The sequence below is a fragment of the Reyranella sp. CPCC 100927 genome (genome assembly GCF_007859315.1).
Taxonomy (GTDB): Bacteria; Pseudomonadota; Alphaproteobacteria; order Reyranellales; family Reyranellaceae; genus Vineibacter.
This window is the reverse complement of record NZ_VOHA01000014.1, coordinates 57,128-112,539: the sequence shown is the minus strand read 5'-3', so window position 1 is coordinate 112,539 and position 55,412 is coordinate 57,128. Positions and strand designations below refer to the sequence as shown.

At 66.6% G+C, this 55,412-nt stretch carries 57 protein-coding genes (1 of these 57 cut by a window edge); 32 read left to right on the top strand and 25 right to left on the bottom strand.

From position 1 onward, the window contains the following. The 4 genes in view from FQU96_RS28805 to FQU96_RS28790 are tightly spaced (at most 53 nt apart) and all read right to left on the bottom strand, a layout consistent with a single transcriptional unit that may run on beyond the window. Window positions 1–196, bottom strand: partial view of an NIPSNAP family protein gene (locus tag FQU96_RS28805; protein ID WP_146544830.1) — the 5' portion only. It extends 122 nt beyond the left edge of the window; 196 of the gene's 318 nt are visible here — the first part of the coding sequence; it begins with the start codon at window positions 194–196; its stop codon lies beyond the left edge, outside the window. A 53-nt stretch (window positions 197–249) separates the two neighbouring features. After that, window positions 250–1,200: a tripartite tricarboxylate transporter substrate binding protein gene (locus FQU96_RS28800; RefSeq protein WP_146544829.1), complete on the bottom strand. Its 951-nt coding sequence runs from the start codon at window positions 1,198–1,200 to the stop codon at window positions 250–252. Between the two features lie 26 nt (window positions 1,201–1,226). Beyond that, window positions 1,227–2,123, bottom strand: a complete 897-nt coding sequence (locus tag FQU96_RS28795) for an SMP-30/gluconolactonase/LRE family protein (RefSeq protein ID WP_146544828.1) — start codon at window positions 2,121–2,123, stop codon at window positions 1,227–1,229. A 13-nt stretch (window positions 2,124–2,136) separates the two neighbouring features. Then, window positions 2,137–2,865, bottom strand: a complete 729-nt coding sequence (locus tag FQU96_RS28790) for an RraA family protein (protein WP_146544827.1) — start codon at window positions 2,863–2,865, stop codon at window positions 2,137–2,139. A gap of 128 nt (window positions 2,866–2,993) precedes the next feature. Here FQU96_RS28790 and FQU96_RS28785 point away from each other — a divergent pair, with 128 nt between their 5' ends. From FQU96_RS28785 to FQU96_RS28765, 5 genes are all read left to right on the top strand, one after another. Next, a complete protein-coding gene (locus tag FQU96_RS28785; protein ID WP_146544826.1) occupies window positions 2,994–3,524 on the top strand; it encodes a MarR family winged helix-turn-helix transcriptional regulator in 531 nt (176 codons plus the stop codon). A 181-nt stretch (window positions 3,525–3,705) separates the two neighbouring features. Further along, window positions 3,706–3,933: a hypothetical protein gene (locus tag FQU96_RS28780; protein ID WP_146544825.1), complete on the top strand. Its 228-nt coding sequence runs from the start codon at window positions 3,706–3,708 to the stop codon at window positions 3,931–3,933. A gap of 227 nt (window positions 3,934–4,160) precedes the next feature. Further along, window positions 4,161–4,841: a hypothetical protein gene (locus FQU96_RS28775; RefSeq protein WP_146544824.1), complete on the top strand. Its 681-nt coding sequence runs from the start codon at window positions 4,161–4,163 to the stop codon at window positions 4,839–4,841. Window positions 4,842–4,921: 80 nt separating this feature from the next. After that, window positions 4,922–5,173, top strand: a complete 252-nt coding sequence (locus tag FQU96_RS28770) for a type II toxin-antitoxin system Phd/YefM family antitoxin (RefSeq protein ID WP_146544823.1) — start codon at window positions 4,922–4,924, stop codon at window positions 5,171–5,173. After that, the gene (locus tag FQU96_RS28765) at window positions 5,163–5,573 is read left to right on the top strand and encodes a type II toxin-antitoxin system VapC family toxin (protein ID WP_146544822.1); all 411 of its coding nucleotides are present in this window, start codon (window positions 5,163–5,165) and stop codon (window positions 5,571–5,573) included. Before FQU96_RS28770 ends, FQU96_RS28765 begins: the two co-directional genes overlap by 11 nt. A 28-nt stretch (window positions 5,574–5,601) precedes the next feature. Here the strand turns inward: FQU96_RS28765 and FQU96_RS28760 are convergent, their stop codons facing one another. Both FQU96_RS28760 and FQU96_RS28755 read right to left on the bottom strand, forming a co-directional pair. After that, a complete protein-coding gene (locus FQU96_RS28760; protein WP_146544821.1) occupies window positions 5,602–6,654 on the bottom strand; it encodes an aspartate-semialdehyde dehydrogenase in 1,053 nt (350 codons plus the stop codon). 230 nt (window positions 6,655–6,884) lie between these two features. Further along, window positions 6,885–7,685, bottom strand: coding sequence for an SDR family NAD(P)-dependent oxidoreductase (locus tag FQU96_RS28755; RefSeq protein WP_146544820.1), 801 nt, complete (start codon window positions 7,683–7,685; stop codon window positions 6,885–6,887). Window positions 7,686–7,943: 258 nt separating this feature from the next. On the opposite strand from FQU96_RS28755, the gene FQU96_RS28750 reads away from it, so the two are divergent. Both FQU96_RS28750 and FQU96_RS28745 read left to right on the top strand, forming a co-directional pair. Continuing rightward, the gene (locus tag FQU96_RS28750) at window positions 7,944–8,195 is read left to right on the top strand and encodes a hypothetical protein (protein WP_146544819.1); all 252 of its coding nucleotides are present in this window, start codon (window positions 7,944–7,946) and stop codon (window positions 8,193–8,195) included. A gap of 30 nt (window positions 8,196–8,225) precedes the next feature. Further along, complete coding sequence (locus tag FQU96_RS28745; protein ID WP_146544818.1) at window positions 8,226–8,480, top strand: hypothetical protein; 255 nt, start codon at window positions 8,226–8,228, stop codon at window positions 8,478–8,480. 36 nt (window positions 8,481–8,516) lie between these two features. On the opposite strand, the gene FQU96_RS28740 is transcribed toward FQU96_RS28745, so the two are convergent. Both FQU96_RS28740 and FQU96_RS28735 read right to left on the bottom strand, forming a co-directional pair. Beyond that, window positions 8,517–9,359, bottom strand: a complete 843-nt coding sequence (locus FQU96_RS28740) for an LLM class F420-dependent oxidoreductase (RefSeq protein WP_146544817.1) — start codon at window positions 9,357–9,359, stop codon at window positions 8,517–8,519. A 118-nt stretch (window positions 9,360–9,477) separates the two neighbouring features. Then, window positions 9,478–10,467, bottom strand: coding sequence for a hydroxyacid dehydrogenase (locus FQU96_RS28735; protein WP_146544816.1), 990 nt, complete (start codon window positions 10,465–10,467; stop codon window positions 9,478–9,480). A 205-nt stretch (window positions 10,468–10,672) separates the two neighbouring features. Between FQU96_RS28735 and FQU96_RS28730 the strand changes: the two genes are divergently transcribed. Next, window positions 10,673–11,080 (top strand): nuclear transport factor 2 family protein, encoded by a 408-nt coding sequence (locus FQU96_RS28730; protein WP_146544815.1) that lies wholly within the window; start codon window positions 10,673–10,675, stop codon window positions 11,078–11,080. A gap of 137 nt (window positions 11,081–11,217) precedes the next feature. Then, complete coding sequence (locus FQU96_RS28725; RefSeq protein ID WP_146544814.1) at window positions 11,218–12,837, top strand: thiamine pyrophosphate-dependent enzyme; 1,620 nt, start codon at window positions 11,218–11,220, stop codon at window positions 12,835–12,837. Window positions 12,838–13,032: 195 nt separating this feature from the next. On the opposite strand, the gene FQU96_RS28720 is transcribed toward FQU96_RS28725, so the two are convergent. Continuing rightward, on the bottom strand, window positions 13,033–14,040 hold the full coding sequence (locus tag FQU96_RS28720; protein ID WP_146544813.1) for a tripartite tricarboxylate transporter substrate binding protein: 1,008 nt from the start codon (window positions 14,038–14,040) through the stop codon (window positions 13,033–13,035). A 202-nt stretch (window positions 14,041–14,242) separates the two neighbouring features. Between FQU96_RS28720 and FQU96_RS28715 the strand changes: the two genes are divergently transcribed. Further along, entirely contained in the window at window positions 14,243–14,896 is a 654-nt protein-coding gene (locus tag FQU96_RS28715; protein WP_146544812.1) for a hypothetical protein, read from the top strand. A gap of 34 nt (window positions 14,897–14,930) precedes the next feature. Here FQU96_RS28715 and FQU96_RS28710 read toward each other — a convergent pair whose 3' ends face one another. Next, window positions 14,931–15,800, bottom strand: coding sequence for a hypothetical protein (locus FQU96_RS28710; RefSeq protein WP_146544811.1), 870 nt, complete (start codon window positions 15,798–15,800; stop codon window positions 14,931–14,933). A 71-nt stretch (window positions 15,801–15,871) separates the two neighbouring features. Then, complete coding sequence (locus FQU96_RS28705) at window positions 15,872–17,464, bottom strand: ABC transporter substrate-binding protein (protein ID WP_146544810.1); 1,593 nt, start codon at window positions 17,462–17,464, stop codon at window positions 15,872–15,874. Between the two features lie 85 nt (window positions 17,465–17,549). On the opposite strand from FQU96_RS28705, the gene FQU96_RS28700 reads away from it, so the two are divergent. Continuing rightward, entirely contained in the window at window positions 17,550–18,341 is a 792-nt protein-coding gene (locus FQU96_RS28700; protein WP_146544809.1) for a hydroxyacylglutathione hydrolase, read from the top strand. Next, window positions 18,335–19,336 carry an MBL fold metallo-hydrolase gene (locus FQU96_RS28695; protein WP_146544808.1) on the top strand — a complete coding sequence of 334 codons (1,002 nt, stop codon included), beginning with the start codon at window positions 18,335–18,337 and terminating at the stop codon, window positions 19,334–19,336. The genes FQU96_RS28700 and FQU96_RS28695 overlap by 7 nt, the downstream gene beginning before the upstream one ends. Before the next feature lie 716 nt (window positions 19,337–20,052). On the opposite strand, the gene FQU96_RS28690 is transcribed toward FQU96_RS28695, so the two are convergent. Further along, window positions 20,053–21,429 (bottom strand): PLP-dependent aminotransferase family protein, encoded by a 1,377-nt coding sequence (locus FQU96_RS28690; RefSeq protein ID WP_146544807.1) that lies wholly within the window; start codon window positions 21,427–21,429, stop codon window positions 20,053–20,055. Between the two features lie 79 nt (window positions 21,430–21,508). On the opposite strand from FQU96_RS28690, the gene FQU96_RS28685 reads away from it, so the two are divergent. Further along, window positions 21,509–21,904: a DUF983 domain-containing protein gene (locus FQU96_RS28685; RefSeq protein WP_255468606.1), complete on the top strand. Its 396-nt coding sequence runs from the start codon at window positions 21,509–21,511 to the stop codon at window positions 21,902–21,904. Between the two features lie 93 nt (window positions 21,905–21,997). On the opposite strand, the gene FQU96_RS28680 is transcribed toward FQU96_RS28685, so the two are convergent. Next, window positions 21,998–23,089: an LLM class flavin-dependent oxidoreductase gene (locus FQU96_RS28680; RefSeq protein WP_178130757.1), complete on the bottom strand. Its 1,092-nt coding sequence runs from the start codon at window positions 23,087–23,089 to the stop codon at window positions 21,998–22,000. A 155-nt stretch (window positions 23,090–23,244) separates the two neighbouring features. Then, the gene (locus FQU96_RS28675; protein ID WP_146544804.1) at window positions 23,245–24,420 is read right to left on the bottom strand and encodes a trans-acting enoyl reductase family protein; all 1,176 of its coding nucleotides are present in this window, start codon (window positions 24,418–24,420) and stop codon (window positions 23,245–23,247) included. A gap of 155 nt (window positions 24,421–24,575) precedes the next feature. On the opposite strand from FQU96_RS28675, the gene FQU96_RS28670 reads away from it, so the two are divergent. From FQU96_RS28670 to FQU96_RS28645, 6 genes are all read left to right on the top strand, one after another. Continuing rightward, on the top strand, window positions 24,576–25,040 hold the full coding sequence (locus FQU96_RS28670; protein ID WP_146544803.1) for a peroxiredoxin: 465 nt from the start codon (window positions 24,576–24,578) through the stop codon (window positions 25,038–25,040). Between the two features lie 74 nt (window positions 25,041–25,114). Beyond that, window positions 25,115–25,732: a dihydrofolate reductase gene (locus tag FQU96_RS28665; RefSeq protein WP_146544802.1), complete on the top strand. Its 618-nt coding sequence runs from the start codon at window positions 25,115–25,117 to the stop codon at window positions 25,730–25,732. Between the two features lie 81 nt (window positions 25,733–25,813). Continuing rightward, entirely contained in the window at window positions 25,814–26,281 is a 468-nt protein-coding gene (locus tag FQU96_RS28660; RefSeq protein ID WP_146544801.1) for a nitroreductase family deazaflavin-dependent oxidoreductase, read from the top strand. A 78-nt stretch (window positions 26,282–26,359) separates the two neighbouring features. Further along, the gene (locus FQU96_RS28655; RefSeq protein ID WP_146544800.1) at window positions 26,360–27,382 is read left to right on the top strand and encodes an LLM class flavin-dependent oxidoreductase; all 1,023 of its coding nucleotides are present in this window, start codon (window positions 26,360–26,362) and stop codon (window positions 27,380–27,382) included. 103 nt (window positions 27,383–27,485) lie between these two features. Next, on the top strand, window positions 27,486–27,848 hold the full coding sequence (locus FQU96_RS28650) for a response regulator (RefSeq protein WP_146544799.1): 363 nt from the start codon (window positions 27,486–27,488) through the stop codon (window positions 27,846–27,848). A gap of 172 nt (window positions 27,849–28,020) precedes the next feature. Continuing rightward, complete coding sequence (locus FQU96_RS28645; RefSeq protein ID WP_146544798.1) at window positions 28,021–28,833, top strand: SDR family NAD(P)-dependent oxidoreductase; 813 nt, start codon at window positions 28,021–28,023, stop codon at window positions 28,831–28,833. Window positions 28,834–28,944: 111 nt separating this feature from the next. Here the strand turns inward: FQU96_RS28645 and FQU96_RS28640 are convergent, their stop codons facing one another. Next, window positions 28,945–29,802 carry a LysR substrate-binding domain-containing protein gene (locus FQU96_RS28640; RefSeq protein ID WP_146544797.1) on the bottom strand — a complete coding sequence of 286 codons (858 nt, stop codon included), beginning with the start codon at window positions 29,800–29,802 and terminating at the stop codon, window positions 28,945–28,947. Between the two features lie 133 nt (window positions 29,803–29,935). Here FQU96_RS28640 and phnD point away from each other — a divergent pair, with 133 nt between their 5' ends. The 9 genes from phnD to FQU96_RS28595 all read left to right on the top strand — a co-directional run bounded on the left by phnD (window position 29,936) and on the right by FQU96_RS28595 (window position 39,783). Next, a complete protein-coding gene (gene phnD, locus FQU96_RS28635; protein WP_146544796.1) occupies window positions 29,936–30,814 on the top strand; it encodes a phosphonate ABC transporter substrate-binding protein in 879 nt (292 codons plus the stop codon). Beyond that, a complete protein-coding gene (gene phnC, locus FQU96_RS28630; protein ID WP_146544795.1) occupies window positions 30,811–31,620 on the top strand; it encodes a phosphonate ABC transporter ATP-binding protein in 810 nt (269 codons plus the stop codon). The genes phnD and phnC overlap by 4 nt, the downstream gene beginning before the upstream one ends. Then, entirely contained in the window at window positions 31,620–32,435 is an 816-nt protein-coding gene (gene phnE, locus FQU96_RS28625; RefSeq protein ID WP_146544794.1) for a phosphonate ABC transporter, permease protein PhnE, read from the top strand. The genes phnC and phnE overlap by 1 nt, the downstream gene beginning before the upstream one ends. Further along, window positions 32,435–33,673 (top strand): phosphonoacetate hydrolase, encoded by a 1,239-nt coding sequence (gene phnA / locus FQU96_RS28620; protein WP_218574915.1) that lies wholly within the window; start codon window positions 32,435–32,437, stop codon window positions 33,671–33,673. The genes phnE and phnA overlap by 1 nt, the downstream gene beginning before the upstream one ends. A gap of 8 nt (window positions 33,674–33,681) precedes the next feature. Next, window positions 33,682–34,779, top strand: a complete 1,098-nt coding sequence (gene psrA, locus FQU96_RS28615; RefSeq protein ID WP_146544792.1) for an iron-containing alcohol dehydrogenase PsrA — start codon at window positions 33,682–33,684, stop codon at window positions 34,777–34,779. Then, window positions 34,776–36,227, top strand: a complete 1,452-nt coding sequence (phnY, locus tag FQU96_RS28610; RefSeq protein ID WP_146544791.1) for a phosphonoacetaldehyde dehydrogenase — start codon at window positions 34,776–34,778, stop codon at window positions 36,225–36,227. The genes psrA and phnY overlap by 4 nt, the downstream gene beginning before the upstream one ends. 136 nt (window positions 36,228–36,363) lie before the next feature. Next, window positions 36,364–38,004 carry an NAD(P)/FAD-dependent oxidoreductase gene (locus FQU96_RS28605; protein WP_146544790.1) on the top strand — a complete coding sequence of 547 codons (1,641 nt, stop codon included), beginning with the start codon at window positions 36,364–36,366 and terminating at the stop codon, window positions 38,002–38,004. Between the two features lie 110 nt (window positions 38,005–38,114). Next, entirely contained in the window at window positions 38,115–38,864 is a 750-nt protein-coding gene (locus tag FQU96_RS28600) for an SDR family NAD(P)-dependent oxidoreductase (RefSeq protein ID WP_146544789.1), read from the top strand. Between the two features lie 64 nt (window positions 38,865–38,928). Continuing rightward, window positions 38,929–39,783, top strand: a complete 855-nt coding sequence (locus FQU96_RS28595; protein WP_146544788.1) for an LLM class F420-dependent oxidoreductase — start codon at window positions 38,929–38,931, stop codon at window positions 39,781–39,783. 52 nt (window positions 39,784–39,835) lie between these two features. Here the strand turns inward: FQU96_RS28595 and FQU96_RS28590 are convergent, their stop codons facing one another. From FQU96_RS28590 to FQU96_RS28550, 9 genes are all read right to left on the bottom strand, one after another. Continuing rightward, window positions 39,836–40,954: a helix-turn-helix transcriptional regulator gene (locus FQU96_RS28590; RefSeq protein ID WP_146544787.1), complete on the bottom strand. Its 1,119-nt coding sequence runs from the start codon at window positions 40,952–40,954 to the stop codon at window positions 39,836–39,838. A gap of 17 nt (window positions 40,955–40,971) precedes the next feature. After that, window positions 40,972–42,111, bottom strand: a complete 1,140-nt coding sequence (locus tag FQU96_RS28585; protein ID WP_178130756.1) for a helix-turn-helix transcriptional regulator — start codon at window positions 42,109–42,111, stop codon at window positions 40,972–40,974. Window positions 42,112–42,231: 120 nt separating this feature from the next. After that, window positions 42,232–43,422, bottom strand: coding sequence for a helix-turn-helix transcriptional regulator (locus FQU96_RS28580; protein ID WP_146544785.1), 1,191 nt, complete (start codon window positions 43,420–43,422; stop codon window positions 42,232–42,234). Between the two features lie 91 nt (window positions 43,423–43,513). Then, window positions 43,514–44,653 (bottom strand): helix-turn-helix transcriptional regulator, encoded by a 1,140-nt coding sequence (locus FQU96_RS28575; protein WP_146544784.1) that lies wholly within the window; start codon window positions 44,651–44,653, stop codon window positions 43,514–43,516. Window positions 44,654–44,751: 98 nt separating this feature from the next. Further along, window positions 44,752–46,296, bottom strand: a complete 1,545-nt coding sequence (locus FQU96_RS28570; RefSeq protein ID WP_146544783.1) for an NADH-quinone oxidoreductase subunit NuoF — start codon at window positions 46,294–46,296, stop codon at window positions 44,752–44,754. A gap of 2 nt (window positions 46,297–46,298) precedes the next feature. Continuing rightward, window positions 46,299–46,772: a formate dehydrogenase subunit gamma gene (locus tag FQU96_RS28565; RefSeq protein ID WP_146544782.1), complete on the bottom strand. Its 474-nt coding sequence runs from the start codon at window positions 46,770–46,772 to the stop codon at window positions 46,299–46,301. Between the two features lie 54 nt (window positions 46,773–46,826). Then, complete coding sequence (locus FQU96_RS28560) at window positions 46,827–48,359, bottom strand: acyl-CoA carboxylase subunit beta (RefSeq protein ID WP_146544781.1); 1,533 nt, start codon at window positions 48,357–48,359, stop codon at window positions 46,827–46,829. Window positions 48,360–48,391: 32 nt separating this feature from the next. After that, window positions 48,392–49,366 (bottom strand): tripartite tricarboxylate transporter substrate binding protein, encoded by a 975-nt coding sequence (locus FQU96_RS28555; RefSeq protein ID WP_178130755.1) that lies wholly within the window; start codon window positions 49,364–49,366, stop codon window positions 48,392–48,394. 50 nt (window positions 49,367–49,416) lie between these two features. Then, on the bottom strand, window positions 49,417–50,067 hold the full coding sequence (locus tag FQU96_RS28550) for a TetR/AcrR family transcriptional regulator (protein WP_178130754.1): 651 nt from the start codon (window positions 50,065–50,067) through the stop codon (window positions 49,417–49,419). Window positions 50,068–50,190: 123 nt separating this feature from the next. On the opposite strand from FQU96_RS28550, the gene FQU96_RS28545 reads away from it, so the two are divergent. The 3 genes from FQU96_RS28545 (at window position 50,191) to tcuA (ending at window position 53,177) form a co-directional block, all read left to right on the top strand. Then, entirely contained in the window at window positions 50,191–50,412 is a 222-nt protein-coding gene (locus tag FQU96_RS28545; protein ID WP_146544778.1) for a biotin/lipoyl-binding carrier protein, read from the top strand. Window positions 50,413–50,513: 101 nt separating this feature from the next. Further along, entirely contained in the window at window positions 50,514–51,656 is a 1,143-nt protein-coding gene (locus tag FQU96_RS28540) for a 2-methylaconitate cis-trans isomerase PrpF family protein (protein WP_146544777.1), read from the top strand. A 36-nt stretch (window positions 51,657–51,692) separates the two neighbouring features. Next, window positions 51,693–53,177: an FAD-dependent tricarballylate dehydrogenase TcuA gene (tcuA, locus tag FQU96_RS28535; RefSeq protein ID WP_146544776.1), complete on the top strand. Its 1,485-nt coding sequence runs from the start codon at window positions 51,693–51,695 to the stop codon at window positions 53,175–53,177. A gap of 132 nt (window positions 53,178–53,309) precedes the next feature. Here tcuA and FQU96_RS28530 read toward each other — a convergent pair whose 3' ends face one another. Next, window positions 53,310–54,209 carry an NAD(P)-dependent oxidoreductase gene (locus FQU96_RS28530; protein ID WP_178130753.1) on the bottom strand — a complete coding sequence of 300 codons (900 nt, stop codon included), beginning with the start codon at window positions 54,207–54,209 and terminating at the stop codon, window positions 53,310–53,312. Window positions 54,210–54,476: 267 nt separating this feature from the next. Between FQU96_RS28530 and FQU96_RS28525 the strand changes: the two genes are divergently transcribed. Further along, window positions 54,477–55,307: a hypothetical protein gene (locus FQU96_RS28525; protein ID WP_146544774.1), complete on the top strand. Its 831-nt coding sequence runs from the start codon at window positions 54,477–54,479 to the stop codon at window positions 55,305–55,307. Window positions 55,308–55,412: the final 105 nt, after the last annotated feature.

Sequence of the window (55,412 nt, the reverse complement as noted above, 5' to 3'; positions counted from 1 at the left end):
GACGCTCGCGGTCGGCGAGGCTGTCATAGACCCAGATGTGCACGACTTGGTTGAGAGGGCCGATCTCGCTCACGAAAAAGCCCAGCAGCCGGCCGAGATGCTTCTGCTGTACCGGCAGGCCATGCGCTTCATAGCGCGCGAGATAGTCCTCCATCTGCCCGTGGGCCACGGTGTAGGTACGATGTTCAAAGATCATCGGCGGGCCTCGGTGGTTGTTCACTTCTCCCCGCACAGGCAGGGAGAAGGGGGTCACTCCGTGCGGATGTTGGCGTCGCGCAACCAGGGGATCCAGCGCTCGAAGTCGGCGTCCAGGCGGGCCTGGAAGCCCGCCGTATCCCTGGGGTTGCTGAATCCGGCGTCGACCAGGCGCTTGGCGACCTCGGGCTGCTGCACGACCTTGGCCAGCGCCGCGGCGATCTGCTGGCGCAGCGCAGGCGGTGTTCCTGCCGGCACCAGCACGCCATACCAGTTGGTGAGCTGCAATTCCGGCATGCCGGCTTCCGGCGCCGTAGGAATCTCGGGCAGCAGCGGCGCGCGCTTGGTGTCGAAGATCACGATGCCCTTGATGCGGCCTTCGGCGATGTAGGGTTTCAGCACCGGCACGTCGGCGTTGACCAGGTCGATCGTGCCGGCCACCAGATCGAGCAGCGCCGGCCCGGCGCCCCGGTAGGGCACGTGCACCAGAGGCGTCTTGATGGTCTTGGCATAGAGCTCGGCCGCGACATGCATGGTGCCGCCAACGCCGGTGGAGCCGTAGTTGAGCTTGCCGCTGCGCGCCTTGGCGGTGAGTTCGGCGAGATTGCTCACGCCCAGGTCGGCGCGCACCGCCAGCATGCTCTGCACCTCGCCCAGCAGGAAGACCGGTGCCAGGTCCTTGCGCGGATCGTACGGCAGCTTGGGCGTGGTGCCGGCGCTCAGCACCAGCGACGAGGTGGTGAGCAGCAGCGTAAGACCATCGGCCGGCGCCTTGGCCACCACGTTGGCACCGATGGTGCCGCCGGCGCCGCCACGGTTATCGACGACCACCGACTTGCCCAGCGCCTCGCTGAGTCCGGGCGCCACAACGCGCGCGATCAGGTCGGCCGGTCCACCGGCCGCGAAGGGCACGATCATCTTCACGGTCTCGGGCGCGGCGTGAGCGGCAGAGCTCCACAGTCCGACGGCCAGTAGCAGGGCAATAGCCCGATATGGTTTACGCAAGACCCCCTCCTTCGATTGTTTGGCTATCACCCGCCGAAGCGGGGTTCGGGCAGGCCGCGCACGCCGACGTCGAGCGTCAGCAGCGCGCCGGCCAGCGGCTCGCGCGCCAGCTGCTCGGGCGGCAGGCGCTGCGAGTGGCTGGTGATGTAGAGCGTGCGCAAGCCTTCGCCGCCGAACGCCGGGCAGGTCGGGTTGGTGACCGGCAGCTGGATGATGCGATCGACACGCCCGTCGGGGGCCAGCCGGATCAGCTGGCCGCTGGCAACCATGCAGTTCCAGACGAAGCCGTCGGCGTCGACCGTGGCGCCATCGGGCCGGCCGATCTGGTGCGTCCAGTCCTTGAAGACGCGCCGGTTAGCGATCGCACCGGCCTCGATGTCATAGTCGAAGGACCAGATGACCTGGTTGTGGGTGTCGGCGAAGTACATGGTGCGATCATCCGGGCTCCAGCAGATCGCGTTGGGCAGCACGAAACCGTCGAGCATCGCCGTGCAACGCCCATCGGGATCGACGCGATAGAGCACGCCCGTCTGCGTGCGATCGGTGTCATGCATGCTGCCGACCCAGAAGCGGCCACGGCGATCGCACTTGCCGTCGTTGAGCCGCATGCCGCGCACGCCGCCGATCGGATCGGCGATACGCTGCGGCGGTTGGCTGCCGGCGGGATCGTAGATGTAGATGCCGGTGGCCGCGGCCAGCAGCAGGCCACCCTTTTCACAGAGCGCGATCGAGCCGCTGACGATGTCCGGGTGCATGCGCAGCGCCTGGTGACGCCCCGTGGCGGGATCGTAGGACTGGATCGCCGGACGGCGCACGTCGGTCCACCACAGGCGGCGCGTGCGGCTGCACCACAGCGGCACCTCGCCCAGAATGTCGGCGCCCTGCACGGCGCAGCGCACCGCGACATCGGTCTCGACGGACATCGGCTTTACTCCACTACTTGTATCGGGTCGCGGCCAGCGTCGCGAGATCGACGCCGGCGGCGATGTCGGCCTTCTGGCGCGTGTCGCCCTGGTCGATCTTTTCGGCCTCGGCGAGTACGGCCTCGGCCTGTGCGCAGGGCACGAAGACGATTCCGGCCTCGTCGGCCACCACCAGGTCGCCGGCATCGACCGCGATGCCGGCGATACGCACACGGCCGTTGATCTCGACCGTCTCCAGCCGCCACTTGCCGGTGACGGGCGTCACACCGCGGGCCCAGATCGGAAAGTCGCGCTCGCGCGATGCGCCGGGGTCGCGGAAGGAACCGTCGATCACGGCACCGGCGCAGCCGGCGCGATGCGCCACCGTCGCCGACTGGCCGCCCATGTTGGAAATGCCGACCAGGCCCTCGATGACCACGACGTCGCCCGGCTCGGCCTGATTATAGGCCTCATGCTCGCCCATCCGGCCCTTGCCGCCGGCCGCCGCGCGGGTGGCGCTGTCGCCGCGCTCGACATTGCGCACGGTGACGGCCTGGCCGACGATCCGCTTGCCCGGCAACGTGGGGGCCAGCGTCGAGGCCGGCACGGCACCGAACAGGCCGAGATTGTCCATGGCATCCGACACCGCCCCGGTCAGATCGTCGAGACGAGCGTAACGCTGCAGCACCTCGGCCGGCAGGCGCGGCAGGGTGGTACGGCGAATGGCGTCGGGCGGCACGCGGCCGGTCAGGGGCTTGGTCATGCAAGGACGCCGGTGTTGCGGGTGTTGTCAATATCAACACGGTGTTGTTGTTGTCAACATGGGCGAGAGCGACTATCGCTGTCCTCGTCCATCCCCCAGGGGATGCTGAATCGGAACCAGAGGGGCGCATGGCACGGGCGACGTCGGCAGCAAAGGCAGAAGACATTCCGCCGACGACGATCCGCGAACTGCTCTCCTATCGCGTCGGCCGCACCGCCAACGCGATGTCGCACAGCGCCGCGCTGCGCTTCCAGCGCTTCAACGTGACCCTGCAGGAATGGCGCACCTTGGCGCTGCTGGCGGCGGACGCACCGCAGTCGCTCAACCGCCTGGCGCGCTCGGCCGGTCTCGACAAGGCGCAGATGAGTCGCGCGGTGTCGTCGCTGGTGAAGCGTGGCCTGGTGATCCGCAAGCCCTCGCCCGCCGGCGGCCGCGCCGTCGATCTCACATTGAGCCGGCGCGGCGCGGCGTTGTACCGCGACCTGATGGCGGATGCCCAGGAGCGTGACGATGCCTTCCGAGCCTGCCTCAGCCCGGAAGAGAGCCGGATATTCGAGGCGGCGCTGCGCAAGCTCTATACGGTCGGCCGGGCGCTGTCCCAGGCCGCGGCGGCGGGCATGGCCGCGACCGGCCCCAGGGGCAGACGGGTGCGGGAGTAATTTCGGCTTCGGCTTGGCCGATACGATCAACAAGCCGACCCCTGCGTCATCTCTGTGACAGCCGTGGCACCGGGAACACCGGATCGCGGGAAGCCGTTGCGTTGCTGAACTGGGATCGCCGACGAACACGCGCTGGGCAGGTTCTCGCCCGCGTGCCAACCGGCCTGAACTGGAGGACTCGATGCGGCTCAAGACTCTTCTCGCCGTCGCTTCGGCATGCATGCTTCTCGGCGCGTGCTCCTACAAGGAAGAGAAAAGAGTGGTCACGCCCGATCCGGCGGCGGCGACAACGCCACGAACGGTGGTAACCCCTGCGCCGGCCAGCGCCAGCGACACCTGCGTCAGCCGGGGTTACCGATCCGGCACTGCGGCCTACGACGACTGCGTCACCCGACTGTCGCGCCCATAGCATAGCGCAGCGGCGCCACGTACACGCTGCCATCCTCGAGGATGGCAGCGTTGCTTTGCCGGTGCGATGGCCCAACCGTCGTCGCCCCCTTCCCGCTGTCGCGCTCCCGACTCCGTGACCGCCCTGGCCCTTATCGGCCCGCATGATCCAGGTTAACGTACTTGGCCTCGCCACGATCGGGGCGAAACAGGAAGGCCCGATAAGCGGGCTCTGGGGGAGATGACGTCATGGAAGGCAAGAAACGTTTCGCGCTGCCCACGCTCGCGGTACTGGCGCCGCTGGCGTTCGCCAGTGAGGCTATGGCGCAACAGCAACCGCCGCAGTTTCCCGACATGAGCTTCTTCATCACCAGCGCGGGCGGCCCCAAGGGCGCCGACTATGGCGGGCTGTCGGGCGCCGATGCGCATTGCCAGGCGCTGGCGGCCAAGGCCGGCGCCGGCGCCAAGACGTGGCGCGCCTATCTCAGTGCCCAGGCTACGGGCGGCGCGACGGCGGTCAACGCGCGCGACCGCATCGGCAAGGGCCCGTGGTTCAACGCTGCCGGCACGCGCATCGCCACCGACGTCGCTGACCTGCATTCAGCCCACAACCGCATCGACACGGAAAATGGCTTGGCCGAGACTGGCCGGCGCATTCCCAGCCGGCTGTTCGTGGTCAACCAACACGACATCCTGACCGGCTCGCTGGAAGACGGCACGGCACCACCGGCCGACAAGGACATGACCTGCGGCAACTGGACCAAGAGCGGCGAGGGCACCGCCATGGTCGGCCATCACGACCGCATGGGCCTGCGCGACGACGCACCCTCGAAGTCATGGAACGCTTCGCACCCGTCACGCGGCTGCAGCGCCGACGCGCTCAAGAGTTCGGGCGGCGCCGGATTGCTGTACTGCTTCGCGGCGAACTGAGGCCCACGGCCGAAGCGGCTTGCCTTCGTGACCCGACATGACTATGTATTGTGTACAACTGGTCATATCGGATGGACATCATGGGAAAGGTGATCGGAGCGGCCGAGTTCAAGGCGGCATGCCTGCGTATCATTGACCAGATGAACCAGGATCGTGAGCCCGTCACGATCACCAAGCGGGGCAAGCCGGTTGCCGTGCTGATGCCTGTCAGGGAACCGGCCAGGCGGCGCAGCATTATCGGCGCCATGCGCGGCTCGGTGCTGCGCTTCGACGATCCGTTCACCCCGGCGGTCGGTCCGACGGCATGGAATGCCAATCACGATGCTGATTGACACGCACGTGCTGATCTGGGCGGTTCAGGACGACGCTCGGCTCGGCAAACGCGCCCGGCGGGCGATCGATGCGGCCGCCGATGCCGACGCTCTCCACGTGTCGGCTATTACGGCCTGGGAAGTCGCCATGCTGGCGCACAAGGGACGAGTGACCCTTGGGAAGGAAGCAGGGGCATGGATCGACGAGGCATTGGGGTTGCCCGGCATGCGTCTGACGCCCCTGCTGCCGTCAATCGCAGTGGATAGTGTCCGGCTTCCTGGCGATGCACTCAAGGACCCCGCGGACAGGATCATCATCGCCTCTGCGCGGCATGTCGGCGTGCCCCTGCTGACCGCAGACAAGGTGATCTTGCGCTACGGCGACGCGGGTTACGTCGCTGTACAGGACGCGAGCAGATAGCGCGCCCTGTACCGCGACGGGGGCGATTTTACGCGACAACCTGTTGCGCGCAGAGCACCTCGGCGATCTGCACGGCGTTGAGCGCGGCGCCCTTGCGCAGGTTGTCGCCGGTGACGAACAGCGCCAGGCCGTGTTCGACCGTGGGGTCGCGCCTGATGCGGCCGACGAACACCTCGTCGCGGCCGGTCGCTTCCAGCGGGTTGGGCACGTCGCTCAGCACCACGCCCGGTGCCTGGCGCAGCAGCGCCAGCGCATCATCGACCGACAGCGGCCGATCGAACTGCGCGTTGATCGACAGGGAATGGCCCGTGTACACCGGCACCCGCACGCAGGTGCCCGACACCGGCAGGTCGGGGATGTCGAGAATCTTGCGGCTCTCGTCGCGCAGCTTGACCTCCTCCTCGCTGTAGCCGTCCTCGACGAGGCGGTAGTTCAGCGGCACCACGTTGTAGGCAAGCGGTACCGCCCACTTCTTCGGCGCCGGGAAGTCGACGGCACCGCCGTCGCGCGCCAGCACGCCGGGCGTGGCGCCGACGCTGCGCATCTGCACCTCCAGTTCCTGGACACCGGCCACGCCGGCTCCCGACGCTGCCTGATAGGTGCTGACCACCAGGCGGCGCAGGCCGGCGGCCCGGTGCAGCGGCTGCAGCACCGGCATGGCGGCCATGGCCGTGCAGTTGGGATTGGCCACGATGCCCTTGGAGATGCGTCCCAGCGCGTGCGGGTTGACCTCGGAGACCACCAGCGGCACATCCGGATCGCCGCGCCAGGCCGACGAGTTGTCGATGACGATGGCACCCGCGGCGGCGACAAGCGGCGCCAGCCTCAGCGACGTCGCGCCACCGGCGGAAAAGAAGACGATGTCGAGACCGGCGTAGTCGGCCGCCGCGGCGTCCTCGACGACGATGTCGCGATCCTTCCATTGCAGGCGCTTGCCGGCCGAGCGGGCGGAGGCAAAAAGGCGCAGCGACGCGATCGGAAAGTCGCGCTCGGCCAGGATGGACCGCATGAGCTCGCCGACGAGCCCGGTGGCACCGACAATTCCAACCCGCTTCAAGCCGGGTTGCTGATCTAGAGGCATGGACGCTTCTCCTGAAGTGAGCCGGAGACGGGCGTCCCTGAACGACAAAGGCCCCGTCCGATCGGCGGGGCCTGGAAAGGTTCAATCGCAGCTGGCGTCTAGCGCGCGCAAACCTCCGTACCCCCACCCGAGGTGGTGGTTTTGGTGGTGGTGGTTTTGGCGGCGAAACGCGACATGCGCGGGATCCTTAGTCGAGCCCGACGATTTTGTAAAGGTGCCCGGCGGGCATCTCAGTTCGCCGTCATGCCGCCGTCGATTACCAATTCGCTGCCGGTCACCCACGACGCCTCGTCCGAGGCCAAGTACAGGCAGCCGGCGGCGATGTCGTAGGGCGTGCCGAAGCGGCCCAACGGCGTCACCTCCAGGCGCTTGCGGGCGACGTCGGGGTTGGAGTGGCCCGGCGCCGTCATCGGCGTGTCGACGAAACCCGGGTGCACCGAGTTCACGCGGATGCGGTCGGGCGCGTACTGGATGGCGGCGGCCTTGGAGAAGATGCGCACGGCGCCTTTCGAGGCATGGTAGGCCGCGTTGGCGTGCGAGCCGACGATGCCGCAGATCGACGAGATGTTGATGATCGAGCCGCCGCCCGCGCGCTGCATCGCCGGAATCACCGCCTTGGTGCCGAGGAAGACGCCGGTGGCGTTGATCGCCATCACCTGGTTCCACTGCTCCAGGGTCTGCTCGGCCAGGCGCGGCCCGGCCGTGTGGCTGGTCTGGATGTTGAGCTTGGGATCGCGGCCGGAGATGCCGGCGATGTTGCACAGGATGTCGACGCGGCCATAGGCCCGCTCGGCCTGGGCGGCGATCTCGGCCCAGCGCGCCTCGTCGCTCACGTCCTGCAGTGCGAACGATGCCGTGCCCTTGTCCAGGACGATCGCGTTCACGACGGCGTTGCCCAGCACCTCGTTCATGTCGGTCAGCAGCACCGAGGCGCCGTGGCGCGCGAAAAGCCGCGCCGTCTCGGCGCCGATGCCCGAGGCGGCGCCCGTCACGACCGCCACCTTGCCCGTCAAGCGTCCTGGATGCTGCATATGTCCGGATCCTCCCGTGGTCACCAGTCACCACTCTAGGCCACCCGCCGCCGCACCGGCTTGCATTCGGCGCACGTTGCTATCGACCACAAGCATGGCCTGCGGCGGCAACGCCGCGCCGCAGGCCCGGGACGCACGGCCGACGATACAGACGATACACAAAAGGCCGGCCGCGACACGGCCACGACGCGGACGCGCGGTACCTTGCGGACATCGAAAACGCCCCCCGGGGTCGGACACCAGCCGATGGAGGCTCACATGGACCGCACGCTGCTCGCCGCCACCCTGACCGTATCCGCCGTCGTGAGCTTCGCCCCCTGCGCCGTATCGGCCATGCCGGTCCTGCCCCTGCCGGTGGTATCGGCGATCACGCTGCCCGCCAACCGGCTGCCAGAGGACTTTCTCGACCTCGACCTGGCCGATGTCTCCGACATCGTCGACGCCGATCACATGGCAAGCGAGGCGGTCGTCATCCTCCTGAGCGAGGGCATGGCACTGCTTGCCGGCTGACCCCCTACGACACCCTTCCCGGAGACGGCCATGACGACTTCACCCTGCGGGCACCTGCTCTCGTGCGACGACATGGCCCTGCCCCGCGAGCGCTTCCGCGAACGGCTCGTCGAGATCGTCAACCGAACGCTGAGCCTGCCGCAGGTCATCGACCCCGCGGCTTTCGACGGCCTGCTGGAGACACCCGATGACTGGCGCCTGGCGGACTACGTCGACGTGATCCTGGCCGCCTACGGCACGACCTTGGACAGCCAGTCGATGCCCTCGGGCATCGAGATCACGTGACGCACACCGCAACCGCAGTCGCCGCGCCGCCCTCCGCTACAGCGCACGCATGAGAGCGGCACACTCGTCGAGCAGCGGCAGGACCTTGTCGCGCGCCTGCGCCGGCACCATGAACACGGCGCGATCGACGCCGGCATCGCGGTGGCGTTTCAGCACGTCGAGATCCCGCGCCAGGCCGAACAGCGTGAGCGGCACGGCGGCCGTATCGCGGCCCGCCTCGGCCGCCATCTGGCGGAAACGCGGCAGCACCTCCAGCGGGTCCTCGCCGCGACCGCCGATCGGCATCCAGCCGTCGCCGTAGGCGATGGCGCGGCGGGCGCCGTGCGGGAAGCTGCCGCCGACGATGATCGGCGGGTGCGGCTTCTGTACCGGCTTGGGCCACTGCATCATCTCGTCGAAGCGCACGAACTCGCCCTCGAACTTGGGCTTGGAGCGGGCCCAGATCTCCTTCATCGCCGCCACACGCTCGCGCATCAGCTTGAAGCGTGTCTCGAAGGCGGTGCCGTGGTCGGCCATCTCCTCGGCGTTCCAGCCGCCGCCGATGCCGAACAGCAGGCGGCCGTTGGACAGGCGGTCGACGGTCGAGACCTCCTTGGCGGTGTGGATGGGATCGCGCTGCACCACCAGGCAGATGCCGGTGCCCAGCTTGATGGTCTTGGTAACCACCGCCGCGGCGCCCAACGCCACGAAGGGATCATAGGTGTCGTAGTAGTGCTTGGGCAGCTCGGCGCCGCCGGGCCATGGCGACTTGCGGCTGGTAGGGATGTGGCTGTGTTCGGGGAACCACAGCGATTCGAAACCGCGATTCTCGACTTCGACGGCCAGCTCCTGCGGCTGGATCGCGTAGTCGGTGGGAAACATCGTGATGCCGATCTGCATGGGGCGCACTCCTTGGCTGGGTCGGCCGTCATTTCGAGCGCAGCGCGGAAATCTCCGCGAAGAGAAACTCCATGCGCAGGAGAGTCCTCGCTGCGCATGGAATGACAATGTGTAACGTCTAGCCCAGCACTTCCTTGTTGATGACGTTGTCGCGGTTGGGCTTGCCGTCCAACACGCTCAGCATGTTCAGCGCCGTGGCCTCGGCCATGCGCATGACCGCCTCGGTGGTGACGCCGGCCATGTGCGGCGAGCTCACGAAGTTGGGCAGGGTCAGCAACGGGTTGTCCTTGGGCGTCGGCTCCTGCTCGAAGACGTCGAGCCCGGCCGCCGCCAGCTTGCCGCCGGTCAGCGCCGCATGCAGCGCCTTCTCCACGATGATGCCGCCGCGCGCGGTCGACACCAGGATCGCCGACGGCTTCATCGCCGCCAACTGCCGGGCATCGATCATGCCCACCGTCTCCGGCGTCTTGGGGCAGTGGATGGTGATGAAATCGGCGCGCGGCAGGGCCGCATCGAGATCGGTGACCGGCTCACAGCCGGCCGCCCGTATGGCGTCGGCCTTCACATAGGGATCGTAGACCAGCACCGGCATCTCCATCGCCAGCGCACGTTTTGCCGTGCGCGTGCCGATGCGGCCGAAGCCCACGATCAGCAGGGTCTTGCCCAGCAGGTCGGCCGGCAACTGCACCATGCGGTCGCCCCAGCGGCTTTCCTGCACCATGGTGTGGAAGTGCACGGCGCGCTTGGCCAGGTTCATCATCATGAAGATGGCGTGCTCGGCCACCGAGGCCGAGTTGGCGGTGCCGGCCACCATCAACGGGATCTTCTTGGCGGTGAGCGCCGGCACGTCGACGGCGTCGTAGCCGACGCCGATACGGGCCACGACCTGCAGACCCTTGGCGGCGTCGCGCTCGGCCGGCCCGAACGGCGTGCCGCCCAGCGCGACGCCGTTGACCTCGCCCAGATCGCGCAGCCGGGCCTGGAAATCGGCTGCGCGCATGGTGCCGGGGAAGGTCGCGACCTCGATATCATCGCGCCGCTTCAGCACGTCCAGCCCCGCCATGCCGAAAATATCCGGCACCAGCAGCCGCTTCTTGTTCGTTGCCATGACGACTCCCTCTGAAGAACGGCGCGCATCATCGACCAGACGGCGGCGGCTGCAAACGGCGCGCCGCGCATGGCCACCATACCGGAGCCGCGCTCGGGCGGCACCGCGGCCGGCACGGGCCCTTTTTCACCTGCATGCCACGGTTGCAACGATGATATGCTGCACACGGTGCGGGACACCGCATCCATAAACAGGGAGACAACGCATGGACAATCTCAGCCGGCTGCAGCACGCCTATCGTGCCTGGAACGACTGCAAGGCGCAGTGCTTCGACATGTGGACCGAGCTCTTCGCCGATCGTTGCGACCTGCGGTCGGCAGCCGCCGGCCGCAGCGGCGCCGAATGGACGGAAAGCCGGATGTCCAAGGATGGTGTGATCGACTACCTGAAGGGTCTCACGGCACAGTTCGACATGATCCACTACACCATGGACCAGTACACGTGCCGCGGTGACACCATCGTCGCGATGGGAACCATGGGGTGGCGCAACAAGGCGACCGACAAGGTTGTCGAGATGTGGAAAATCGATGTCTGGCAGTTCGCGGACGAGAAAGCCGTCGCCTTCCACGAATACTACGATACTCGGGCGCTGCTGGAGTCGACGACACACTGAATCCTGGCCATTCCGAGCGGCCCGCCGTTCCCGCGCGGCGCTCGGAATGGCACGGCTGCCCTGCCCCGGCGACACTTCTGGCGGGGCGCACCGGCATGCCAAGATCGCGGCGCGGATACAACCACACAGGACGCGCGATGCCTCGCATGACCGGCGGCGACGCCATTGTCGATTCACTGCTGCGCCATCGCATCGATACGATCTTCGGATTGCCGGGCGTGCAGATGTACGGCCTGTTCGACGCCTTCGCGCGCAATGCCAACCGGCTGCGGGTGATCAATGCGCGGCATGAGCAGACCACCGCCTACATGGCGCTGGGTTATGCGCAATCGACCGGCAAGCCGTCGGCGTTCACGGTGGTGCCCGGTCCCGGCGTGATGAACACCATGGGCGCGCTGACGACAGCCTGGGGGCTCAACGCGCCGGTGATGTGCATCACGGGTCAGGTCCCCAGCGCCATGATCGGCCGTGGACGCGGCCAGCTGCACGAGATGCCCGACCAGCTGGCGACACTGAAAACGCTACTGAAATTCGCCGAGCGCATCGAGCATCCCACCGAGGCGCCGCAGGTGATGGCGCGCGCCTTCCAGGCCATGGTGTCGGGCCGGCCCGGGCCGGTTGCCGTTGAGATGCCGTGGGACATGTTCTCGGCCAGCGCCGAGGTGACGCCGGTCGAGCCGCTGGGCGCCCACGCCAACCCGCAGCCCGACCCCGAGAAGATCGCGGCGCTGGCGCGGCTGATCAACGGCGCCCGGGCACCGATGATCTGGGTCGGCGGCGGTGCTGCCGGCGCCGGACCCGAGATCCTGACCCTGGCCGAGAAGATCGGCGCGCCGGTGGTGGCGTTCCGCACCGGCAAGGGCGTGGTCGACTCCCGCCATGAGCTGTCGCTGGGCACGGTCGCGGGTTTCCAGCTGTGGGACAAGACCGACCTGCTGATCGGCATCGGCACGCGCCTGGATGTGCCCATCGCGCGCTGGGCGCCGGCGCCGGCCGGGCTGAAGGTGGCGCGCATCGACATCGATCCGATCGAGCATCGCCGACTGGCGGTCGATGTCGCGATCGTCGCCGACGCAGCCGACGGCGCCCGCGCGCTGGCCGATGCCGTCGCGCACCGTACCGATCCGGCGTGGCGTGCCGCGGTGGCCGACGCCAAGGCAACGGGGCTGGCAGCGGTGCAGAAGGCGCAGCCGCAATATGGCTACATCGATGCCATCCGCGCGGTGCTGCCGAACGACGGCATCGTGGTCGACGAGGTGACCCAGCTGGGCTACATCGCCTGGTACGGCTATCCGGTGCACCGTCCGCGTGGCCTGATCAGTTCGGGCTTCTCCGGCACCCTGGGCTACGGCTTCCCGACCGCGCTGGGCGTGAAGGTGGCGCATCCCGACCGTCCCGTGGTGTCGATCACCGGCGACGGCGGCTTCCTGTTCGGCGGTTCGGACCTGGCCACCGCGATGCAGTTCGGCATCAATTTGGTGACGGTGGTGGTGAACAACAGTTCGTACGGCAACGTGCTGCGCGACCAGCAGCGGCTGTACGACGGCCGCCATGCCGGTGCCGTGCTCAGCAACCCCGACTTCGTCGCCTACGCCCGCTCTTTCGGTGCCGCGGCCTGGCGGGTGGAGACAGCCGACGCGCTGCGCAGCACCCTGCGCGAGGCGCTCGCCGCCAACACGCCGGCCGTGATCGAGGTGGTGTCCGACATCACCAAGGACTACCCGCCCTACGAGTTCCACCAGCCGCGCCGCCGGTGAGCACGGCCCGCATACCACGGGTTTCTTTGCTGGCTGTATCTGTAGGACAGGATGCCGCTTGTGACGGGCCGGACCGCGCCGCTGGAGCGGCGCGGTCCCAGCCGTCGCCAGCGCTGTCTTCACTGGCCGAACCCCGGAGGTCCTCGCTTCTCTCAAGACGACGGCAACAATGTATCCACTCCTCTGGGGAGGGACTCAATCCACTTTGGCGCCGGAGGCCTTGATGATGGGGGCGAAGCGCTTTTCGTCCAGGGCGCGAAAGGCTTCGGTGTCGGCGCGGCTCATCCAGGTGCGCGTGGCGCCCTGCTTGTCGAACGCCTCCTTCACCGACGGGCTCTCCAGCGCCTTGCGGCACAGTGCCGAGAGCCGCTCGATCATCGCCGGCGGCACACCCGCGGGCGCACAGATGCCGCCCCACGACGTGATCTCGAAGCCGGGCAGCAGTTCCGCCATCGCCGGCAGGTCGGGCACGGCGGGATGGCGTTCCTTGGAGGTCACAGCGAAGCCCTTCACTTTGCCGCCGCGCATCAGGCCGAGGGGACCCGGGATGTTGTCGAACATCATGTCGACCTGGCCTGCCAGCAGGTCCTGGTGCGCCGGCGCGCTGCCGCGATAGGGCACGTGCAGCAGGTTGACCTGGGCGAGCTGCTTGAAAAGCTCGCCGGTCAGATGCGGCGTGGTGCCCGAGCCCGACGAAGCGAAGGAGTACTTGCCGGGATTGGCTTTCACCGTCGCGATCAGCTCGGCCAGGGTGTTCGCCGGAAAATCGAGCCGCGTCATCAGCATGTTGGGTACCGACCACAGCATGGCGATGCCGGTGAAATCCTTGGCGGCATCGAACGGCAGCTTGGCATACAGGGTCGGCGCGATGGCGTGCGCGGCGACCGTGTAGAGGCCGATGGTGTAGCCGTCGGGCGCCGACCGCGCGATGGCCTCGGCGCCGATATTGCCGCCCGAGCCTGCCTTGTTCTCGACGATGAATTGCTGGCCGGTCAGTTCGGAGAGTGCCTGGCAGACGATGCGCGAGAGCGTGTCGGTGGGGCCGCCGGGCGGAAAGACGACGATGTAGCGCACTGGCTTGGTGGGCCACTCGTCGGCGGCCCGCGCCATGCCGGAGGCCAGCATCGGCGCCGCGAGCGCACTGCCGGCGGCCAACCGCAACGCGCGGCGGCGGGGTAGAGAAAGCGGATGAATCCTGATCATGTAACGTCCTCCCAGTCGCTTGTTTGTTGATCCTTCAGTGCCCCACGGCGGCGGCCGGCGCAAGGGCCGGCGGCACTGGGCTCCGTCTCATCCGATCGGATGATGATCGGTGTGCCCTCGCGACATAGCGTGCAGCCTGAGGGGCCGACGTCCCCTGCTTTGCGTCGATTGCCGCGTCAAGCACTGCAGGAGGAAGACCGTCATGTCCGACCGCGCCCTCGCGATGCGGGTCAACGCCCTCGTCGCCACCGCCCTCGCCAACACCGATTTCTCGTTCACGCTGGAGGAACGCGGCAGCAAGTGCCTGTTCCACCGCTACCTGCTGCATCACATCCGGCACCGCGTGGACACCGACGATGTCGGCGTGGTCGATGCGCCCCAGCGGCTGGAGAACAACGTCTCTGTCGCCGCCTACGATGCCGTCCACGACGTCGTCTACGTCAATGCCAGCAAGCTCGGTGACGCCGAAGCTCGTTTCACGCTGGCGCACGAGTACACCCACGCGGCCGTCGATATCCGCAAGTACGTCTTCACGCGGGCATCCAACGAAGGTGTCGCCTTCCTGGTGGAACGGCTGTGCCGTGGTTTCGGCACCCATATCGACCATGCCGCGCATCCCACGATCGGCAAGGATCCGCTGTCGATCAAACTCTATGACGCTGCCGAGGCGTTGATGATGTCCAAGAAGCTGGCGACCGACAAATCGGCCGTGATCTCGGCGGCGGAATTCAAGCCGCTGCGCGACGCCGTGATCGCCTTCTATTCGGCGACGCTGGGACCGCTGTTCCAGCCCGAACAAGTCATGGACTGGAACCTCGGAACGAAGTTCCCGTCCAACAAGTGGAAGGACTGGTGATCGCGACCGCGGTGTTTCCGCCGCGGCCGAGTCGCTACAGCGAAACGCCGAACAGCGCCTGCAGCCGCTGGCGGTCGATCCCCATCGCGCCGCGCCAGTTCGCCAGCGGCGGCACGATATCGGAGCGCGGCGCGCCCTTGGCGAGGGCCTGGGCGCGATGGACCTCGGCGCGCGAGACATGGCGGTCGAGCGACGGTGCGAGATCGGGGTTGGGCATCACGCCGGCCTCCGCCAGCGCCTGGAGAATGCCGTAGCGCTGATATTTATCGCTGCGCGGGATGACCTTGCGGCGGGCGATCTCCTTCTCGAGTGCGCCGGGCGTGATTTCCGGCGGCTGAGCGGCGATGATGGCGAGGAGATCGCGGAAGCGGCTGGTGTCCTCGGCCGTGGGCTTCGGCAGACCATGGCAGGCCGCCGCTTCGAGGTCTGGCAGATAGTGCTCCGGCAGCTCATTCCAGACCGATCCCAGGGCCAGGCGAACCAGCTTGTCGGCGACATCGATCTCGACCGGGTCGTCCAGACCGCAATCGGGCAGTGCCGGCGCTGACTCTTCCAGTGCCTGCGGCAAGTGGATGGCCCAGGCGTAAGAGATCAGCGTCTGGCGTCCGCGCGGGGCACTGCCGCCGACACCGGCGATGAAGCCCGCCGCCACATCATCGCGGCGCAGGGCCTGCGCGGCAGCGACCGCCCTGGTGATGAAGGCGCGGGCCGACAGCTGTTCGGTGTGCCGCGGCCGCCACCCTCTGCGATCGGCTTCGGCCAGTTCCGCCGGCGTCGGCGGGGTTGGATCACCGGTCATCGTGCCGGCGCGCGTGACGCGATAACCATAGCAACGCATCAGCAGCGCCAGATCGTCGCCGTCGGGAACGTTGCGCGGCGTACCGCCGGCTGCTTGCTGCGTCATGGCCGCCCCTCATCGTCGTCGGCGGCCACAGTCGCTGCAAAATGTGATCGAACCATGACGCGCCGCGTCGACTATTTGTCCATCCACACGTCCTCGAAGCGCCAGCCGTTATAGATGCTGTTGACCATGATGGTGACGCCCTTGACGTGCGGCTGCCAGCAGCCGGCGGCAACGCCGTGGAAGATGATCGGCCGGGCGATGTCCTCCTGCAGCCGTCGGTCGATGTCCCACACCATCTGCTGGCGCTTCTTGAAGTCGGTCTCGCGCGACTGGGCCTCGAACAGCTTGGTCATCTCGGCGTTGCAGTAGTTGTTGTAGTTGCGCAGCGAGCCGCAGGCATAGTTCTCGAACAGGTTCTGGTCGGGATCGTCGACGGCCGAGCCGGTCTGGTTCATCGCCACGGTATAGTTCTTGTTGAACACGCGGTTGTAGTAGACGGCGGTATCGATGACCTCGAGCTCGCCATCGATCCAGATGTGCTTGAGCTGGTCGATCAGGATCACCGCCGGATCGCGGAAGGTGGGGATGTTGCGGGTGCTGACCTTGATCTTCAGCCGCTTGTCGGCGCCATAGCCCACCTGCTTCATCAGCTCGCGCGCCTGCTCGCGGTTCTTGGCGACGTCTCCGTAGCTGACGATGGATTTGAGCATCTCGGGCGGCAGCCCCCAGACGCCTTCCGGTGGTGGCAGCAAGGTGCCCCCCATCTTGTCCAGGCCCTCGCTCAGGATGTCGATGAAAGCCTGGCGATCGAGCGCCAGCGCCATGGCGCGGCGAATGCGCGGATCGTCGAACGGCGGCACGTCGCGGTTGACGATGAGATTGGTGCTGACGCCCGTGGTGCGCATGGTGCATTGCGCGTGCGGTGCATCCTTGCGGATGTTGGCCAGCAGCGGCACGGTGACATCGGTTGGAAACGTCATGTCAAAGGCGCCGCTGATGAAGGCCAGCATGCGGGTCGAGCGGTTGGAGATGACGCTGTACTCGATGCCGTCGAGAAACGGGCGGCCCGGCTTCCAGTAGTCGCCGTTCTTGATCAGCTTGATGGCCTCGTTCGTGCGCAGTTCGACGAACTTGAACGGGCCCGTACCGATCGGCTTGCGCCGCATGTCCGCCGGCGAGACGTGGCAGGGATAGATCGGTGAATAGCCCGATGCCAGAAGCGCCAGCAGCGAGGGTTGTCGGTTTTTGACATGCACGGTGACGTCGAAGTCACCCTCGACCGTCACTTTCTCGACGTTGCCATACCAAGCCGATCGCGGGTTGCGCCGCAGCTTGGCTTCGCCGGTGCCGAGCAGCAGTTCGAACGTGCAGCGCACATCCTGGGCAGTGAACGGTTTGCCGTCGTGCCATTTCACGCCCTGCCGCAGCTTGAAGGCGAGCCTGGTGCCGTCCTCGTTCCAGGACCAGCTGGTGGCGAGATCGGGCACGATCGAGTCGAAGCTGTTGCGCGCCACCTTCTGGTCGTACATGACAAGATTGTTGAAGACCGCCATGAACGGCACTGCAACGGAGACGGTCGCCTCTTCGTGGATCGAGGGGCTGGGCGGCGAGTCCATGTGCTGGATCTTGAGAATCCCGCCGTATTTCTCAGCCCGGACGGTAGACATGGCCGCCAGGGAAGCCACCACAACCCAGAACGCCATGGACACGACGGAACGCGTCATTGCTTCCTCCCTCGATGTACCGCAGGGGTGACGACCACCCGCCGCCGCCCTACACTGCCGGCAACACACACCACGAGGACGCATCATGATCGTCGAGCAGATCTGGACCGGCAATGCCTATCGCAACTTCAACTACCTGATCGCCTGCAAGGAAACCGGCGAGGCGCTGGCGATCGATCCGCTGGATCATGCCAAGTGCCTGGCGGTCGCCAAGGACAAAGGCTGGACCATCACGCAGATCCTGAACACGCACGAACACGGCGACCATACCGGCGGCAACCGCCAGGTGGTGGCCGCCACTGGCGCCAAGGTATTGGCGCATGCCAACGCCAAGGACAAGATCCCGGGCCTGGATCGCGGGCTGGGCGCCGGCGACGTGATCAAGGTCGGCAAGACCGTCGAGCTCGAGTGCATGGACACGCCCGGCCACACCATGTGCCATATCTGCCTGCGCTCGCACGGCGATCATCCGGCGCTGTTCTGTGGCGACACCCTGTTCAACGCCGGCGCGGGCAACTGCCACAACGGCGGCCATCCCAGCGAGCTCTATGGCACCTTCGCCCAGCAGCTCGACAAGCTGCCGGAAAACACCCTGATCTATCCCGGCCACGACTACATCGCGAACAACCTCGCCTTCACGCTCGATCGCGAGCCCGACAACGCCAAGGCCAAGGACCTGCTGCCGGGTATGCAGCAGCAGGATCCCGCCAAGGCGCTGGTCACGACCCTGGCGCTGGAGCGCGAGATCAACACGTTCTTCCGGCTGACCAGCCCGTCGGTGATCCGCCGCCTGCGCGAGGCCTTCCCCGACCTGCCCGACAACCCCGACCCCAAGACCGTGTTCCTCAAGCTGCGCGAGCTGCGCAACAAATGGTAAGGGCACGCGCCATCGCGGCTGCGGCAACGGTCGCGGCCACGATGGCCGTCGCGGGCGTCACGCGCGCCGCCGACGGCTTCGACGTAGTGGCGCTGGGCGCGCTGGGCGGCATCCAGGACGGCAACCTCAGCGCCTTCCTGATCCGGCCGCACAATGACGACAACGCCGTGACCTGCGACGCCGGCGCGCTGGTGAATGGCCTGCGCGTGGCCGAGGAGAAAGGCGCCTTCGCCCACATCACGGTGCCGGCGGATGTCCCGCTCAGTCGCGTGGGCTATGTGCTGACCCACAAGATCAAGGGCTACCTGGTGAGCCACGCGCACCTGGACCATGTCGCCGGCCTGATCATCGCCTCGCCCGACGACAGCAAGAAGCCGATCTATGCCCTGCCCTCGGTCGGCACGGCGCTGGTCGACACCTACTTCAACTGGCGGGCGTGGCCCAACTTCACCGATCGCGGCAAGGAACCGCATCTCAAGAAGTTCACGATCGCCGACCTGGCGCCGGGTGTCGCGATGCCGGTCAAGGACACCAGGATGACGGTGACGGCTTTCCCGCTGAGCCATGGCGGCGTCGAGTCGACGGCCTTCCTGGTCGAAAGCGACGGCGAGGGCGTCCTGTGCTTCGGCGATACCGGGCCGGACTCGGTCGAGAAAACGACGCGGATGCGCGACATCTGGTCGGCAGTGGCCGACAAGGTGAAGCAGCGGCGGCTGAAGGCGATCGTCATCGAGGCGTCCTACACCAGCGACCGGCCGGACAACCTGCTGTTCGGTCACCTGACGCCGAAATGGATCCTGATGTCCCTGCGCGAGCTCGACGGGCTGGCCGGCGGCAACGCCCTGAAGGACCTGCCGGTGATCATCAGCCACATCAAGTACGCGCTGACGCCGGAGCAGCCGCAGGCCAAGATGCTGGCCGAGTTGCAGGCCGGCAACGACGTCGGCGTGCGCTTCATCCTGCCGCAACAGGGTGAACGCTGGCATTTCAGGTAGTCGCCCGGTTGCTACCGCTTCCGGGCAAGCAGAACCGCGGCAGAGCTGGGGCGAAAGACGCAGCACGGGTTGCGGAAATTGCCGAAACCCGTGGCCACGACAGCGGTGACAGAAAGGACAAATGTGCGGGATGGCTGCGATTCCAAGGCATGAGCGGGTTTTCCTGACCTGACAGACAAACGACAGAAACGGCCCCGCGTTTTCTCTCACTGGAGCCCATACGAGCCGGCAGAACGGGTTGCGGAAATTGCGGAAACCCGTGCGCGGGCGATTACGGCCATCGAACGCTCCTGCCTCGGCAAAGGTCTGCCGAAGCCTGACGCGGCAGCAGATCGTTCGAGGTTTGCCGGTGACGGCAGCGCCGAAACGCCCGTTCGGCCGGCGGGCGGCTCTGCCCCACGACGCCGGGCCTACGAAGCGCCCGGCATCTCCGGCGGCGAGAACGCGGACTTGTGGCCAGTTACAGCGCAGGGTGCGGCATCGACAAGAGTCCAAAAATCGACATCAGAAATATCTCGTAACGCCTCTTCGCTCCCCGACGCAGTGCTATGGCGTGGGAAGATCATCGCCGAAGACAACGTTGCCGTCATTCTGAGCGCCGCGAAGGATCCTGCGGTGTTGCTGTCAAAGAAGTTTGGCGCCGGTGACCATCCGCGCCGACGATGTCAGCGCGCCCCGGCGATTGCCCCGACAGATCAACCTTTCCGTCCTGTGCTCTAGACGATCTGCGTGGTCTGCACCGGCGCCTTCAGCACGCCGGCGAGGCGCTCCAGCGCCTGCGCCAGTTCGGCGCGGTTGCGGGCGGCCCCCAGCGAGACGCGCACGGCCGGCGACGACATGGCGTCCGTCGCGAAGGCATCATCGCCCACCACCGCCAGGCCGTGCTGCAAGGCGTGCGCCAGGAAGGCGACGCGGTTCCAGCGCGCCGGCAGCGGCAGCCACAGGTGGTGGCCGTTGGGTCGGGCGGCGAACGCAACGCCTTTCAGAAGCTTGCGGGCCAGCAGCTGGCGCCCGGCCGCCTCGCCGCGGATCGCCTGGATGATCTTGTCGGCGATGCCGGTACGCAGCCAGTGCGTCACCAGCGCCACCATCAGCGGTGGCGGCATCTGCAAGGTGGCCTGCAGCTTGCCGCGCATGATTTGTGCCGCCGCCGCGTCGGGTGCCAACAGGTACGACACGCGCAACGCCGGCGCGATGCATTTGGACAACCCGACCGCCAACCAGGTGCGCTCGGGGATCAAGGTGGCGATCGGCGCCATCGCCGGTTCGAGCAGGCCATAGGCATCGTCCTCGATCAGCGCGGTGCGGCTGCGGCGGATGATGTCGGCGATCGCCTGGCGTCGTGCGGCGCCCATGGTCGCGGTGGTCGGGTTGTGCTGGGTCGGCGTCAGGTAGACCGCCTTGGGCTGATGCGCCTTGCACGCCGCCCGCAGCGCCTCGGGCACGATGCCCTCGCCGTCCATGGCGACGCCGATCAGGCGGACGCCCAGTGCCGCCGCCGCGGCTTTCATGCCGGGAAACGTCAGCGCCTCGGTCAGCACCACGTCGCCCGGCGCCGCCAACGCCAGCAGCGCGTTGAACAGGATCACCTGGTTGCCGGGATAGATCACCAGGCGCTCGGCATCGGCTTGCGGCAGGCGCTGGCGCAGCCAGCGCGCCGCGACTGCCCGCTCCTCGTCGCTGCCGCCGGGTGGCTGGTAGTTCAGATAGGCGCTGAAGCTCGAGCCGGTGCGGATGGCCTCCAGCCCCTGGGCGATGCGCAACTCGAGATTCGCCTCGACCGGCTGCGGCGGCACGTTCATCGACAGGTCGATCCTGACCGGAAAGGCGATGTCGCGGGCGGCGCGCGCCGTCGTCTCCGACACGAAGGTGCCGCGACCAACCTGTGCGTCCAAGAGCCCGCGCCGACGCGCCTCGCCGTAGGCGCGCGTCACCGTCGTCAGGTCGACATCCAGAGCCTGGGCCAGCGCCCGGTGCGTCGGCAGCTGCTGGCCGCGTGCCAGCCGGCCGCTGTCGATGTCGGCGGCCAGCGCCTCGACGATGCGCAGGAACACCGGGCCCTGCCACTCGGATAATGCAGGGATCCAATCCATACAATTTGCCCGTTTGTCTTGGATTGTTTGGATGTCAATCCTTATTGTATGGATCAGAACGGATCAAGAGGTTTCCGCCATGGACGCCACACAGGAACAGGTCACGCTCGGCGAGGCCATGCGGCGCGGCTTCATGCTGCGTTGCCCCAACTGCGGCAAGGGCAGCCTGTTCGGCCGCTTCCTGAAGGTGGCCGACCACTGCCCGGCCTGCGGCGAGGCCTTCTCGCACCACCGCGCCGACGACTTCCCGCCCTACCTGGTGATCATGATCGTGGGCCACGTCATCGTGCCGCTGCTGTTTGCGGTGGAGATGGCGTGGGCGCCGCCGATGTGGCTGGAATTCGTCATCTGGATCCCCGCCACGCTGATCAGCTGCCTGTTGCTGCTACAGCCCATGAAGGGCGCCGTCGTCGGCATGCAGTGGCAGCTGGGCATGCACGGCTTCGCCGAGGCGCGGCAACGGCGCCTCGCTTGAAACCTGTCATCCCGAGCGCAGCGAGGGATCTCCTGCGAATGACGTACGGTGCGCCATTCACGCGAGATCCCTCGCTACGCTCGGGATGACAAGTTACGCCGCCTTGGCGCCCTTGGTCGGCCCCCAGGACTTGACGACCGGCAGCACCTCCTTGGCGAACAGTTTGAGCCCGCGCTCGGAGACGTCGTAGGGCGTGCCGCCAAAGCGGAAGGCGACATTGAGCTGGAAGTCGCCCAACAGGCGGCGGCGCTCCTCGAGCCCGCGCAGGATCTTGTCCGGCGTGCCCCAGCTGGCGGCCTGCATGAAGCCCTTCACCGCACCCTCCAGACCGCTCTGGCGCGCGATCTCGGCTTTCTGCTGGTAGCTGTCGTAGCCCTTCACCGCCTTGAAGTGTTCGCCCAGGAATTCGTAGTGGTAGAAATTGCTCTCCACGAACTTGCCCTGATAGCGGCGCGCTTCGTCCTCGGTCGCGGCGAGGTCGGTACCGCAGACGCAGAACTCGGTCAGCATGATGTTGGGCGGCTCGGTGCCGTGATACTGCCGGTGCAGTTCGCGGCCGCGCTCGATCACCGGCAGGCGCATGTCCCACGGGCGGTCGGCGAACATTACCATGTGGGCACCGAGCTTGGCGGCGGACACCACGGAGTCCTCGCTCGAGGCCACGGCATAGATGCGGTCGTCGAACGAATATTGCGGCCGCGGCCGCAGCTCGATGCGCGGCTGCTTATAGAACGGACCATCGCCCTCCATGAAGCCGGTCTTCAGGGCCTTGACGATCATCGGCGCCGCCTCGTCGAAGCGCGTCCGCGACTCGTCCATGCTGACCCGGAAGGCGGCGAACTCGCGGCGCGCCAGACCACGGCCCATGCCGAAGCGCAGCCGGCCCTTGCTCAGCATGTCGAGCACGACGGCATTCTCCGCCACCCGCAGCGGATCGTGCCACGGCAGGATGACGGCGGCGGTGCCCACATCGATGTTGGGGCACAGCGCCGTCAGATAAGTCATCAGCTGGATGTTGTCGGGCACGAATGAATAGTCGTTGAAGTGGTGCTCGGCCGACCACAGACAGGCAAACCCTGAATCGGCGGCGAGCCGCGCCAGGCGAATCTCCTCTTCCCAGGCGCGATGGTCCGGACAGTTCTCCCAGCCGTAGGTGGAGAACAGCATCATCATGCCGACATCCATCGGCGTCTCCTCTTTGATTGGCGTCTGTTGCGATGGCAAATGCTTCCATGAAGCCGCAACCGCCGCAAGCGGCCGTGACCCAGGCCTGACTGCAAACCTCCACTGCCCCATACGCAGTGGTGTTCAGTCGATGATTCAGTCGGTGGCCGCAGCGGTCATGATGCACTTTCGACCTGAAACGTCAGGCCGGCATGCGCGACCAGCCGATCGACAAGGCGATGACCCATGGCAGCGCCGGGCGTCCAGATACCGCCAGGCGTGCCGACCGAGTCGTGCACCAGGCACAGCGCGCTCTCGGCGATCATCTTGGACGTGGAGCCATAACCCGGATCCATGTCGCCCGTGACGGCAACACGAACCTGATTCCCATCCGCGCCGAGGCCTATGAACAGAATGTCGTAGAAGCCGGCCTCACGCTCGGCTTTCGACGGGCCCTCGCCCGGCTTCGGCCCGCCGGGACCGGCCATCGCCTGGATGGCGCCCGCAATAGCGCTGGCCACGGCCTCTGTCCCGGCAACCATCATCTCGTCATAGACGAAATCGGTTCCCCAGGGATGGCCCATCAGGGCATTGGATCGGTGCACATTGCGCGTGTTGATCGCCGCCATGACGAACGGCGCCACCCAGCCGCCGACATCCGCATCGTAATGGGGCATCAGGCCAAGCGGCTGGCTCGGCCCCGCGAAGCCCGGCGTCAGCGCAAACGGATTCTTCAGCAGCGCCAGCACACCAGGATCCCGCGCCGCCGCCGCGATGGTCGCCTTCATGCTGGCGGCGGTTCCGCCGGAATGGGTGCCGCGCATCTTGCGCACGCGCCCCTTCACCCGGCTGACCGGCTTGCCCCGTTGAGCCTTGGCTGTCTCCTGGAGGAAGAAAACGCCAAGTTCGAAGGGGATCGAGTCGAAGCCGCAGGAAAAGACGATCCGGGCACCGCTCGCCTGCGCGGCGGCGTGATGGGCGTCGATCATCTGCCGCATCCACGCCGGCTCGCCGCACAAATCGAGGTAGTCGGTTCCCGCTTGCGCGCAGGCCGCCACCAGCGCGGTGCCATACAGTTGATAGGGTCCGACCGTGGTCACAACGGCTTTCGTGCGATCCACCATGGCCGCAAGCGAGGCCCGGTCGCTGGCGTCGGCGGCGATGAGCGGCGTGTCGGCCGCCGCACCGATCGCGTCGCGCACCGCGGCGAGCTTGTCCACACTGCGCCCGGCCAGGCCCCAGCGTATGCCGCTGCCGCCGCCATAGCGGGAGGCCAGGTATTCCGCGACGAGCTTGCCCGTGAAGCCGCTGGCGCCATAGACGACGATGTCGAGTTCGGCCGTCGATGTCATCGTCAGGCTCCTCCCCCTGTGCCGACGGCAGCTTCGCGTATTGGCATCCTGCTGTCGAGCGGCCGCCCCAGGACAGGGCAGATCAGCAGGTCGCGTCCCGCGCCCGTGCGGCCTGTGCTATGGTTGCCACCACGCCTGCGGATGAGGGGGGTGCCATGCGCAAGGGCGATGCCGTCACCGACTTCGAGCTTCCGGACGAAACCGGGACACCCCGTCGGCTGTCGGACTTCCTCGCGGCCGGTCCGGTCGTCCTGTTTTTCTATCCCCTCGCCCTGAGCCCCGGTTGCACGATGCAGAGCTGTCACTTCCGTGACCTGATCGGCGACTTCAAGGCGGTGGACGCCCAGCCCGTCGGTATCAGTCCCGATCGACCGCAGACGCAACACCGCTTCGCCCAAAGGCACGCCCTCGGCTATCCGCTGCTGGCAGATACCGATCAGGCCATCGCGCGACAATTCGGGGTCAGGGGGTGGTTGCCCCTGATGCCGGTGCAGCGCACGACGTTCGTCATCGACACCGACTCAACGGTGATCGACGTGATCCGCAGCGAGATCCTGATGAACGTGCATGCCGACCGCGCCCTCGAGGTGCTCAAGAAGCGAGCGGAGAACCGGGGATAGATCTGCGCGCCGACGGCAAGGGAACACAGGGGCGGCATCTTCCGTTGACGCTGCATGGAATTGCCGGACGCGCCATGCCGATCGTGAAGGGTTATGCCATCATCTCGCGCAACGGGATGATCGCGTATGAAGACGGATCTTTTCCCGGCGTCCTTAAGCGGCCTGGTGATCAGCACTTCTTTCGTTCGGGCGTGCGTGCAGCCGACGTCATCGTCCATGGCCGCCACTCCGGCGAGGATGACGCCGACACGGCTGACCGGCCGCGCTTGATCCTGACACGGAAAATCCCGTCACTGGCGCTCGATCCGACAAATGACCACGCGGTCCAGTGGAATCCGCGCGGGGCGTCCTTCTCGGAGGCTTGGCGCTGTCTGGGCTCGGCATCCGACGCGGTCGCGGCCGTGCTGGGCGGCACAGAGGTCTTCGACCTGTTCCTGGATATCGGCTACGACGTCTTCTACCTCTCGTGCTTCCTGGATATCGGCTACGACGTCTTCTACCTCTCGTGCGCCGATGTCAGCGTGATGCCGGGACGACAGGTGTTCTCCGGCACTGCCGCACCCCAGACGCAATTGCAGGCGCAGGGCCTCGTCCTTCGCAGCCGCCGGGAGTTGGACGCCGACCCGCGCGTGCTGCTGGAGGAATGGCATACGCAACGCCCGGGCCGACATCTCGTCGCATCGATCACCTGAATACAGCGGCGTCAGGAACCACTCGCGTGCGCTCGGTTCGACAGGATAGGATGATCCAAGCCAACGATAGAGGAAACGACGATGACCGAGGCGAAACTGGCACCAAACCTGCCGCAGTGGATGAAGGATCACGCGGAGCGCTACCTGTCGAGTGGCGGCACCGATGGCCACATGTACACCATCAACCTGCCCAACGTGCCGGTGAAGTCCGTGCCGTCGCTGCTGCTGACCACGACCGGACGCAAATCGGGTGATCGCTATCTGTTTCCGCTGTTCTACGGCCGCGCTGGCGACAGCAGCTATTTCGTGATCGCCTCGAAGGGCGGCGCGCCGGAGCATCCCGGCTGGTATCGCAACCTCCGAACCAATCCCGAGGTCGACGTCCAGGTCGGTACCGCCAAGATCCGGGCCCGCGCGCGCACGGCCAGCGGCGAGGAGCGCACGCGGTTGTGGGACCAGGCTGTCGGTATCTGGCCGCCGTTCGCCGACTATCAGCGCAAGGCCGGCGCGCGTGAAATCCCGGTCGTGGTGCTGGATCCGGTGAGCTGACGCCGCCCTTCGCAGGACGGCGCCCCCGCCAACGCGGGCGACGTGAGGGACTTAGCCACGCGCGCAGGAGCCAACGTCATGCGGCCGCCGCTTCGCATCGGCACTGTCTACGATTTCCGCAATCCGGCGGATTCCGGCATGAGCATGCCGGATCTCTATGCGGCGATCATCGACCAGGTCGCGATGCTCGACCGGCTCGGGCTCGACCTGGTCTGGTTCACCGAGCACCACTTTCTCGACGACGGCTACCTGCCGTCGTGGACTCCAGTGGCTGGCGCCATCGCCGCACGCACGCAACACGTACGCATCTCGACCGACGTCTGCCTGCTGCCGTTCAACCATCCTGTCCGTCTCGCCGAGGATCTCGCCGTGCTGGACAATCTCAGCAACGGCCGCATCGAGATCGGCGTCGGCATGGGTTATGCGCCACACGAGTTCAACGGCTTCGGCCTGCCGGTGTCGCGTCGCGTGTCGCTCACCGACGAAGGCATCGCGGTGCTGCGCCGCTGCTTCAGCGGCGAGCGGTTCAGCTTCCATGGCAAGCGCTATACGTTCAACGACGTGATCATCCGGCCAGGCTACGTGCAGCCCGGCGGGCCGCCGCTCTGGGTGGCGGCGATGTCGGAGGCCGGTGCCCAGCGTGCGGCGCGATTCGACAGTCATCTGCTGCCGCAAGGACCACGGGCCGCTGCCCTCGATCCCTGGCGGGCGGCGTTGCACGAGTCGGGACGAGACCCACAGCGCTACCGCGTCGGCATCATCCGCTCGTGCCTGGTGACCGACGATGTCGACCGTGACTGGCCACGCGTACGTGCTGCCGAGCGTTACCGCCATCAGGTCTATCGCAGCTTCACGCCCGGCACCGGCCCGGGCGGCGTCGCAAGCAACGCCGATGCACCCCCCATCCCCCAGACCTGGGTCGTGGGCAACGTCGATCACTGCGTCACGCAGCTGTCAGCGTTCATCCGCGACCACGGCATCACCGATCTCGTCACCTGGGCGGTGCCACCGGGCCTGCGGCCGGATCACATGAACGAGAGCCTCGTGAGATTCTGCCGCGACGTCGCGCCGCGCCTCAAGTCCGCCGCAATGCAAACCTAAATATCGTTGCAGGCACAGCGTTCCATGGCCGTGTCATCAGGAACATCGACTTGCCATGGGCGTTGAATTGCCGAGGGTTGAGGCTTGAAACAGAGCCAGTGTCATGAAACCGCTGAGTGAATGTCGCGTTCTGATCGTTGAGAGTGATTTTGGTGTCGGGCTGAAGCTCCTGCGCGAGTTCAGCGACGAGGGCTGTCGCGGCGTCAAGCTGGTCCGCACCCTCGAAGGGGCGTTGCGGGAGCTATCCGTTACGCCACCTGATGCCGTTGCGCTTGATCTCGATGTTCGCGGCAAACACGCAACGCCCATCGCCGATGTCCTGGCGGCGCACAATGTTCCGTTCGTGGTCGTTTCGGGTCCGTCGACGGGTGCCGCCGCGACCGAGCATGACAGCTTGAAAACCTTCCCGGCGCGCGAGATCGTGTCGCGACTGACGACCGCCATCACCCAGCGCAAAGCAGCCTGAAGAACCAGCAGCCAGCCCTGCCCTGGCACCAGCGGTGCGCCGGTGCCAAGGCCGTGGCGCGACGGCCTGCCGGGTGCCGCCACTGTTCCTTCTCAAAAGGCAACCCGGCCTGTCGATTCTGGCCACCCTTGATCGTCCTCCGATGGAGGCAAGTCCGATCAGGGAGAAACCGATGATTCTGGCCAACAAAAATGCCGTGCTCTACGGCGTCGGCGATTCGCTGGGCGGCGCCGTGGCGAAGGCGCTGGCCGCGGCCGGCGCCAAGGTCTTTGTGACGGCGCGCCGCCTGGAGAATGCACTGAACGTCGCCGAAGAGATCCGGGCCACCGGTGGCCAGGCCGACGCCGACGTGGTGGACGCACTGGACGGGCCGGCCGTGAACCGCCACGCCGAGCGGGTCGTGGCGACGTCGGGAACCCTCGATATCTCGTTCAACCTGATCAACCTGGCCGATCGACAGGGCATGCCGTTGGTGGACATGTCGGCTGACGACTTCGTGCGCCCCGTGCGGATCGCCATGCTGACGCATTTTCTCACGGCCACGGCCGCCGGTCGGATCATGTCACGGCAACGGTCGGGTGTGGTGCTCTCGCTGACCGCGACGCCCGCGGGAATCGGCTACCCGATGGTCGGCGGCTTCGGACCGGCATGCTGCGCAATCGAGGCGTTCTCCAGAAACCTCGCGGCTGAACTGGGCGCGCACGGCGTGCGCGTCGTCAACATCCGCTCGGCTGGCTCACCCGATTCGCGGCCCTTCCGAGAGGCTGCCGCCCAGGGCGGTGACGATGTGACAGACTTCTTCGCGCGGCTGAAGAACGACACCATGTTGAAGGCAATGCCGTTGATGCAGGATATCGCCAACGCGGCCGTCTTTCTGGCATCGGACCTGGCCGGCAAGATCACCGGCGTGACGCTCGACATCACCGCAGGCACGACCAGCGCCCTGAACTACAAAATGCCGACCATCGCTTTCGTGGACCGGTGAATCGCACCACCCGTCATCCCGAGCGCAGCGAGAGATCCAGGCGCCGTTCCCCAGATCCCTCGCTGCGCTCGGGATGACAGCCTTCCGTACCAGGGGACGGTGATTGTCGGCCTACGGTCCAATGGCATCGAAGAAGGCACGAACCATGCGCATGTCGCGCCGCTCGGCCAAACACACGACATGGGCATAGGTGCGCACCTGGGCATCGGCGATCCGCACGGCGTGCAGTCCCGGTCCCGGCACATACTCCACGTCGGACACCGCGGCGATCCCGATGCCCTGCGCCACTGCCTCGCGGATGATCTCGCGGCTGGCGATCTCCATCACGACGTGAGGCTCCACACGTGCCGCCTTGAGCGCGGCCTCGAGCGCTCTGCGCGTCGTTGATCCCGGTTCGCGCAGGATCAGCTTCTCGCCATGGAGCTCGGCGATGCGGATGCTGCGCCGGCGCGCGAAGCGATGATCGGCCGATGTGAAGATCACGACCGGGTGTTCGCTGAACGGCTTCGACACGAACCGCGGATCGCGAAACACCTGCGCCAGTACGCCGACATCGGCGCGGTAGTCGAGCAGACGGTCGAGCACGTCCTGCGAATTGCCGGTGCTGACGGAGATCCGGATACCGGGATAGCGCTGGTTGAAGGCCACCAGCATCCTGGTGGCATGCGATGGCCCCACTGCCGCCACCCGCAGATGGCCTGACCGCAGTTCGCCGGCATCGCCCAGCAGCTGCACCGCGTCGGCCTCGAGGCTGAAGATCTGGCGCGACAACTGCAGCAGTTGTTCACCCATTTCGCTGAGCCGCACGCGGCGTCCATGGCGGTGGAACAGCTCGACCTTGTAGTGATCCTCCAGCAGCTTGACCTGCGTGGTCACGGTCGGCTGGCTCACATGCAGCCGCTCAGCCGCCTGGGTGAAGCTGCCCGTGGTGGCGACGGCGTGGAAAGAACGCAGCTGCGTCAGGCGCATGGACGCGATTCCTCCGTTCGCGCCAACTATAGATTTTATCAATGCAACTGGCCAGATATTTGAATTGGTTCGATAGAAAGCCCGGACCGAAAATCCTCCCATCACAACAAAGAAGCGTTCTGGAGGAATCCCCATGGCTACCACACGACGACATGTCCTCGCCGCGGGCCTGGCGCTTGCCGGCACGCCGCTCGCCATCGCCGCACGGCCGGCACGAGCAGCGAGCACGCTGACCGTCGGGCTGATCCCGTCAGAAGATTCGCGGGCGATGATTGCCAACAGCCAAGTGATGATGGACCAGCTGGCCAAGGCGCTGGGCATGACGGTCAAGCCGTTCGTCGCCGCCGACTACAACGGCGTGATCGAGGCCCTGCGTTCCAAGCGGCTCGACGTGGCTTATCTCGGCCCATTCTCGTACGTGCTCGGCGCCACGGTGGCCCCGATCGAGGCGTTCGCCGTCGCCGAGACCAAGAAGGCGGGCCGCACGTTCTACCACAGCCTGATCGTCGCCCATAAAGAGAGTGGCATCAAAAGCGTCACCGACCTGAAGGGAAAAACCTTCGCCTTCGTCGATCCCAGCTCGACATCGGGGCATCTGTTTCCCAAGGCCGGCCTGATGAAGGCTGGGTTCAATCCCGAGAAGGATTTCGGCCGCGTCATCTTCTCCGGCTCGCACGACTCCAATGCCGTGGCGGTGCAGAACCGCAAGGTCGATGCCGTAGCGATCGCCGATCGCATCCTGGACGCCGCCATCGCCAAGGGACTCGCCAAGCGGGAAGACCTGGTGGTGGTGTGGAAGTCAGAGCCGATCCCCGAATCGCCCACGGTCTGGCGTAAGGATCTCGATTCCGACCTGAAGAAACGCATCCAGGCCGCCTTCCTCGAAGTGAAGAACGTACCGTGGTCGGACCAGGGTGAGCTCAACGGCTTCCATCCGACGAACGACGCGGCCTACGACGTCATTCGCGATGCCGCCAAGCTGCTCAACCTCGACCTGAGGACGATGAAGTGATCAGGATCCGCGGCCTGACCAAGAGCTACGGCGCCTTTGACGCGCTGAAGGACATCGATCTTGACGTTGCACCCGGCGAATTCGTGGTCATTCTCGGCCCGTCGGGCGCCGGCAAGTCGACGCTGCTGCGCTGCATCAACCGACTCACCCCGCCGACCCGCGGCGACATTCAAGTCGACGGACAACAGACGAGTGACGGCGCGACCAGCCTGCGCCGGCTGCGCCGCAGCGTGGCGATGATCTTCCAGCACTACAACGTGGTGCCGCGCCTGTCGGTACAGAAAAACGTGCTCACCGGCCGCCTGGGCGCGGTGCCTTCGCTGCTGTCCTGGCTCCAGGTTTTCCCGCGCGCCGACATAGCAATCGCGCGCGAATGCCTGCACCGGGTCGAGCTCGAGGACAAGGCCGAGCTGCGCACCGACACACTCTCGGGCGGGCAGAAGCAGCGCGTCGGCATCGCGCGTGCGCTCGCCCAGCAGCCGAAGGTCATCCTCGCCGACGAACCGGTGGCGAGCCTCGATCCCAAGACATCGCGCACGGTGCTCACGTATCTGAAACAGGCAAGCCGCGAGCTCGGCATCACCGTCGTCTGCAACCTGCACCAGATCGACTACGCGCGCGAGTTCAGCGAGCGCATTGTCGGCGTCTCATCCGGCCGCATTGTCTTCGATGGCGCGCCCGACCAGCTCTCCGATGATGTACTGCGCTGCATTTATCCCGGCCTCGAGGAGAGCGGGAACGCGGCGGCACCGGTGATCGACAGACCCGCCCCACGCCTGCGCGATTTCGCGCTGGAGGAAGCCTGATGAACATCGGTTCCTACACCCTGCTGATCGCCCGCCCGTCAGGCAATCTCGGCTGGTGGCCGCGCGCCGGCATCGCCGCGGCCGCTGCCGTGCTGCTGTGGTGGGCGGCGCGCGGCAGCCAGGTCAGCTTCGGCGAGCTCGCCAAGGGCCTGCCCTGGATCGCCGACTTCCTGTCGCGCATGTTTCCGCCCAACTGGGCCTTTCTCGACAAGCTGGTGCAGCCGGCGATCGAGACGATCCAGATCGCGATCTGGGGCACGCTGCTGGCGGTGATCCTGGCGCTGCCGGTCTGCTTCCTCGCCGCGCGCAATCTGACACCGAATATGGCCGTGTACCACGCCGTGCGGCAGGTGCTGAACATCACGCGCGGCATCAACGAGATCATCCTGGCGCTGGTGTTCGTCGCCGCCGTCGGCCTGGGACCGTTCCCCGGCGTGCTGGCGCTGGCCGTGCACGGCGCCGGCATGCTGGGCAAGTTCTTCTCCGAGTCGATCGAGGAGATCGATCAGGGACCGATCGAGGCGCTGCGCTCGACCGGCGCTGGGCCCATCCAGATCATCATCTTCGGTGTGCTGCCGCAGGTGATCACCGCCTGGATCGCGGTCGTGCTCTACCGCTTCGAGACCAACCTGCGCCAGGCCACGGTGCTGGGCATGGTGGGCGCCGGCGGCATCGGCTTCGAGCTGGTGGGCAGTATGAAGTTGTTCCAGTATCAGGATACGGCGACCTGCATCCTCGTCATCATCGTCATGGTGATGGCCGCCGACTACATGTCGACCCAGTTGCGCGCCCGTATCCAGCAGGGGAGCCGATGATGGACCGTCTTGCCCAACCCGTAAGCGTCAACGGCCGCACCTACGCGCGCCCGCAACACCCGGTGGTCGTGGTCTGCGTCGATGGCTGCGAGCCCGACTACATCACCCAGGCCATCCAGGCCGGCGCCGTGCCGTTCCTGACGTCGATGCTGCGGCGTGGCAGCTCGCTGATCGGCGACTGCGTGGTGCCGAGCTTCACCAACCCGAACAACCTCTCGATCGTGACCGGCGCACCGCCATCGGTACATGGCATCAGCGGCAACTACTTCCTCGACGTCTTGAGCGGCAAGGAAGTGATGATGAACGACCCCGCCTACCTGCGCGCGCCGACCTTGCTGGCGGCGTTCGCGCAGGCCGGTGCGCGGGTGGCCGTGGTCACCGCAAAGGACAAGCTGCGCACGCTGCTCGGCCATGGGCTGGCAGGAATCTGCTTTTCGGCGGAGAAGGCCGACCGCGCGACCGTGGCCGAGTGCGGCATCGACGAGGTGCTGGCCTTGGTCGGCAGGCCGGTGCCCTCGGTCTACAGCGCCGATCTCAGCGAGTTCGTCTTCGCCGCCGGCGTGAAGCTGATGCAGACCCGGCGTCCTGACTTGATGTACCTGTCGACCACCGACTACGTGCAGCACAAATGTGCGCCCGGCACGTCGGAGGCGAACGCATTCTACGCCATGATGGATGGCTACCTGGCGCAGCTCGACGCCGCGGGCGCTACCATCGCGCTCACCGCCGATCACGGCATGAGCCCCAAGACCGACGCCGCCGGCAGGCCGCAGGTGATCTTCCTGCAAGCTGTGCTCGACGCTCGGCTGGGCGCGGACGTCGCGCGCGTCATCCTGCCGATCACTGATCCCTATGTGGTGCACCACGGTGCGCTGGGCTCGTTCGCCACCGTCTACCTGCCGCCCACCGATGTCGCGGCTGCCCAGGCAGCGCTGGAGAGCCTGCCTGGTGTCGACCTGGTGCTGGCCCGTGAGGCGGCGGCACGACGCTTCGAGCTGCCGGCCGACCGCATCGGCGACCTGGTGGTCGTCGCCGACCATCTGACCGTGCTTGGGACGCGTCCGGCGCTGCATGACCTCAGCGGCCTTACCGTGCCGCTGCGTTCGCACGGCGGGCTCTCGGAGCAAAAGGTGCCGCTGCTGTTCAACCGCACGCTGCGCGACGTGCCGGCCGACCGCCGGCTGCGCAACTTCGACGTCTTCGACCTGGCGCTGAACCACGTCAATCCGCCCACGTAGAGGCCTACATGTCGCTCGAGTACTTCAATCCCGTACGCAGCGTGTACGGGGCAGGAACCTTGTCGTCCCTGCCCGGCCTGCTGGGCTCTCGCCGTGCCATCCTCGTGACCTTCCCGGAAGCACGTGCCCTGGGCCTCGTGGCGCGTATCGAGGCGCTGTTGAAGACCCAGTTGCGTGGCGTCATCGACAATCTGCAGCCCAATCCCGATGTCGCCGAACTGACCGCGCAATACGACGCGTTCTGGGCCCATGCCGGCGACGTCGATGCCATCATCGCACTGGGCGGTGGCAGCGCGATCGACACCGCCAAGGCACTGATGGTGGGCACGCAAAGCGGCGGTTTCGACGAGATCATGGCGGCGCTCTCGGCCGGCCGTGCGATCACGCCGACACGCGTGAAGACCTTGATTGCCGTGCCGACCACGGCCGGCACCGGCAGCGAGGTGACACCCTGGGCAACGATCTGGGATCGCCGCCGCCAAGTGAAGCATTCGCTGCACCTCGCCGAGACCTGGCCCAGCATCGCGATCGTCGACCCCGAGTTGATGCTGTCGCTGCCAGCCGGGGTGACCCTGCATAGCGGACTCGATGCACTGTCGCACGCGCTCGAATCGATCTGGAACGTGAATGCCAATCCGCTGTCCGACACGTTTGCGATTGCCGCGGCACGCGAGATCCTGGCGACACTGCCCGCGCTGATGCAAGAGCCCTCCAGCCTGGCCCTGCGCGCGCGCATGGCGCTGGCGGCGCTGAAGGCCGGCATGGCGTTCAGCAACACCCGCACCGCGCTGGCGCACTCGATCTCCTACGAAATGACACTGCGCTACGGGCTGCCGCATGGCATTGCCTGCTCGTTCTCGTTGCCGATGGTGCTCCAGCGCGCGCTGGGACGCAGTATCGAGCGTGACCGGGTGCTGGCGCGCGCGCTGGGGCCACTCGACCAGGCGCCGCAACGCCTGACGTCGTTCATCGAGCAACTCGGAGTCAAGACCCGGTTTGCCGACTACGGCGTCAGCGACGACCAGGCCGCCAGCATGGTGGCGCATGCCCTGACCGGCGCGCGGGGCCGCAATTTCATCGGCACCCAGGCCATGGAGGTCGCATGAGCGATCACCGGATTCGCGACAGCGCCCTCTATCGGATCGAGGGACTGCGCATCGGCGGCGAGCAGCGGCGCACGCAGCGTGGCCTCGACGTCTTCAATCCCTACAATGGCGAGCGCGTCGGCACGGTTGCGGCGGCCAGCGTCGAGGACGTCCAGCGCGCGATCGCGATCGGCCATGCCTACCGACCGACATTGTCGCGCTACGAGCGGGCCGCGATCCTGCAGCGGGCCGCCGCGCTGCTGCGCAAGCGGAGCGAGGAGGCCTCCGACCTGATCACCGCTGAATCGGGGTTGTCGAAGATGGACAGCCTGTACGAGATCGGCCGCGTCTGCGACGTACTGGGCTTCGGCGCCAGCGAGGTGCTGCGCGACGACGGCCAGGTCTTCTCGTGTGATCTCACACCGCACGGCAAGAAACGCAAGGTCATCACCATGCGCGAGCCGCTGCTGGGCGTGATCACCGCCATCACGCCCTTCAACCACCCGATGAACCAGGTGGCGCACAAGGTGGTGCCCAGCATCGCCACCAACAACCGCATGATCCTCAAACCGTCTGAAAAGGTACCGCTGTCAGCGTTGTACTTCGCTGACCTGCTGTACGAGGCCGGGCTGCCGCCACAGATGCTGCAGGTCGTGACAGGCGATCCGCCCGAGATCTGCGACGAGCTTCTGACGCACGCGCATGTCGACCTCATCACCTTTACCGGCGGCGTCGGCATCGGCAAATACATCGCGGCCAAGGCAGGCTATCGCCGCATCGTCCTGGAACTTGGCGGCAACGATCCGCTGATCGTCATGGACGATGCCGACCTCGACAAGGCGTCTGATCTTGCCGTGCAGGGCTCGTACAAGAACTCGGGCCAGCGCTGCACCGCCGTCAAGCGCATGCTGGTTCACCAGGCCGTGGCGGACAGCTTCACGGAACAGGTAGTCGAAAAAACGCGCCGCTGGCGTCATGGCGACCCAGCGGATCGCACCAACCAGATGGGCACCGTCATCGACGAACCGGCCGCGCGACTGTTCGAGGCGCGCGTTCAGGAGGCCATCGCGCACGGTGCGCGGCTGCTGGCCGGCAACCAGCGCGACGGCGCACTCTACGCGCCGACGGTGCTGGACCGGGTGCAGCCCGGCATGACCGTGGTGTCCGAGGAAACCTTCGGCCCGGTCTCGCCAATCATCACTTTCAAGAACGTTGATGAGGCTATCGCCATCGCCAACGGTACAGCCTTCGGCCTGTCCTCCGGTGTGTGCACCAACCGCATGGACGTCGCCACCCGGCTGGCGCAGGAACTGAACGTGGGCACCGTGAACCTGTGGGAGGTGCCAGGCTACCGCATCGAGCTGACCCCGTTCGGTGGTATCAAGGATTCCGGCCTGGGCTACAAGGAGGGTGTCCAGGAGGCCATGAAGTCCTTCACCAACTGCAAAACCTTCACGTTGCCCTGGTAGTGCCTGGGCGGCGGCCAAGGCCGGCCGGCCCCTCCTGCCTGCATGTCAGATTTACGCGACCGGGCGGGATTGCCCGGCCGCGATCTGCTTTAATGGGCAGCAGATTTGTCGACATCGCCTGCAGGAGCGACAGCCAATGGCCGCCTCGCAAGACAACCAGCCGCCCGCCGGAACGGCATCGGCTCTGGACTATGACGCCATCATCATCGGAGCCGGCATGTCCGGCCTGTACCAGCTCTATCGCTTGCGCGAACTGGGCTTGCGGGTACGGGTGCTCGAGACCGGCACCGGCGTCGGCGGCACCTGGTACTGGAACCGCTATCCGGGTGCCCGCTTCGATTCGGAAAGCTATTCCTACGGCTATTCCTTCTCGCAGGAGTTGCTGGATGAGTGGGACTGGACGGAGCACTTCTCGCCGCAGCCTGAAACCTTGCGCTATCTCAACCATGTCGCCGACAAGTTCGACCTGCGCCGCGACATCCAGTTCAAGAGTCGCGTGACGTCGGCCCACTACCAGGAGGCTACGCGAGCCTGGGACGTGACGCTGGAAGACGGCAGCCGCTATCGCTGCCGCTTCCTGATCACCGCCATCGGCCTGCTGTCGGCACCGACCATGCCGCGGATGGCGGGTGTCGACACGTTCAAGGGCCAGTCCTTTCACACCGCCCGCTGGCCGCACGAGCCCGTGCGCTTCGAGGGCAAGCGGGTGGCGGTGATCGGCACCGGCGCCACCGGCGTGCAGACGATCCAGGAGGTGGCCAAGACCGCCGGTCACCTCACGATCTTCCAGCGCACGCCCAACTGGTGCGCGCCGCTGCACAACGGCAAGATCGACGCCCGGGAAATGGCCAAGATCAGGGCCGACTATCCGGACATCTTCAAGCGCTGCCAGGAAACGTTCGCCTGCTTCCTGCACACGCCCGATCCGCGCGGCACGTTCGAGGTGACGCCGGAGGAACGCGAGGCCGTCTTCGAAAGGCTCTACGCCGATCGCGGCTTCGGCATCTGGCAGGGCAACTTCCGCGACATCCTGGTCGACCGCAAGGCGAACGCCGTGATTTCCGACTTCGTCGCGCGCAAGATCCGGCAGCGCGTGAAGGATCCGGTGGTCGCGGAAAAACTGATCCCCAAGAACCACGGTTTCGGCACCCGCCGCGTCCCGTTGGAGACCCGGTACTACGAGGTCTACAACCAGCCCAACGTGACGCTGGTCGACATCAACGAGACACCGATCGAACGCGTCACGCCCGACGGCATCAAGACCAGCGATGCCGAGCACGCCTTCGACATCATCATCTACGCTACCGGCTTCGATGCCATCACCGGCGCCTACGACCGTATCGACCTGCGCGGCATCGATGGGCAGCGGCTCAAGGATGCGTGGAAGGACGGGCCGCAGACCTATCTCGGCGTGCTGGTCGAAGGCTTTCCCAACATGATGATGCTGATGGGCCCGCACACCGCGCTGGGCAACATCCCGCGCAGCATCGAATACAACGTCGAATGGGTGACGGGCTTGGTCCGCCACGCGCGCGACAACAACCTCACCCGCCTGGAGGCGACACCGCAGGGCGTGGCGTCGTGGACCGACCATGTCCGCGCGCTGGGCATGGGGTTGTTGTCCAATGAAGTCGATTCATGGATGACCGGCATCAACAAGAACGTCGAGGGCAAGCAGGTCCGCACCGTCGCGCGCTACAGCGGCAGCGCACCCGCCTACCGCGCGCGCTGCGACGAAGCCGCGGCCGGCGGCTATCCGGAATTGAGGCTGGGCTAGTTCCGTCATCGCGAGCGCAGCGAGGGATCTCCCACGACAGGGGACTCCACTCCTGGAAGATCCCTCGCTGCGCTCGGGATGACACTGTGGTTGATGCAAGGGAGGAACGCATGGACCTGAAGGGGGCGGTCGCCGTCGTCACCGGCGGCAATGGCGGGTTGGGCCAGCGCATCTGCCACGCGCTCGCCGCGCAAGGCTGTCACATCGCCGTCGTCTATGCCCGCAGCCGGGATCAGGCCGAGGGCGTGGCGCGCGACCTGGAGAAGCATCAGGTCTCGGCCGCTGCCTTCGGCTGCGACGTGACCCAGCGCGATCAGGTGCAGCGTCTGGTCGACGATGTCGTGAAGCGTTTCGGGCGGCTCGATATCCTGGTCAACGACGCCGCCTACAACAAGGCAATCCCCTTCCCCGATCTCGACAACCTCACCTACGAGGAATGGACGAAGATCATCGACATCAATCTCACCGGCCCGATGCTGTGCTGCAAGGCCGTCGCCCCGGTCATGAAGCGCCAAGGCAACGGGCGGATCGTCAACATCTCCTCGGTCGCGGGCCTGGGCCCCACCGGTTCCTCGATCGCCTATGCCGTGTCCAAGGCCGGCCTGATCCATCTCACCAAGTGCATGGCCGTGGCACTGGCGCCCGAGGTGCTGGTGAACTGCGTCGCACCCGGCCTGCTCGAGGGCACGCGCGCCACCGCGAACCTGCGGCCGGAGCAGATCGAGACCGCCGCCAAGACCGCACTGCTGCGCAAGGCGGCCGACAAGGACGATGTCGCCGACCAGGTGGTCACCATGTGCCGCACCAACACCATGACCGGCCAGACTCTGGTGATCGACTCGGGCCGCACATTCCATTGAGAGGCATGGACGGCGCGCGCATGATCACCGCGACGACAACGATCGGGCGCGAAAGGTCATCACCATGAAAATCGGCGCCGTGATGTTCTTCACCGCAGACTCCATGAGCCCCACCGCGCTGGGCAGGGCCCTGGAAGATCGTGGTTTCGAATCGTTGTGGGTGCCGGAGCACACGCACATCCCGCTGTCGCGCAAGAGCCCGTATCCCGGCGGCGGACCGTTGATCCGGCCCTACTACGAACTGATGGACCCGTTCCTGGCGCTGGGCGCCGCGGCTGCCGTCACGACGACGCTGAAGGTCGGCACCGGCATCTGCCTGGTGAACCAGCGCGATCCGATCATCACCGCCAAGATGGTGTCGACTCTGGACCAGCTGTCGGCCGGACGCTTCCTGTTCGGTGTCGGTAACGGCTGGAACCAGGACGAGATGGAGAACCACGGCACGGTCTTCGCCACGCGCCACAAGCTGGTGAGCGAGCGCATCGCGGCGATGAAAGCGATCTGGACCCGCGATGCGGCGTCGTATCACGGCGCGTTCGTCAATTTCGATCCGATGAACCAATGGCCCAAGCCGGTGCAGAAGCCACATCCGCCGGTGATCGTGGGTGGTGCGTTTCCCTTCGCCGCGCGGCGCGCCGTGCGCTACGGCAATGGCTGGATCCCGCACGCCGACCGCCTGGAAAAGGACGGGCTGGGCAAGTTGGTCGAGGCGTTCCGCGCCATGGCGCGGGAGGCTGGCCGCGATCCGGCTGACGTGCCGATCTCGATCTTCCGCACGCCGCCCGATATCGAGCGCCTGCGCTTCTGCCGGAAGATCGGTATCGACCGCGTGGTGTTCAGTCTGCCGGCGGAAGGCGAAGATCGTGTCCTGCCGATCCTGGACCAATGGGCCGTGCTGCAGGGACAGTTGGCAGGCTAGACACCCTTGCTCGGCCCGGCGGACTGATTGACTTGCAGAGCCGGCCCTGACGTTAGCCGTTCAGCGGCGGCAGCGAGCCGGCAACCAGCCGGATCAATTCGCTCTGCCGTGTGGTGCCGGTCTTGGCCAGGATCCGATTCAGGTGGGTCTTTACGGTGGCCCGGCTGATACGCAGCCGATCGGCTGCCTCGCCCAGCCCGGCCCGATCGACAATGGCCTCCAGGACCCGACCTTCGGCCGACGTCAGGCCATAAGCACGAACAACGCCGTCCAACCGGGACCACGGCCGCACCTCCGAATCGACGACCATGATCATGGCAGCCGGTTGCCCGCTGGCCTCGACGCGATCCGTCATGCGCCGGCTGATCGGCACGACACTCATCATCAACGACCGTCGTCGTAGCCGCTGCACGGTCAGTTCCTGAACACCGCCGAGTTCGTCGCCACCCTCGTGCATGGCACGCGCCATCGCTGCCTGCAGCACAGCGTTGGTTCCCGCATCGCATGCCACCAGGCGGCCGTCCCTCAGGGCAAGAGGCTTCGCCGCGCGCAGCAATTTCTCCGCTGGCGGATTGGCAAACGCCAGGCGGCCGCCGCGATCGAGCAACATGATCGCATGTGCGACGGTGCCCAGCGCATCCCGGTGAGCGCACAGCCGGTCGCTCAGCAGCTCGAGCCGTTGCGACACGCGCAGCGCGCGGATGAGAAACGGTAGGATCCGGGCGAACCTGCCCATGTCCCGCGCCGAGAGATCCTCCGGGCATTGGCGTGGAACGATGTGAATCCGGGTCAAACGTTCGGTCTCGCGATGCACGACGGCACTGAGACAGTCGCGAAATCCTTGAGGTGCGAACCAGTCGTTGAAGAATTCGCTCTTCAGAAAGGCACCATCGGGCAACAGCGTCGACGAAATCATCGGATGGCCCAGGGACGATCGGCCCCGCAGCATCGGATCGAGATGCACGTAGTGGTCAAAATACTGCCCCACGCGGGCCGGATCGAATCCCTGAGCCGCCAGCGTGAACCCGCTGCGACGATCGCTGACGACCAGGCCGCCGGCGGCGCCGTCGAGTTGGTGCACCAAGCGTTCGACAACCGAGGGCCAGAGCGTCGGGTCGAGGGCGGCGTCCTGGATCAAACCGACTATGTGAAGGTCACCGGTCGCCGACATCGCCAGGCAGACGTCCGTCAACCGCGCAACGGCGGCAGGGTGCCGGCGACCAGCCGGACAAGCTCGTTCTGCCGCGTGGTGCCGGTCTTGGCCAGAATCCGGTTGAGATGGGTCTTCACCGTGGCCCGGCCGACACCCAGCCGACCGGCGATCCCGTCCACCCCGTCGCCGTCGATGACGGCGTTCAACACCCTGCCTTCGGCAGGCGTCAGGCCGTAGGCATGCAGGAAGCCTTCGATCCGCGGCCACGGCCGCACGTCGGGATCAGCCACGATCAGGATCGCCGCGACCCGCAACTCGGGGTCCAGTCGATCGGCACTGCGCTCACCGGCCGGTACCACATTCAGCACCAAAGGTCGCCGTCCATCCCGCGGCAAGGTGACATCCGTAACGCCAGGCAACGCATCGCGCGAGCCTGCCGCGCTGCGCGCGAGGGCCGCCTGCAACACGGCATCCGCGGCGGCGTTGCGTGCGCTCACACGCCCATGCGCCACGGTCAGCGGGTCGCGCGCGCCCAGAAGCGCCTCGGCCGCCGGATTGGCGAAGACCAGCCGACCGCGCCGATCGACCAGCATCGTCGCATGCGTCACATGGGCAAGCGCGTCCTGCAACGCACGATGACGATCATCGAGCACACCCAGGCGCTGTGCCACGCGCAGCGCGCGCGTCACATGCGGGGCCAACCGCGCCAGGGTATCGAGGTCGTCCTGATCGAGCGCCTCGGCACGCCGTGGCCGCATTGCCGACAACCAGGTGAACTGCGCGCCGTCGCGATGCACCACCACGCCGACCGCGTCGCTGAAATCCTGTGGCCGGATCCAGTCATTGAAGAACTCGGTCATCGTGAACGCGTGGCGCGGCATCAGCATCGCCGTCGTCAGCGGCTGTCCCAGCGCCGGAACGGTGACGCCGTGGAGCATCGGGTTCACATGGGCGTAGTGCTCGAAATACTGGTGCGTGCGGGAGAGCTCGATGCCGAATCCTGCCAGGGCCGATCCCGTCCGGAGCACAGGATCCTGCGTGAGGATGCCGCCGCCGATACCGCCGATCCGGCTTGCAACGTGCCCGACGGCCTCGCTCCACAGGCTCGGATCGAGCGCTGCCTCTTGCAGTGCTTCAACGACGCCCAGGTCCGAGTCCGACAACGCTGGCAGCATCCGTCCATACCCCGTAAGCGCCTTGCCACGGTCGGGAGCCATCGCAAGACGTGGTCAAATCCGCCGTCGTCGGGGACATGATGTCAGATTGCTAAGCGTTTTACAAGTGAGCGTACACTTCTATTTGCGAAGCGGCGACAATGACCCTGCCACCAGGCGGATCAACTCGTTCTGCCGCGCGGTACCTGTCTTGGCGAGGATCCGATTCAAGTGCGTCTTCACGGTGGCCCGGCCAATCCCCAGACGCTCGGCGACCCGATCCACCCCCTCCCCATCGAGCAAAGCGTCGAGAATCTTACCCTCGGCCGCCGTGAGCCCGTAGGCGCGGGCAAACCCATCGAGCCGCGCCCAGGGCCGGACATCCGGATCGGCAACGAGGATCATGGCCGCGACCGGCACATCAAGGTCGGCGTGATCCGCTGCACGCCGCCCGACAGGCACTACGCTCAGCAACAGCGGTCGCCGCCGGTCCCGCGGCACCACGATGTCGCGGACGCCGCCCTGGCCGTCGTCGGCGTCAATCATGGCCGCAGCCAGAGCCGCCTCGAGCGCAGCAGCGGTTACCGGGTCGCGCGCCGTTAACAGCCCCTGCTCAACGCTCATCGGCTGGTCCGGCCCCAACAGAACCTCGGCCGCCGGATTGGCGAAGACCAGCCGGCCACGGCGGTCGACGAGCATGACGGCGTGCGAAACGACGGCCAGCGCGTCGCCCAGTGCACGCTGCTGGTTGCTCACCATGTCCAACCGCTCGGCCACACGCAGGGACCGCATCACATGCGGCAGCAACAGCGCGAACCGGCCCACCTGATCCGCCGCGTGGCCGCTGCCATGCCGTGCAACGGACAGCCACAGCCGGCGAGTGCCCCGGCTGTAGACGACCGCACCCAACCCGTCGTGAAATCCCTGGGGCACAAACCACTCGTTGTAGAACGTGCTGTTCGTGAACAGGCCGCCGGGCGTGAAGGGCGACAGACAGACCGGGCGGCCCACCATCAGCGGCGACCGCGGATCGAACACCGGATCAAGACGGGCGAATTCGTCAAAGTACCGCTGCTGATAGTTGGGATCGACGCCCGTTTGCACGACAGTGCGACCATTGTCGGCGTCGGCACTGTTGATCACCAGCACGCCAGCGATCCCGTCGAACAGCAGCATCATGCGCTCGACGGCGCCCACCCACGCCGACGGATCAAGCGCGGCGTCCTGGATCAACCCGATGGTGTCCAGCAGATCATGTCGCTGCGATGAAGCCCCATCCGACACGCGATCTCCACCAGTCGCATGGCCCCCAAGCATCGTCTCCTCCACCATGGTGCCCTCAGCAAGGGCGCGTGCGCATCAACCTAAAGGTTGACGTCGGGGCGACCTGAGCAGCGGGGAAGCAAGGCGGGCACCGGATCCATCATCCGTGCCGCGTCGGCAGCATGGTGGCGACGAGATGGATCAGATCGCTCTGCCGCGTGGTGCCGGTCTTGGCCAGGATCCGATTGAGATGGGTCTTCACGGTGGCCCGGCCGATGCCCAGCCGCGCCGCGGCCCCGGCCAGCCCATCGCCGTCGACAATGGCGTTCAGCACCCTGCCCTCCGCCGGCGTCAGACCGTAGGCATCGATGACACCATCGAGACGGGACCATGGCCGCATCTCTGGCTCGGCAGCCATGATCATCGCCGCGACCCGCTGATCCGGATCCAGGCGATCGACGTTGTGCGCATGGGCCGGCACAATGCTCAACACCAGCGGCCGCCGTCCATCCCGCGGGATGGCCAGTTCCGCAATGCCGCGACGTTCATCGCCGGCGTCCGGCAGAGCCCGTGCCAGAGTGGCCTGCACGACCACATCGACCATCGGATCGCGCGCCTTCACACGTCCCTGTCTGATCGTCAGAGGTTGCCGCGGACCCAAAAGCGCTTCAGCCGCCGCATTGGCAAAGAGCAGCCGACCGCGTCGATCGACCAGCATCACCGCATGGGTCACGGCCGCCAGCGCGTCACGCAGCGCACGCTGGCGATCCGTCAGCATGTCCAGGCGCTGCGCCACAGTCAGCGACCGCATCATGTGCGGCACCAGCCCGGCCAATGTTGCGATGTCGTCCACCGTCGGTGCATCGGTCGTCTGGGGACGAACGATCGACAGCCACGTGAAGCGTGGCGCCGTGCGATGCACGGCTGCGCCGATGGCTTCGTGAAAGCCCTGCGGCCGGAACCAATCGTTGTAGAACTCCGTCCGGGTGAAGGCGTCCTGTCGCATCAGCATCGACGTCGCCACCGCGTGGCCGACCGGTAGCCGCGACTTGATGCGAAAGACGGGATCGACATGCAGATAGTGCTGGGAATAGCGATCCGTATAGGCCGGATCGAGACCGGTATGGGCGAGCGGCACGCACGTCGCCTGGGCGGGATCATTGAGCCACAGGCCTCCGGCAACCCCATCAAGCCGTCGCATGAGCGTTGTCAGCACGTCCTGCCACAGTGGCGGATCCAGAGCGGCATCCTGGATCAGCCCGACAATCTCCAGCAATCCGTCATGCGTGGACTGGATCATCGGCCCCACGCTGCATTCTTGATCCGCGCATCGAGAAGCGTGAGCCGCACACCGGGATTAGTCAATGTGCGTGGCGCCAGCGTTGACCGCCTCACGCGTCAAACGCCCACGCCGAAATCCTCGGAGAAATGCCGGATGGCGCTCATCACGGGATACGGCGTGAAGCCGCCCAGCGCGCACAGCGAGCCGAATTTCAGGGTCTCGCAGAGATCGGTGATCAGCGCTACGTGAGCAGCGCGGTCACCCTCGCCGCGGATGATGCGATCGATCACCTCGGTGCCACGGGTGGAACCGATGCGGCACGGCGTGCACTTGCCGCAGGATTCGATGGCGCAGAATTCCATGGCGAAACGCGCCTGGCGCGCCATGTCCACGGTGTCGTCGAACACCACGACACCGCCATGGCCGATCAGCCCGTCGCGCGCCGTGAAGGCTTCATAGTCGAATGGCGTGTCGAACAGGGCGCGCGGGAAATACGCGCCCAGCGGACCGCCGACCTGCACGGCGCGTACCGGCCGGCCACTGGCCGTACCACCACCAATGTCATCGACCAAGTCGCCCAGGGTCAGGCCGAAGGCGGTTTCGAACAGGCCGCCATGCTTCACGTTGCCGGCAAGCTGGATCGGCATGGTGCCGCGCGAGCGGCCAAAGCCCAGCGCGGCGTAGGCGGCAGCCCCCTCGGCGAGAACGAACGGCACGGCCGCCAGCGACAGCACGTTGTTGATCACGGTGGGACAGCCGAACAGGCCGTGATGCGCCGGCAGCGGCGGCTTGGCGCGCACCTGGCCGCGCTTGCCCTCGATGCTGTCGAGCAGCGCCGTCTCCTCGCCGCAGACATAGGCACCGGCGCCGACACGCACTTCCAGGTCGAAGGCATGCGGCGACTCCATCACCGCCGCGCCGAGATAGCCGCCGCGACGGGCCGCATCGATGGCGGCGCGCATCGTGGCGATGGCCTCGGGATACTCCGAGCGGATGTAGACATAGCCGCAGGTCGCACCCACCGCGATGCCGGCGATCGCCATGCCCTCGATCAACATGAAGGGATCGCCCTCCATGATCATGCGATCGGCGAACGTGCCGGAGTCGCCCTCGTCGGCGTTGCAGACGATGTATTTCTGCGCCGCCGATGCCTGGGCGGCAGTGCGCCACTTCACCCCGGTCGGGAAGCCGGCGCCGCCACGTCCGCGCAAGCCGGACTGAACCACGGTCTCGACGATATCGGCCGGGGTGATGGCAACCGCACGCTCCAGTCCGCGCCAACCGCCATGGGCACGGTAATCGTCGACCGACAACGGATCGATTACACCGCAGCGCGCGAAGGTAAGCCGCGTCTGGCGCTTCAGGAACGGGATCTCTTCCGGCGGACCCAGCCGCAGGGCATGCGGTCCGGCCGACAGCAGGCCGGCATCGAGCAGCGCGCCGACCTCGGCGGGCGTCACCGGCCCGTAGGCGATGCGACCCGCCGCGGTGGCGACCTCGACCATCGGTTCCAGCCAGTAAAGGCCGCGCGAACCGGTACGCACGATATCGGCGGCCAGGCCACGCTGCGCCATGCCGGCCTGCAGTGCAGCGACCACGGCCTCGGCGCCGACGGCCAGCGCGCCGGCATCACGGGGAACGAAAAGACGGACGGCGGGCATGGCTAGGTCCGGATCTCGTTCAACAAGTCTGTCAGCCGCGCACCGGTCAGGCGACCGACCGGCCGGCCGTCCAACTGCGCCGCCGGCGCCGTCGCGCACAGCCCCAGACAGTAGACCGGCTCCAACGTCACCGCCTGATCGGCACTGGTCTCGCCCCACGCCATCTGCAACGCGGCCTGCGCCTGCGCTGCCAACGCGTCAGCGCCCATCGACTGGCAGGCCTCGGCCCGGCACAACTTCAGCACATGGCGACCCGCCGGGGCCTGCCGGAAGTCGTGATAGAAACTCACGACGCCATGCACTTCTGCACGAGTGAGGTTCAGCGCGTCGGCTACCATCACGATCGCCTCGGGCGGCACATGGCCGAAGGTAGCCTGCAGGGTATGGAGAATCGGCAAGGTGGCGCCCTTCTCGCGCGCACCGGCAGCGATGATCTCGGCGGCACGCGCCGCCTGCCATGGTTCCGTCGACGCCATTGCCGTCCTGCACCCAGTCTTGGTCCGCTGGGTCGGACCCTACTCTCGCGTGCCTTAAAATGATACAGGCGGCCAATTGGCCAGGCGATGTTCGCCGACGCCGCCGGTCAACGACCGGCTATGGATTGCCAAGCGCGATTTCAGGTAGGCGCGTGTGTCGCGCGGATCGATCACGGCGTGTGCGAGATACGGCGCGGCCAGATTGTAGGGCGACGTATCGGCCGCCACCTCGGCTGCCATCTCGGCGCGCGATTTGCCGTCGACCGCGCCGCGTCCGGCGAAGATGACGCTGACGGCAACTTCGGGATCCATGAAGCTGATCTCGGAGGAGAACCACGCCGCCGTCTCGTCGCCCTTGCCGCCACCCATGTTGATGTAGGCCTGGCCGAAGCTCTTGCGCAGCACCAGCGCCAGCTTGGGCACCGTCGCCTCCTCGAGCGCCGCCAGGAAATTCATGATCCGGCCGGCCATGCCGCGCCGTTCCTGCTCGCCGCCGATGAGAAAGCCCGGCGTATCGGCCATCAGCACGATGGGCACATTGAAACTGTCGCACAGCACGATGAAGCTGGTGATCTTGGAGCAGGCATCGGCGTCGAGCGCACCGCCCTTGACGCGCGGGTTGGTCGCGATCACGCCGATGGTCTGCCCATCGAGCCGCGCCAGGCCGGTAACGGCCGCACGGGCGAAGCGCTCCTTCAGGCCGAAGAAGCTGCCGGGATCGACGATCGCCTCGATGGCGCGGCGGATGTCGTAGACCCGGCGCCGCTCGTCCGGCACGAGGTCGGGCAGGCGCGCGGCACCGTCGTCGGCGCCGGCCGGCACCGGTGCACGCGGCGGCGCTTGGCGGTGGTGATCCGGCAGGTAGGACAGGAAGCGGCGGATGGCGGCCAGCGCTTCGTCGTCACTGTCGACCACCAGATCGACCAGCCCGGTGACCTCGCTGTGGACGGGCCAGCCGCCCAGGTCGTCCGGCGTTTCGGCCTCGGCAATCGAACTCGACGTCACGTTGGGACTCGATACCGCGAGCACAGCGCCGCGCCGCATCACGGTGAAATCGGACAGCACGCACATGAACGCACCACGGCCATAGGTAGCGCCCAGCACGCCGGCCGCGGTCGGCACGATGCGCGGCCGGAAATATCGACCGGACTCGCCACCGGCACCGATACCGGCAGCACCCATGACATCAGGAATTCGCCCGCCGCCGCACTCCATCAGGTTGATCAGCGGATGGCCGTTGGTGATGCAGAGGTCGCGGATGTGATTGTACTTCTTGATCTGCACCCGCCCCGACGATGCCGCCATGGTCGAGAAGTCGGCGGCATTGATGCCCATCAATCGGCCATCGACACGGCCGAAGCCGCACACCGCGGCATCGGTTGGCGTGCGATCGCGCATCTGCGGATTGATGCCGGTCGCGAACAGCCCGAACTCCTCGAAGCTTCCCGGCTCGACCAGCGCCGCGACGCGCTCACGCACATTGAGGATACCCTGCGCCTTGCGTTCGGCGAGATGGCGTACCGAGCCCATCGCCAGGGCCTTGTCACGGCGGCGCGCGAAGGCAGCCGTCTTGGCTTCAAAACTCACTATCTTCCCCCGCTTGTCGTCGCGATGCGCGGCTATTCATCCATCTTCACGCCGGATGTGGTCACCACCGGCTGCCAGCGGGCCTTGTCGGCCGCCATGCGCTGGCGCAGCGCCTCGCCGCTGCCACCACCCACGACAAAGCCGGCGCGCGTCATGCGCTCGCGGACCGTGGGATCGGCCAGCGCGGTATTGATGGCACCGTTCCAGGCCGCCAACAGTGCGGCGGGCGTGCCCGGCGGCGCGAAAAAGCCGAACCACGGCTCGCACTGCAGATCCTGGTAGCCCAGTGCGACAAAGGTCTTCACATCGGGCAGCGACACGTCGGGCTGCGCCGACGATACGGCGAGCACCTGCATGCGACCCGACTTGTGCGGTTCGGCGAAATCGGAAGTCACGCCGATGGCGAACGGCAGATGCCCGCCCATGACGGCATTGTTCAGATCGGCACCACCCCGATAGGGTACGTATTGCAGGTCAATGCCCAGGACCTGCTTCATCATGGCACCGAACAGATGGGATATGCTGCCCAGGCCGGAGCCGCCATACATGACCTTGGTCGGGTTGGCGCGCGCCCATGCCAGGAAATCCGGCCAGGTCTTCACGCCTGTATTGATGGCGGCGGCAAAGCCTAACGAATAGCTGACGCCGTGAATCACCGGATCGACATCGGTCATGAAGTCGAACCGGGCGCGGCTGTTCACCATCGGCATCAGCACCGCGCCGGTCATCGGTACCATGGCGATCGTGGCGCCGTCGGGCGCCGCTCGCCGAAGGTTGTCGATGGCGACCAGCCCGGTGGCTCCGGGTTGATTCACGACGATGACGTTGCGCGCCAGCGTCCGGGCGGCATGCTCGGCGACCAGGCGCGCGATGAAGTCGCCGGCACCGCCGGGCGGATAGCCGAAGATGATCCGCAGCCCGGTGTCAGGCAGCGGCGTTGCGCGCAGCGCGCCCGGCCACAGCACCAGCGACGCTGACGACGCGACAAGAACCTGTCGACGCTTCATCCGGTATCCTCCCCTATTCCGTGCCGACCCGACGTCCGCCGGTATCGCTATCATGCGTCGCTGCCTGCACGGCCGCGTTTGCCAGGCGCAACGACACCCGACGTCAGCGCGCGACGCGCAAAGGCCACCAGCGCCGCTTTCGCGGCCGTCAGATCGACCGCAGCCGGATCGATCACCCACTGGGTCAACACGCCGCGCAGCGCGCCCAGTATCATGGTCGCGTGAAGCTGCAGGTCGGTATCGGCGCGCACTTCGCCGGCGCGGCGCGCCTCGCGCAGATGGCGCACGAACCCCTCGCGGTAGGCATTACCCTGCGCCGCTATGCGCGGGTGCAGCTCCGGCGCGACGGTCAGCGACTCCATATAGATCAGGTAAAGCGCCCGCACGCCGTCGGGACTGCGCAGTGCGCCATTCACATGCGCTTCCATGCGCGCTTCCACCGCTGCCAGGCCGGATTTACCGCCGACATCGATGGCCAGCTGCGCCTGGAACGCAGCCTCGGTGCGATCGATGACGGCATCCAGCAAAGCATGCTTGGTGCCGAAACGCTCGCTGGGCAGGCCACGGCTGTAGCCGGCGGCAACCCCGATCTCGGCCAGGGTCGTGCCGGCCGAGCCCTTGCGCGCGATCAGCTGGATGGCGGCGCCGATAATGCGCCGATCGGACTCGGCGCGGCGATCTTCCTGCGAACGACGCTTCAAGCGCGGTGAAGGAGCTATTGCCACGGCCTTGATTACTTGTTGGTTGACCATTAATTATATCCCCGGACCTCGGGCGTTCAACCGAAACGTTGGCGCCGGGATCGAAAAAGATAGGGGAGCACGATGCGCAAGACGCCGGTGAAGTCGGAGATTTCCGGCAAGGTATGGAAAATCGAGGCCCAGGTCGGCGATCGGGTCAGCGCCGAGGACACGATCCTGATTCTGGAATCCATGAAGATGGAGATCCCGGTCCTGGCGCCCTGCTCTGGCGTCGTCAGCGAGATCCGCGTTGCCGAATCGGACGCCGTATCGGAAGGCCAGCTGGTTGCCGTGATCGACGCTTGAGGCATAGCGGCGATCTCCCCTCTGCGTTCGTTGCCGGGCACGGCATGCCATAAGGTGACGGCCGATCGATACCGCAGCAGTGCCCATCGACGAGGACCGGCATGGCTCAGACACGCATTCGAGCCGCCTTCATGCGGGGCGGAACGTCCAAGGCCATCATGTTCCGGCAGCAGGACCTGCCCGCCGACCGCGCCGCATGGGATACGATCTTCCTGGCGGCCATGGGATCGCCCGACCCCAACGGGCGTCAGCTCGACGGCATGGGCGGCGGCCTCTCGTCGCTGTCGAAGGTGTGCGTGATCGGGCCGCCCAGCCGCGCCGATGCCGACGTCGATTACACCTTCGCGCAAGTATCGATCCGCGATGCCAGCGTCGACTACAGCGGCAATTGCGGCAACATGTCCTCGGCAGTGGGCCCGTTCGCCATCGAGGAACATCTCGCCGCCGCACCGCGCGACGGCGAAGCTATCGTACGCATCCACAACACCAACACGCGCAAGATCATCGTATCGCGCTTCGCCGTTGCCGATGGCGCGCTGGCCGACGCCGGCGACCTGGCGCTGGACGGTGTCGCCGGGACAGCGGCACCGATCCGGCTGGAATTCGTCGAGCCGGGCGGCGCCAAGACCGGCAAGCTGCTGCCGACCGGGCAAGCCCGCGACATGCTGGCGGTTCCCGGCCTGGGCCGCATCGCAGCGTCATGCATCGATGCCGCCAACCCCTGTGTCTTCGTCGCGGCCGAAACGCTGGACAAGACCGGTGCCGAACTGCCCGACGCGCTGGAGGCCGATACCCGCTTCCTGGCACGCATGGAGGACATCAGGCGCGCCGCGTCGGTGGCCATGGGAATCGCAACCGACGGCACGGCTGCCGCCGCCATCGCGAGCGTGCCCAAGATCGCCCTGGTCTGCCGTCCCGGCGAGGCCCGCACGCTCGCCGGCCGCGCGCTTGCGGCCGCCGACAGCGACATCGGCGTGCGCATGATCTCGGTCGGCCAACCTCACCGGGCCGTTCCCGTCACCGGCGCCATCTGCCTGGCGGTGGCCGCCAGGGTGCCGGGCAGCATCCCGCACGCGCTGAGCGTGGCGGCCAGCGGACCGATCCGCATCGCGCAGCCGTCGGGAGTCACGGTCGTGGATGCGAACGTGACGGACGGCGGCAACGGACCGCACGCCCAGTACGGCGCCATCTACCGCACCGCGCGACGCCTGTTCGACGGCCATGTGCTCTATCGCGGCACCTGAGCGTCAATGAAATCCGCCAGCCACGAGGAACAGAGAATGGCAGACAAGATCGACGTCATCGTGGTGGGCCTGGGCAACGCCGCGATCTGCGCGGCGCTGTCAGCGACCGAGCAAGGCGCCCGCGTGCTGATGCTGGAGAAGGCGCCGATCGAGGAGCGCGGCGGCAACTCGCTGTTCACCGCCGGTGGCTTTCGCTTCGTGCATGACGGGCTGGACGATCTGCGTCACGACATCTTGAACGACCTGTCGGCGGCCGAGGCGGAACAGATCATCCTGCCGACGCTGCCGGCCCAGACGTATCTCGATGATCTGATGCGGGTCACCGAACACAACAGCGACGAGACGCTGGCCGGATTGCTGGTTGGCCGCTCGCGCGATACCATGCGCTGGATGCGCCACAATGGCGTGCGCTTCATCCCGATGTTCGGACGCCAGTCCTACAAGCTGAATGGCAAGCATCACTTCTACGGCGGCGTCAACATCGAGGCCGTCGGCGGCGGCTGGGGCCTGGTCGACCAGCTGCTCAAGGCGGCCGAACGGCAGAAGATCGAGATCCGCTACGCCACGCGGCTGGTGCGCCTGCTACAGGACCGCCGTGGCGCGGTCACCGGAGTCACAGTGAAGGGCCCGGACGGCTATGCGGACATCGACGCCAAGGCGGTGGTCCTCGCATGCGGCGGCTTCGAGGCCAATCCTGAGATGCGCACGCGCTATCTCGGTCCCGGCTGGGAACTGTGCCGGGTGCGCGGCACGCGGCACAACACCGGCGACGGCATCAAGGCTGCGCTCGATATCGGCGCCCAGCCGTTCGGCGGCTGGTCGACGTGCCACGCCGTGGCCTGGGACATCAGTGCACCGCCGTTTGGCGATCGCACGGTGCTCGACAATTTCCAGAAGCACTCCTACCCGATCGGTATCGTGGTGAACCTGAACGGCGAGCGCTTCGTCGACGAGGGCGCCGACTTCCGCAACCATACCTACGCCAAGTACGGCCGCGAGATCATGAAGCAGCCGCAGCGCGCGGCGGTGCAGATCTTCGACGCCAAGACCATCGACATGGTGCGCGACGAATACCGCATCCGACAGGTGACCAAGGCGCAGGCCGACACGATCGAGGGTCTGGCACAGCAGCTCGACATAGACCCCGAAGGACTGGCGCGCACGGTGACGGCGTTCAACGCCGCCTGCCAGCCGGGCGACTACAATCCGGCGATTCTCGACGGCAAGGGCACCAAGGGCATCACACCGCCAAAATCCAACTGGGCACTCCCGATCGATCGGCCACCCTACACCGGCTTCGTGGTGACCTGCGGTATCACCTTCACGTTCGGCGGTCTGCGCATCAACGAGCACGGCGGTGTGCTTGATGTGACCGACGCCCCGATCCCCGGGCTGTACGCCGCGGGCGAACTGGTCGGCGGAATCTTCTACGGCAACTATCTCGGTGGCGCCGGCCTGATGTCAGGCGCCGTCTTCGGACGCCTGTCCGGCCACAGCGCCGGCCAGCACGCACGGAGCTGATACAGAGACCGTCATCCCGAGCGAGGCGAGGGATCTTCTGAAGATGGCGCGCAGTGCATCAAAAGATCCCTCGCTGCGCTCGGGATGACGGTGGGTGCGCTCGGGGATGACGATGGGGCGTTCGCGTGACCGTCAGCTGTTGCGGCGCTGGCTCCACGCCTGGTACATGGCCAGCAGCGATACGATATCGCGCCCGCGATGGCCTTCGGCCAGCGCCAGGGCATAGAGTTCCCGTACGGCTGAGGCACCCGGTGTCGGCAGGTTCACCGTGCGGCCCAGTTCGATGCCTAGCGCCAGATCCTTTTCGCCCAGTTCCATCTTGAAGCCGGGATCGAAGTTGCCCTTGAGCGCATTGGGGAAGCGCTTGGTGAAATGGTGCGAGCGGCCGCCGCTGACCGACAGCACATCATAGAGCGTCTCCGGTTCGACACCGGCGGCGGTGCCCAGCGCAAAGGCCTCGGCCGCGATCAGCACGTTGCCCATCGACATCATGTTGTTGACGATCTTCACGACCTTGGCCGTGCCCACGCCGCCGGTGTAGCGCCAGGTCTCGCCGAGCAGCGACAGCACCGGGCTGGCACGCTCGACCGTGGCGCGCTCGCCACCGGCGATCAGTACCAGCTTGCCCTGGCGCGCCTCGGCGGGACTGCCGCTGACCGGACAGTCGACCACGTCGAGGCCACGCGCCGCGGCGGCCGCGCCGACCTCGCGCATGGTGCCGGGATCGATGGTGCTGAGCTCGATGCACAAGCTGCCCGGCGCCGCCAGCGCGACGAGACCGGCCTCGCCCAGCCATCCGGCCAGCACGGCCTTGGGATCGGGCAGGCTGGTCAGGATCACGTCGCGACCGTCCAATGCCGCCTTGACGGTGTCGGCCATCGCCATGCCCTTGCCGGCGAGATCGGTGCGCGTACGCGGGTTGATGTCGTAGCCCAGGACATCGTGGCCAGCCTCCGCCAACCGTCCGGCCATCCCCGATCCCATCTGGCCCATGCCCAGAACCGCGATCCGCTGCTTCGCCGTGGGTTTCATGATCACTCCCGCATTCCGATCGTCGTCGGTATCACCCCCGTCCAACGTATCCAAGCTGCTTTCGGCACCCGCCGATGTGTTGAAGCAAGAGCGGCCATGCATGATTTATGCGCCGATACCCCTGGCAGTTGCCGTTGACAGTACAAGGCAGCAAGCAGATACAGCCGCCCCCGCTGTGGCCGGCGATTCTGCATCGATTGCATTTGTCCGTTGCACCCCGATCAGCCTGGATATCGCAGCGACGCGAATCTCGCATGGAGAAGAAGCATGCGCGATGACATGGCGCGTGTGATCCTGGGACGTCCGCGCACGCTGTGCAGCGTCCCGAACAAGCGCCACCGTACTCAGCTTGAGGGATTGCCCAGCAAGCAAGGGCTGCGACGGTTCCAGGCGGAGCACAGCGGCCAGAAAGGGTTCAATGTCTACATTGCGCCACTGCGCCGCTTTCTTGACAAGCAGGTCGGCCGGCCGTGGAAAAAAGTCCACGCTGAGATCGACACCTGTCTGCGCCCCGGCAACGCCGTACAGCAGCACGTGCACGCACTCCTGGAGGACGTCGTGATCGTCCAGCCAGGCTGGGGAATCAAACGACGCCCCCAGCAACCGTCCCGCGATCCGTGGCCCCAACCGCTCTACGTTGACCCGCGTGACGGCATCCTGAAGCGCACGGCCAATCTGCCAGAGGCGAAAACCCACCGCCAAAAGATGGCGGAGGAAAAGCGTCGGACGCCGCCCGTCGAACGCATCGCGTTGAGCGCCGAGCGCGAACTGCGTTGCATCGACGGCATCTGGTACGAGGTTGTGCTGGCGCAACTGCCGCAGCCGCAATACCGCGCCACGATCCAGCGTGTGCTATCGAAGAGCGGCCGCGCCCATGCCGCGCCCACCGTCATCACCGTCAGGCGCCTGATCACGCCAGCCGTGCGCGATGCCGCCACCGGCGAGACCGTGCTGGCCGGACCCGAGATCGACGATCCCGTAGCATGGGGTCGCCACCGGCAACGTTATCCGGATCGACGATATGCCGTCGCGAAGCGCCAGATCTCAGCAGCCGACCTGAGGCGCCATGGCCTGGCGAATCGCAAAACAGCAGATTGAGCGACAGGCAATGACGCCACGCGCTGATTTCCAGAGCGTCTCAGACTGTCATCCCGAGCACAGTGAGGGATCTCCTCGAAAGGGAGTCTCCGTTCGCGGGAGATC

Bases quoted from the DNA above. Each gene is read 5' to 3' on its own strand.
- FQU96_RS28795 (WP_146544828.1), bottom strand. From the start codon at position 2,123: ATGTCCGTCGAGACCGATGTCGCGGTGCGCTGCGCCGTGCAGGGCGCC.
- FQU96_RS28790 (WP_146544827.1), bottom strand. From the start codon at position 2,865: ATGACCAAGCCCCTGACCGGCCGCGTGCCGCCCGACGCCATTCGCCGT.
- FQU96_RS28785 (WP_146544826.1), top strand. From the start codon at position 2,994: ATGGCACGGGCGACGTCGGCAGCAAAGGCAGAAGACATTCCGCCGACG.
- FQU96_RS28780 (WP_146544825.1), top strand. From the start codon at position 3,706: ATGCGGCTCAAGACTCTTCTCGCCGTCGCTTCGGCATGCATGCTTCTC.
- FQU96_RS28775 (WP_146544824.1), top strand. From the start codon at position 4,161: ATGGAAGGCAAGAAACGTTTCGCGCTGCCCACGCTCGCGGTACTGGCG.
- FQU96_RS28770 (WP_146544823.1), top strand. From the start codon at position 4,922: ATGGGAAAGGTGATCGGAGCGGCCGAGTTCAAGGCGGCATGCCTGCGT.
- FQU96_RS28765 (WP_146544822.1), top strand. From the start codon at position 5,163: ATGCTGATTGACACGCACGTGCTGATCTGGGCGGTTCAGGACGACGCT.
- FQU96_RS28760 (WP_146544821.1), bottom strand. From the start codon at position 6,654: ATGCCTCTAGATCAGCAACCCGGCTTGAAGCGGGTTGGAATTGTCGGT.
- FQU96_RS28755 (WP_146544820.1), bottom strand. From the start codon at position 7,685: ATGCAGCATCCAGGACGCTTGACGGGCAAGGTGGCGGTCGTGACGGGC.
- FQU96_RS28750 (WP_146544819.1), top strand. From the start codon at position 7,944: ATGGACCGCACGCTGCTCGCCGCCACCCTGACCGTATCCGCCGTCGTG.
- FQU96_RS28745 (WP_146544818.1), top strand. From the start codon at position 8,226: ATGACGACTTCACCCTGCGGGCACCTGCTCTCGTGCGACGACATGGCC.
- FQU96_RS28740 (WP_146544817.1), bottom strand. From the start codon at position 9,359: ATGCAGATCGGCATCACGATGTTTCCCACCGACTACGCGATCCAGCCG.
- FQU96_RS28735 (WP_146544816.1), bottom strand. From the start codon at position 10,467: ATGGCAACGAACAAGAAGCGGCTGCTGGTGCCGGATATTTTCGGCATG.
- FQU96_RS28730 (WP_146544815.1), top strand. From the start codon at position 10,673: ATGGACAATCTCAGCCGGCTGCAGCACGCCTATCGTGCCTGGAACGAC.
- FQU96_RS28725 (WP_146544814.1), top strand. From the start codon at position 11,218: ATGCCTCGCATGACCGGCGGCGACGCCATTGTCGATTCACTGCTGCGC.
- FQU96_RS28720 (WP_146544813.1), bottom strand. From the start codon at position 14,040: ATGATCAGGATTCATCCGCTTTCTCTACCCCGCCGCCGCGCGTTGCGG.
- FQU96_RS28715 (WP_146544812.1), top strand. From the start codon at position 14,243: ATGTCCGACCGCGCCCTCGCGATGCGGGTCAACGCCCTCGTCGCCACC.
- FQU96_RS28710 (WP_146544811.1), bottom strand. From the start codon at position 15,800: ATGACGCAGCAAGCAGCCGGCGGTACGCCGCGCAACGTTCCCGACGGC.
- FQU96_RS28705 (WP_146544810.1), bottom strand. From the start codon at position 17,464: ATGACGCGTTCCGTCGTGTCCATGGCGTTCTGGGTTGTGGTGGCTTCC.
- FQU96_RS28700 (WP_146544809.1), top strand. From the start codon at position 17,550: ATGATCGTCGAGCAGATCTGGACCGGCAATGCCTATCGCAACTTCAAC.
- FQU96_RS28695 (WP_146544808.1), top strand. From the start codon at position 18,335: ATGGTAAGGGCACGCGCCATCGCGGCTGCGGCAACGGTCGCGGCCACG.
- FQU96_RS28690 (WP_146544807.1), bottom strand. From the start codon at position 21,429: ATGGATTGGATCCCTGCATTATCCGAGTGGCAGGGCCCGGTGTTCCTG.
- FQU96_RS28685 (WP_255468606.1), top strand. From the start codon at position 21,509: ATGGACGCCACACAGGAACAGGTCACGCTCGGCGAGGCCATGCGGCGC.
- FQU96_RS28680 (WP_178130757.1), bottom strand. From the start codon at position 23,089: ATGGATGTCGGCATGATGATGCTGTTCTCCACCTACGGCTGGGAGAAC.
- FQU96_RS28675 (WP_146544804.1), bottom strand. From the start codon at position 24,420: ATGACATCGACGGCCGAACTCGACATCGTCGTCTATGGCGCCAGCGGC.
- FQU96_RS28670 (WP_146544803.1), top strand. From the start codon at position 24,576: ATGCGCAAGGGCGATGCCGTCACCGACTTCGAGCTTCCGGACGAAACC.
- FQU96_RS28665 (WP_146544802.1), top strand. From the start codon at position 25,115: ATGCCGATCGTGAAGGGTTATGCCATCATCTCGCGCAACGGGATGATC.
- FQU96_RS28660 (WP_146544801.1), top strand. From the start codon at position 25,814: ATGACCGAGGCGAAACTGGCACCAAACCTGCCGCAGTGGATGAAGGAT.
- FQU96_RS28655 (WP_146544800.1), top strand. From the start codon at position 26,360: ATGCGGCCGCCGCTTCGCATCGGCACTGTCTACGATTTCCGCAATCCG.
- FQU96_RS28650 (WP_146544799.1), top strand. From the start codon at position 27,486: ATGAAACCGCTGAGTGAATGTCGCGTTCTGATCGTTGAGAGTGATTTT.
- FQU96_RS28645 (WP_146544798.1), top strand. From the start codon at position 28,021: ATGATTCTGGCCAACAAAAATGCCGTGCTCTACGGCGTCGGCGATTCG.
- FQU96_RS28640 (WP_146544797.1), bottom strand. From the start codon at position 29,802: ATGCGCCTGACGCAGCTGCGTTCTTTCCACGCCGTCGCCACCACGGGC.
- phnD (WP_146544796.1), top strand. From the start codon at position 29,936: ATGGCTACCACACGACGACATGTCCTCGCCGCGGGCCTGGCGCTTGCC.
- phnE (WP_146544794.1), top strand. From the start codon at position 31,620: ATGAACATCGGTTCCTACACCCTGCTGATCGCCCGCCCGTCAGGCAAT.
- phnA (WP_218574915.1), top strand. From the start codon at position 32,435: ATGGACCGTCTTGCCCAACCCGTAAGCGTCAACGGCCGCACCTACGCG.
- psrA (WP_146544792.1), top strand. From the start codon at position 33,682: ATGTCGCTCGAGTACTTCAATCCCGTACGCAGCGTGTACGGGGCAGGA.
- phnY (WP_146544791.1), top strand. From the start codon at position 34,776: ATGAGCGATCACCGGATTCGCGACAGCGCCCTCTATCGGATCGAGGGA.
- FQU96_RS28605 (WP_146544790.1), top strand. From the start codon at position 36,364: ATGGCCGCCTCGCAAGACAACCAGCCGCCCGCCGGAACGGCATCGGCT.
- FQU96_RS28600 (WP_146544789.1), top strand. From the start codon at position 38,115: ATGGACCTGAAGGGGGCGGTCGCCGTCGTCACCGGCGGCAATGGCGGG.
- FQU96_RS28595 (WP_146544788.1), top strand. From the start codon at position 38,929: ATGAAAATCGGCGCCGTGATGTTCTTCACCGCAGACTCCATGAGCCCC.
- FQU96_RS28590 (WP_146544787.1), bottom strand. From the start codon at position 40,954: ATGTCGGCGACCGGTGACCTTCACATAGTCGGTTTGATCCAGGACGCC.
- FQU96_RS28585 (WP_178130756.1), bottom strand. From the start codon at position 42,111: ATGCTGCCAGCGTTGTCGGACTCGGACCTGGGCGTCGTTGAAGCACTG.
- FQU96_RS28580 (WP_146544785.1), bottom strand. From the start codon at position 43,422: ATGGTGGAGGAGACGATGCTTGGGGGCCATGCGACTGGTGGAGATCGC.
- FQU96_RS28575 (WP_146544784.1), bottom strand. From the start codon at position 44,653: ATGATCCAGTCCACGCATGACGGATTGCTGGAGATTGTCGGGCTGATC.
- FQU96_RS28570 (WP_146544783.1), bottom strand. From the start codon at position 46,296: ATGCCCGCCGTCCGTCTTTTCGTTCCCCGTGATGCCGGCGCGCTGGCC.
- FQU96_RS28565 (WP_146544782.1), bottom strand. From the start codon at position 46,772: ATGGCGTCGACGGAACCATGGCAGGCGGCGCGTGCCGCCGAGATCATC.
- FQU96_RS28555 (WP_178130755.1), bottom strand. From the start codon at position 49,366: ATGAAGCGTCGACAGGTTCTTGTCGCGTCGTCAGCGTCGCTGGTGCTG.
- FQU96_RS28545 (WP_146544778.1), top strand. From the start codon at position 50,191: ATGCGCAAGACGCCGGTGAAGTCGGAGATTTCCGGCAAGGTATGGAAA.
- FQU96_RS28540 (WP_146544777.1), top strand. From the start codon at position 50,514: ATGGCTCAGACACGCATTCGAGCCGCCTTCATGCGGGGCGGAACGTCC.
- tcuA (WP_146544776.1), top strand. From the start codon at position 51,693: ATGGCAGACAAGATCGACGTCATCGTGGTGGGCCTGGGCAACGCCGCG.
- FQU96_RS28530 (WP_178130753.1), bottom strand. From the start codon at position 54,209: ATGAAACCCACGGCGAAGCAGCGGATCGCGGTTCTGGGCATGGGCCAG.
- FQU96_RS28525 (WP_146544774.1), top strand. From the start codon at position 54,477: ATGCGCGATGACATGGCGCGTGTGATCCTGGGACGTCCGCGCACGCTG.